Origin of the sequence: Microbacterium sp. LRZ72 (genome assembly GCF_033792225.1) — a bacterium.
GTDB lineage: Bacteria > Actinomycetota > Actinomycetes > Actinomycetales > Microbacteriaceae > Microbacterium.
Map to the genome: position 1 here is coordinate 112,173 of NZ_JANGEX010000006.1, position 57,671 is coordinate 169,843.

The following is a 57,671-nucleotide window of genomic DNA, read 5'->3' on the forward strand; positions in this document are numbered from 1 at the left end:
CCCCCTGCGTGGCCAGCCAGGACGGCCGACCCGCGAGCACCAGCGCGTCGCCGACCCTGGCGCGCACCCCGAACCCCGCATCCGCCGAGAACTCCCGCGGCAGCGCGGGGGCGACGGGGGACGCCGCGACGATCGCCCGCGCGATGGGGTGCTCGGAGCCGGCCTCGGCCATGGCGGCGACGCGCAGCAGTTCGTCCTCGTCCACGCCGGCGACCGGCCGCACGGCCGCGACCGTCATCTCGCCCGAGGTGAGAGTGCCGGTCTTGTCGAGGATCACCGTGTCGATGCGGCGCGTCTGCTCGAGCACCTCGGGGCCGCGGATCAGGATCCCCAGCTGGGAGGCTCGTCCGGTGCCCACCAGCAGAGCCGTCGGGGTGGCGAGTCCGAGCGCACACGGGCAGGCGATGATCAGCGTCGCGACCGCGGCCGTGAACGCCGTCTCGGGGGTCGCGCCCACCAGCAGCCAGCCCGCGAATGCGATCGCGGACAACACGATCACGACCGGCACGAAGACGCCTGAGACCCGGTCGGCGAGCCGCTGCGCGCGGGCCTTGCCCGTCTGGGCCTGTTCGACCAGGCGTTGCATGCGCGCCAGCTCGGTGTCGGCGCCCACGCGGGTGATGCGCACGGTCAGCACGCCGCCCGCGTTGAGGGTGGCGCCCACGACGGCATCGTGCTCGCCGACCTCGACGGGCACCGATTCGCCCGTGAGCATGCTCGCATCGACCGCTGAGGACCCGGCCACGACGATGCCGTCGGAGGGGATCTTCTCGCCCGGTCGCACGACCACGAGGTCGCCGGGCACCAATGCGTCGACCGGCACGGTCGTCTCGGTCCCGTCGTCAAGTCGCCGCGCGGTGCGGGCACCCAGGCGCAGGAGCGCGCGCAGTGCGGCGGAGGAGGACCGACGCGCGCGCGCCTCGGCGTATCTTCCCGCGAGCAGGAAGACCGTCACGAGCGCGGCGACCTCGAGGTAGATCTCGTGCGCGCCGGAGCCTGGCGTGCCGAACAGGGTCAGCTGCATGCGCATGCCGGGAGCCCCGGCGCCGCCGAGCACCAATGCATACAGCGACCACCCGAACGCCGCGGTCACGCCGAGGCTGATCAGCGTGTCCATGGTGGCGGAGCCGTGGCGCGCGGCCCGCGCCGCGGCCCGGTGGAAGGGCCAGGCACCCCACGTCGCCACCGGAAGCGTGAGAGCGAGCGCCACCCACTGCCAGTAGTCGAACTGCAGCACGGGCACCATCGAGAGCACCGCGACCGGTGCGGCCAGCGCGGCGCTGACGAGCAGCCGGTGACGCAGACGTGCGATCGCCGCGGCCTCGTCGTCGGAGCCGGAGTCGTCGGAGTCCTCGGCGCGCGGGGGAGCGGGAAGCGCCGCAGAGTAGCCTGCCGACTCGACCGCGGCGATCAGTCGGGCGGCGTCCACGCCGTCCGTTCGCACGTGCGCCTTCTCGGTGGCGTAGTTGACGGATGCCTCGACGCCTTCGATCCTGTTCAGCGTGCGCTCCACGCGGTTCGCGCACGAGGCGCAGGTCATCCCCGAGACCTCGAGCTCGACATCCGCGGAGGTCACGGCGCGTCCCCCGGCGCCCGGGCGTAGCCGGCCTCATCGAGGGCGGCATCCACCACGGCCGGGTCGAGTGGCGTGCCGCTGCGGACCTCGACCCGCGATACCCCGCCCGCGACCAGGTCGACCGCAACGCCCTGCACGCCCTCGATGGCCGCCAGCTCCTCGGTGACGCTGCGCACGCAGTGGTCGCAGGTCATCCCGGTCACGGCGATCGTCTCGACCACGCCGTCGTTGCCGCCGGTCACGACCGCACCAGCCGCGCGATCGCGTCGTTGGCCTCGCGCACCTTCTCCGCGGCGACGGGACCGCCCTCCGCGGCGGCCTCGGCGACGCAGTGCGAAAGATGGTCGGCGAGCAGCGAGAGGGCGACCGTCTCGAGCGCGCGGGTGGCTGCCGAGACCTGCGTGAGGATGTCGATGCAGTACTTGTCCTCGTCGACCATGCGGGCGATCCCGCGCACCTGCCCCTCGGCGCGCTTCAGGCGCGCGAGCAGGTCTTCCTTGTTCGCCATGTAGCCGTTCATGGCCACCATGCTATACCCCCGTAGGGTACCCAGGGGCGGCAAGTTCGATAGACTGCGATCTATGGATGTCGGTATGGCGCGCAGCACGAGGCTGCTCGGGGACCCGACGCGGCTGCGCATTCTGCAGCTGATCACGTCCGCGCCGGACGGCCGGGTGCTGGTGGGGCGTGTGGCCGAGGTGCTCGGCGTGAGCCAGCCCACCGTGAGTCACCACATGAAGGTGCTCGCCGGGGAGGGGATCGTGACCGGGCGTCCGGAGGGGCGGCGCGTCTGGTACTCGCTGGCGCCGGCCCACGCCGACCGCATCCGGACCCTTCTCGAGCCCGCCCCCGTCGACACGGCGCCGGTCGACCTCGAACGCCTGACCGACGACCTCACGACCCGGTTCGCGGGGGTGCTCTCGCGTGAGAGTGTGGCGCGCTGCGTGGCGGAGAGTCATGACCTGCTGACCGGCGCCGGGGATCACCCGCACCTGGCTTCGCGCACGGCCGCCTTCGCGGCGGCGCGACTGGCCGCGCTGCTGCAGGAGCGCGGCGCCCGCAGCGGTGAGCGCCCGCACGTGCTGTTCGTCTGCGTGCAGAACGCCGGCCGTTCCCAGATGGCCGCCGCCATTCTGCGCCGGCTGGCCGGGGAGCGCGTGCGGGTCTCGACGGCGGGGTCCGCGCCCGTCGCGGACGTGCGCCCGCCGATCGTCGCTGCGCTCGATGAGATCGGCGTCGGTGTCGACGGAGACTTTCCCAAGCCGCTGACGGACGACATGGTGCGCGCGGCCGACGTGGTGGTGACGATGGGCTGCGGGGATGCATGCCCGGTCTACCCCGGGCGACGCTACGTGGACTGGGACATCGCCGACCCGGTCGGCGAGCCGATCGAGCAGGTGCGGAGGATTCGTGACGACCTCGACGGGCGCGTCCGCCTGCTGCTGCGCGAACTGCTCGGTGACCGCGTCAGCGCGCGTTAACCCCGCGTTCTCTCTCAATACATAGATCACTGTCTATGATTAGGGTTGACCGAAAGAGGGAGCCTCATGAGTGACAAGCCCACCGTCCTGTTCGTCTGCGTCCACAACGCCGGTCGTTCCCAGATGGCCGCCGGGTATCTCAGCGCGCTCGCGGGCGACGACATCGAGGTGCTCTCGGCCGGATCGGCGCCGAAGGACCAGATCAACCCGGTCGCCGTCGAGGCGATGGCCGAGGAGGGGATCGACATCGCGGGCAACACGCCCAAGGTGCTCACGGTCGAGGCGGTGAAGGAATCCGACGTCGTCATCACCATGGGCTGCGGCGACGCATGCCCGATCTTCCCCGGAAAGCGCTACGAGGACTGGGAGCTGGCCGACCCGGCCGGCCAGGGCATCGAGTCGGTGCGGCCCATTCGCGACGAGATCCGCGGCCGCATCCAGACCCTCATCGCCGAACTGCTGCCGGAGCGGGGCGCGGCATGAGCACGGTGCGCGGCCAAGACTCGCTGCTCTCGGCGCAGTCGGTGCTCCACCGCGCCGCGGAACGCCTCGCCCACCAGTACGTGGGCATCGTGGGTGAGGAGACGGTCGAGCGCGTCGTGTTCGAGTCTTACGCCGCCCTCGGGCGCACGGCGACAGTCACCACGCACCTGCCCGCGCTGGCCGAGAAGTTCGCGCGGGACCGCCTGACCGCACTGGCGCAGTCAAAGGGACTGATCGCCAAGCCGGTGCCCGAGGTGCTGTACGTGTGCGTGCAGAACTCCGGTCGTTCGCAGATGGCCGCCGCGCTGACCCGCCACCTCGCGGGCGGCCGGGTGCACGTGCGCTCCGCCGGCTCGCAGCCGGGTGCCGGCATCCTGCCCCAGGTGCAGAGCGTGCTGGCCGAGATCGGCATCCAGATCGGCGAGGAGTTCCCCAAGCCGCTCACCGACGACGTCGTGCGTGCGGCGGATGCCGTGGTCACGATGGGATGCGGCGATGCGTGCCCCATCTACCCCGGCAAGCGCTACCTGGACTGGCAGCTGGCCGACCCCGCCGACCTCGACCTCGACGGCGTCCGCGCTGTGCGTGACGACATCCGCGCCCACGTCGAGCAGCTGATCGGCGAGCTGGTCCCCTCGAAGGGCTGAGAAGCGGACCCGCTCACCTCGTGAGACCGGCTGCGAACCCTGATCCACCATCGCGCGCTCGTTCATGTACTCACGTTTGCCAATACTATCGAGTGGCGTTAGTCTAGCGGGGTGATCCGGTCTTTCGCGGACGAGCCGACGCGCAAAGTCTGGGCGCGCGAGCACGTCCGGCAATTCGGTCCCGAACTGCAACGCGCTGCTCAGAAAAAGCTTCGGCTGCTCAACGCGGCCGAGACGATCAACGACCTGCGCATCCCGCCGGGCAACCGACTCGAGAAGCTCGCCGGCGACCGCGAGGGACAGCACTCGGTTCGCATCAACGACCAGTACCGCATCTGCTTCGTCTGGACATCTGCCGGTCCGACCGACGTCCAGATCGTCGACTACCACTGAGGAGGGACCACCGATGGCTAAGGCACACGACCCGATTACCCCGGGTGAGATTCTCCAGACCGAGTTTCTCGAGCCGCTGGGGATCACGGCCTACCGCCTTGCGCAAGCGACCGGCCTGCCGCAGACCAGGCTCAGCGAGATCATCCGCGGCAAGCGGCGGATCACCACAGACACCGCCCTACGACTCTCTCGCGCGTTCGGCCTCTCGGAGCGCTTCTGGCTCAACATCCAGAACGACTACGACATCGAGCTCGAGCACGACGAGCATGACGCCGACCTCGCACGTGTTGAGCGCCTGATCCCCGCTTGAGTTTCCGTTTCGCGCCGGCCGGCGCCCGCATGAACACCCGCTTGCCCGTGCGGCCGTTCGCCGGATTGGAGTCCTCGACCGGTCTCCGCGGAGTCGATCTCCGACATCCGCGCCACTCAGCGATCCGACGGTGCGCAGTGCCGGGTCGTGGAATACCGCAGGCGATCCCCTAACAGAAATGGGGACAAACTGGCGGAGGATAGGGGATTCGAACCCCTGAGGGCTTGCACCCAACACGCTTTCCAAGCGTGCGCCATAGGCCACTAGGCGAATCCTCCAGGGCCCCGTGGGGCCGTCGACCATCCTACCCGCTGCGGCCGGGTGCCCCGCACGGGCCGTCGGCGGCCGCATCGCGCTCGCGCTGTGCCAGACTCGCGCCATGGTCGTGCGGATGCTGTTCGTCCTCGCCGCGGGCGCGTATGCGGCGGCCTGCGCGCTCGGCACCGCGGTGGCGCTGCGGGTGGTCGACACCACGAATCACCGCCGCGTGCACCATGCCCTCTACATCGCGACGGTCGTACTGGGTGCGGTGGCGAGCGGCGCGGCTCTGGTGCGGGGACCGCGGGCCGCCGCGGCGCTGCTCGCGCCCGCCGCGGTGCCCCTCGGCGTCATTCCCTACGCGGGCACGCGCGGGCGCCGGCATCCGGCACTGGCCCTGGCGGCGGCGCCGTTCTTCGCGATGGCGCTGCGGCGATCGGTACGGTGAGCGGATGGAGCTGTTCGACGCCATCCGTCGCCGACGCACGACGAACGGCGCGTTCCTGCCCGATCCCGTCGCGCCCGAGCACCAGCGCCTGCTCATGGAACTGGCCGGCCGCGCGCCGTCGCAGCTGAACAGCCAGCCGTGGCGGTTCGTGCTCGTCGAGGACCGCGACACCATCGAGCAGATCGGCAGGATCAGCGGCGAGAGCATGACCGAGGCGATGTCGCGGGGCACGTTCTTCGAGCGGTACAAGCCCTATTTTCGGTTCAGTCGCGAAGAGATGGAGCGGCGGCGCGACGGGATGCTGTTCGACAGGCTTCCCGCTCCGCTCCGGCCGTTCACCTCGCAGGCGTTCACCCGGCGGGGGCAGAAGCTCATGAACGCCCTCCGCGTGCCCCAGACCCTCGGCGAGGAGAACCGGAGACTCGTCGCGGGCTCCCCCCTGCTGCTGGGCGTCATGCTCGACCGGTCGGAGTATCGTCCGGGGGAGCTGTCGTCGTTCTACTCGCTGTTCTCGATGGGGGCGGCGGTCGAGAACATCTGGCTCGCCACGCTCGAGCTGGGGATGGGTATCCAGTTCGTCTCGTTCCCGATGGAGGTGCCCGGCCGGTGGGAGCTGATCGTCGACCTGCTCAAGGTGCCGGCCGATCTCGAGCTCATGGCCGTCTACCGCCTCGGGTACGTTCCCGACGACCAGCGCCGGCCCTCGATCGATTGGTCGAGCCACCAGCGCAAGCGCGCGTCGCAGTACGTCTTCCGCGAGACGTGCGAGACGCCGCAGCAGGGCTGGGACGACTCAGCCGCTCCCGGCGGCAGCTGACTCGCGCGGCGCTGCCCGCAGCAGCGACCGGGGAGCGAGTGCGGCGGTGACGCGGGATCGACGGTCCGCGGCCGCGAGCAGACCCCTGCGCACCTCTGCCACGGCCTCGTCGAGTCCGGCGTCGCCGGCGCCGCGCTGTGCGGGCCGTGCATAGCTCGTGCGCTCGATCGCCGCGACCACCTCTCGGGTGCCGCCGGGAGGCGCGCCGTGCTCGGCGATCAGTCTGCTGCCGAGGGCGCGCGCTGACTCGCCGGGCGCCACGGCCACGCCGAGATCGAGCGCGGTGTCGACGATCTCGCTCCAGGCCGCCGCGGCGTCGCCGTCCGCCGCCTCTCGTTCCCGCTCCCGGCGCCGCACCAGGCGCCACAGTCCCGGCACCGCGGCGGCGCCGATCGCCGCGACGAGCACGCCCACGAGGGGGCCGGGGTTGAGCGGCCGCTCCTGATCGATCGGGGCGCCCGTCTCATCGAAGAGCCGCCCGGCCTCGGGAGTGGCCTCGTCGCCTTCGGGTGTCACGGCGTCCTGCGGCAGTGGCTGCGCGCCGCCGCCATCACCCGAGGTGCCGCTCGCCGCGGCCGCGAAGGCGGTCGGCACCCCGAGGCTGTTCGTCGGCTCGAAGGCGACCCAGCCGATGCCCTCGAAGTGAACCTCGGGCCAGGCGTGCAGCTGCGAGCTGACCACCGTGTGCACGGTCTGTTCATCGATTCGCTCATCGGTGGCCGCACCCGGCAGGTATCCGACCACGATGCGCGCCGGCATGTCGAGCGTGCGCGCCATGATCGCGAATGCCGATGCGAAGTGGATGCAGTATCCGCTCTTCTCCGTGAGGAAGTCCCGCACCGCGTCGAGGCCGGAGCCGTCGAAGCCGTCCGCGACGGGTGCGCTCAGCGAGTACTCGAAGTCCGGGCTGCGGAACCAGCGCTGCAGCGCGACCAGCGCGTCGTAGTCGGTCGACGTGGATGCGGTGACCTCGAGCGCCTGCGCGCGGATCTCGGCGACGAGTTCGTCATCGCCGGGCACGCGCGTCTGCGCGGCGAGCCCCCTGCCGTCCGCATCGCTTGCGCGGATCTGCTCGCGCGACGGCTGCGGCACGCGGTAGGTGACCTCGTAGTCCTGACCCTGCGGCGATGCGGAGTCCGAGAGCACCGTGCGGTTCGCCGCGCGCGTCTGCCACTGGCCGTCGATCCCGTCGACGTCGACCGCGGGAAAGGGCACGGGGAGCCAGGGGCTCACGTAGTTGGTGATCTCGATCGTCGCCGTGTATTCGGCGACGTTGATTCCCGAGGCGACCGAGACCTGCTCGAACCCGTCGTCGAGGGACGCGGTCTCATCTCGATCGGACTCCCACTCCTGCCCATCGAAGCGCGACAGCGTCACGGCGCGCAGGTAGGGCGGCGACGGCGCATCGCTGCGCAGTCGCAGCACGTCGACCTCCTGGGGGCGCCGGAGGTCCTGACCGAGCTCGAGCGAGGGATCGATCGAGTTGCCTCGCACGGCGACGACCGAGCCGGCCGTCGTGGGCGCCGGCAGCAGGGGGGTGACCGCGACGGTGACGACGATCGCGGTCACACCCACCGCCGCCGTCGCGGCGAGCGTGCCCGGGCGAACGCGGGATGGGCGTCCGCGAGTTCGAGCGGGTCGCCCCGCCGCCGTCTCGGCGGCGAACATCGCGAGGATCGCGGCGGCGAACAGCACGAACCCTGCCACATCGATCGGTGCGGGAACCGCGATCGAGGGGATCAGGTAGACGGCCACCAGCCCGATGACCGCGAGCATCGGCATCCGCGCGGTCACGACGACGTGATCCATCGCGATCGCGAGCAGCCCCGCGGCCCCCACGAGCAGCAGTGCGAGCGGTGCACCGGCCGCGAGGGGGGCGCTGCCGTCGCGGATCTGGCCCAGCGCGGCGTCGATCAGCAGCGGCACCGCGCGGGCGGTCTCGAGTGTCGGGATGATGCCGAACAGGGCCGTGCTCCCACCGAACATCGCGGTCATGCCCACGACCCAGACGCCGGCCTCGGTCGCCGAGACTGCCCATGCGCGCCACCGCAGCAGTCTCGCCCCGGCCCCGACGGCGAAGACAGCGGCGACCAGTCCGAGCGCCCCCGCCGTCCAGGCGCCCGGGGTGACGACGCGCAGAAGCGGAAGCATGGCGGCGATCACGGCGACGAGTCCGACGGCCGCGAGCGTCATGAGGCGCCGCGGCGACAGGGGAGCACCCTGGCCGCCGGGTGCCGCGTCCTCAGGCCGCGCCGCGCTGCCTCCGGGTGCCGCGTCCTCAGGCCGCGGCACGGTGCCTTGGGGTGCCGCGTCCTCAGGCCGCGGCACGGTGCACGCCCCGTTCCGTCGCTGCGGCCCACGCCTCGCTCAGGTCGTGCGTCTCGCCGAGCGGCGCGCAGTGCCAGCCCGCCTCGCGCAGCCCCACGACCGCGCTCGCGGCGGCCACGGCGCTCAGCAGTACGGGGAACGTGCTGTGGTGGGCCAGGGTCAACAGGCGGTCGGCGTCGGCGTCCTCGACGCGCCCCGTGAGGACGACGACCGGACCGGTGTGCTCGCCGGCGAAGAGGTCGGCGAGTGCCGGGAGGGCGTCGCGAGCGCGCGCGTGCACGGTGGCGAGGCGGAACAACATCGCCGTGACGCCGCCCGCGGCATCCGCCCCCGTCAGCGGGTCGCACAGCGGCGTGCCGTCGGAATCGCGCACGGAGACCACGCATCCGTCCTTGGCCAGCCGCAGTGCGATCGAGGCGCAGGCGCCCACGGCGGCCTCGAAGGCGGGGTCCGTGCCAGGCAGCAGGCCGGCCGCCTCATCCCATCGCGGGCCGCTCAGGTCGAGCACGACGGTTGCCGCCGGGGCGCTCTCCTGCTCCTCCTGACGCACCATGAGCTCGTCGCGGTGCGCTGTGGCGCGCCAGTGGATGCGGCGCATGGAGTCTCCGGGCGCGTACGGGCGGGCGATCAGGTTGTCGTTGCCCTGCCCGAGGTCGTCCGATGCGGAATGCTGCAGGCCGCCCGCTTCGGCGGCTCCCGAGGGAAGGGGGGCGAGGGGCACGGTCGCGGGAACGGCGACCAGGCGGCCCGTGGCGCCGAAGAGCATGGTGCGCCGCGCCAGACCGAACGGGTCGGTCACCTGCAGGGTCGCCGGTCCGATCGTGTGGATGCCGCGCCGCACCGCGCGCGCGTCGTAGACGGCCGCCAGGCCATCGTTCGTCGATCCGCCGCGCGCGGAACCGCCCGCTTCCGCCGCAGCCGCCAGGGCGACGCCCTCGACCCCGGGCGGCAGGGTGTCCGACCAGCGCGGCCGCACGGCGCCGGCGCCCCGGCCGGCTCGAGCGTGCAGCCGCACGCGGGTCGTCCCCCCGGTCGGAACGACGTCGGGCTGCAGCGTTCGCGCGACGTCGTCGGCGCCGCGCGCCAGGCGCAGCAGCACCAGGCCGGCGATCAGCACGGCGACCAGCAGACATCCCACGTAGAGCAGCTCGATCGTCCCCAACTCCCCGGCGAACGCGAAGCAGGCGAGTGCGACCACCAACGCGCCCGTGCCGCGCGCCGTCAGCGGCCACCGCCGCCGCATCAGCGCCCCGCGACCGGCACCCGCACGGTGTCGGCGACGTTCTCGAGCACGGTGGCCACCGCATCACCGCTGTTCGCGCGCTGCCCCTGGGCGGTGCGGGTGGCAAGCAGCCGGTGCTCGAAGACCGAATGCAGCAGCGCCCGCAGATCGTCGGGGATGACGAACGAGCGGCCGTCCAGGGCGGCCCACACCTTCGCCGCGCGCACCAGCTGAAGAGTGGCCCGGGGGCTCGCCCCCAGCCGCAGGTCCGGATGCGTGCGGGTGGCGTGCGCGAGCGCGACGGCGTACTGCTCGATGGCGGGGGAGACGTGCACGGCGCGGGCGAAGGCGATCAGGCGACGCACGTCCTCCGTCGTGACAAGGGGGTCCAGCGACGCCAGCGGGTTCTGGATGTCGCGCTGGCGCAGCATGAGGGCCTCGGACGCGGCATCCGGATAGCCCATCGAGATGCGCATCATGAAGCGGTCGCGCTGGGCCTCGGGCAGGGCGTAGGTGCCCTCCATCTCGAGCGGGTTCTGGGTGGCGACCACGAGGAAGGGCTGGGGGAGCAGGTGCGAGCTGCCGTCGACGGTGACCTGCTGCTCCTCCATCGCCTCGAGCAGCGCCGACTGGGTCTTGGGGGAGGAGCGGTTGATCTCGTCGGCGATCACGATGTGCGCGAAGATCGCGCCCGACTTGAACTCGAACTCCCGCTGCACGGGATTGAACACCGAGACGCCCGTGACGTCGCCGGGGAGCAGGTCCGGAGTGAACTGGATGCGGCGCACGTCGGCATCCACGGTCGCCGCGAGGGCCTTGGCGAGCACCGTCTTGCCGACGCCCGGCACGTCCTCGATCAGCAGGTGACCCTCGGCCAGCAGGGTGATGAGGGCGGAGCGGACGGCATCCGGCTTTCCGTCGATGACCTGCGTGATCGAGGCGAGGATGCCGTCGGTGAGGCGGGCGAAGCGCTCGGCGTCCATCTCGTCCGGCTCGTCCGGCAGAGCGAGACCACGCGTCTCGGCCTGCATCGTCGTGTCCTGCATGCGACCCCCTGGGATCCGGGTGGGGACTCGGGTCGTCCGCGACACCGTTATCCGATCGTAACCTGCGTGAGTGCCGCCGTGGGCCGGTCGCACGCATTCTTCTCCCGCGACGCATGCGGATGCCGGCATCGCCTCCGCGACGACGACCACCCGCGTTTTTGAGCGAAAGGGCGACGGGTTAGACTGTTCCCGGCTCTCCGCGTGACGGCATCCAGGCCAACTCCCCCAGGACGGAAACGTAGCAAGGGTAACCGGGCTCTGCCGGGTGCGCGGAGAGTCTTTTTTCATGCCCGAGTGCTGCCATCGCCTCTTTTTCTCGGCGCATGCATCGTGCGGGCACAGCCCACGACTCTAGGGTGGATGCCGTGGCGCAGAGCATCTTCATCACATCCGCGGAGGGTCACTCCGGCAAGTCCTCGGTGGCGCTCGGCGTGCTCGACACCCTGAGCCACTCGGCCCCGCGGGTGGGAGTGTTCCGGGCGATCTCGCGATCCACGACCGAACCCGACTACGTGCTCGAGATGCTGCTCGACCACGACGGAGTCGATCTCGACTACGACGACTGCATCGGCGTGACGTACGACGACGTCCGCAGCGATCCCGAGGCCGCCCTGGCGACGATCGTCGAGCGGTACAAGGCCGTCGAGGCGCTGTGCGACGCGATCGTGGTGCTCGGCAGCGACTACACCGATGTGGGAAGTCCCGCCGAGCTCGCCTACAACGCCCGGATCGCCGCGAACCTCGGCGCCCCCGTACTGCTCGTGCTCGGCGGCCGTGCCGGCCAGGGCCATGCCGAGCAGCTGGGCTCGTCGATCGCCCGCACCCCGGCCGAGATGCGCCAGATCGCCGATCTCTCGCTCGCAGAGCTGGCCCACGGCCGCGCCTCCCTGCTCGCCGTGGTCGCGAACCGCGCCGACCCCGACCGGCTCGAAGAGACCGTCGAGGCGATCCGCGAGTCGGTGCGCGCCCACGGCAAGCAGAACGTGCCGGTCTGGGCCATCCCGGAGGACCTGTTCCTCGTGGCCCCGTCGATGCGCGGCATCATGCGCGCCGTCGACGGCCGACTGATGGGCGGCGACTCGGCGCTGCTCACCCGCGAAGCCCTCGGCGTCGTGATCGGCGCGATGAGCGTCGGCAACTTCCTGCCGCGCCTCACCGAGGGCGCCGTCGTCGTGCTCCCCGCGGATCGCACCGAGATGCTCCTCGCGGTGCTGCTGGCCAACTCGTCGGGAACCTTCCCCTCCCTGGCCGGAATCGTGCTCAACGGCGGCTTCGAGCTGCCCGAGGCCGTCGCCCGCCTGATCGGCGGGCTGGCGTCGAACCTGCCCATCGTGGCGACCGAGCTCGACACCTACGACACCGCGGTGCGCATCATGAACGTGCGTGGAAGACTCGCGGCGGACTCGCAGCGGCGTTACGACACGGCGCTGGCGCTGTTCGAGAACCACGTCGACACGGGCGAGCTGCGTGAAGCGCTCGGGGTGGCACGGGCGACCGTCGTGACCCCTCTGATGTTCGAGTATCAGCTCATCGAGCGCGCGCGGCGCTCGCGCAAGCACATCGTGCTGCCCGAGGGCGACGACGACCGTGTGCTGCGCGCGGCGGCCACGGTGCTCAAGCGGGGCATCGCCGACCTGACGATCCTGGGCGAGCCCTTCGAGGTGCACAATCGCGCGATCGAACTCGGTCTCGACATCCGCGCCGCACAGGTGCTCAGCCCCTTCGATGCCGTCATGGTGCACCGGTTCGCCGAGGAGTACGCCAAACTGCGCGCGCACAAGGGCATCACGCACGAGCAGGCGGCCGACACCGTCACCGACGCGTCGTACTTCGGCACGATGATGGTGCACGCTGGACTCGCCGACGGCATGGTCTCGGGGGCCGCCCACACGACCGCTCACACGATCCGGCCCGCGTTCGAGATCATCAAGACCACCGAGGGCGTCTCGGTGGTCTCGAGCGTGTTCCTGATGGCGCTCGCCGACCGCGTGCTCGTCTATGGAGACTGCGCCGTCATCCCCGATCCCACGAGCGAGCAGCTCGCCGACATCGCGGTGTCGTCCGCCGCGACGGCCGGGCGCTTCGGCATCGAGCCGCGGGTGGCGATGCTGTCGTACTCGACGGGCGTCTCGGGGTCGGGAGTCGACGTCGACAAGGTGCGGATCGCGACGCAGCTCGTGCGCGAGCGGGCGCCCGAGCTGCCGGTCGAGGGCCCCATCCAGTACGACGCCGCCGCCGACACCGCCGTCGCGGCGGCGAAGATGCCCGGCTCCGACGTCGCCGGAAGGGCCACCGTCTTCGTGTTCCCCGACCTCAACACCGGCAACAACACCTACAAGGCGGTGCAGCGCTCCGCCGGCGCCGTGGCGATCGGGCCCGTGTTGCAGGGCCTCAACAAGCCGATCAACGACCTCTCGCGCGGCGCTCTCGTCGACGACATCGTCAACACCATCGCCATCACCGCCATCCAGGCGCAGGACTCCTGAGCCCCGCGCCGCCGCGTTGCCCATTCCGCTGTCGCACATCGACCTCGGAGGGCCACGCCCGGGTCGATCCGCGACAGGCGAACGGTCGCAAACACGGGCGGAGCGGCGCGGCCGCGAGTGTGCTTGAGTGAAGGCATGCCCGCGATCCTGGTTGTCAACAGCGGGTCGTCGTCGTTCAAGTACCAGCTGATCGACGCCGACACCGAGCAGCGGCTGGCGCAGGGACTGGTCGAGCGCATCGGCGAGCCGACGGGGCATGCGACGCACACCGTCACGGCCGCCGGCTTCGCCCTGGGTGCGGATGCCGCCGCTCCGACGCTCAACGACGCCACCTACGAGCGCGACCTGCCGATCCCCGATCACACGGCCGGCTTCGCGGTGATGCTCGAGGCGTTCGCCCAGGACGGACCCGCCCTCGAGCAGCATCCGCCTGTCGCCGTCGGCCACCGCGTGGTGCACGGCGGGGCGCGGTTCTTCGAGCCGACGCCTATCACGCCGCTCGTCGAGATCAACATCGACGAACTCGCCGTGCTCGCACCGCTGCACAACCCCGCCAACCTGCAGGGGATCCGCGCCGCCAAGAAGGCGTTCCCCGACATCCCGCACGTCGCGGTCTTCGACACCGCCTTCCACCAGAGCCTCGAGCCGGCCGCCTACACCTACGCCATCGACCGCGAACTGGCCGAGGCGCATCGGGTGCGCCGGTACGGCTTCCACGGCACGTCCCACAAGTTCGTCAGCGAGGCCGCAGCCGCCTATCTCGGGCGCCCACCGGCCGACCTGCGGCAGATCGTGTTCCATCTCGGCAACGGCGCGTCGGTCTCGGCCATCGACGGCGGGCGCTCGGTCGACACGTCGATGGGGCTGACGCCGCTCGAGGGGCTCGTGATGGGCACCCGCTCGGGCGACCTCGACCCGGCCGTGCTGCTGCACCTCGCACGCCGCGCCGAGATGAGCATCTCCGAACTCGACACGCTTCTGAACTCCCGCAGTGGTCTGGTCGGCCTGGCCGGCGTCAGCGACATGCGCGACATCGTGGCGAGGATGGATGCGGGCGATGCTGCCGCGACGCTCGCATTCGACGTCTACATCCACCGGCTGCGCGCCTACGCCGGCGCCTACCTCGCGCAGCTCGGCGGCACGGACGTCATCTGCTTCACCGCCGGCGTGGGTGAGAACGCCCCGCGCGTGCGCGCCGCCGCCCTCGAGACGCTCGCGTTCGCCGGGGTGCGGGTCGACCCGGAGCGCAACGAGCACCCGTCCCGGGGCACGCGCGTCATCTCGGCCGAGGACTCGCCCGTCGCGGTGCTGGTCGTACCGACGGACGAGGAGCTCGAGATCGCTCGGCAGACGCTCGCCGTCGTGGCGGAGTGACGTCGCCGCGGGTACGCGCGGACAGCGCCCGGCACTACGCTGGCAGGACGGCACTGGCACCACCCGCCGCCTTACCGCACTGACCCGACGAACGATGGTGCGCCGTCCACCCAGATCCGCGGTATGCCGCACGCATGGAGGTTCCGTGACCGCCGACGCCCTGCCCGACCTGGCCCGCTACGACGCGGTGCTGTTCGATCTCGACGGTGTGCTCACGCCCACGGCCGAGGTGCACATGCACGCGTGGCAGACGATGTTCGAAGAGCTGTTCGCCGCGTGGAGCATCACGCCGCCGTACACCGAGCGCGACTACTTCGAGTACCTCGACGGCAAGAAGCGCTACGACGGCGTCGCGAGCCTGCTGCGCAGCCGCGACATCGAGGTGCCGTGGGGGAATCCGGCCGACCCGCCGTCGGCCGACACCGTGTGCGGCATCGGCAATCGCAAGAACGAGGTCTTCGCCCGCGTGCTGCGGGCCGAGGGCATCGCGCCGTACCCGGGTTCGGTTCGCCTGCTCGACGCGCTCGGCGACACCCCCGTCGCCGTCGTCTCGAGCTCGAAGAACGCCGTCGAGGTGCTGGCCGCCGCCGGTCTCACCGATCGGTTCACCGTGGTGATGGATGGCGTCATCGCCGAGCGCGATCGACTCGGATCCAAGCCCGCCCCCGATGTGTTCGTGACGGCAGCGCGGATGCTGGCGGTCGACCCCGCCCGCTGCGCCGCCGTCGAGGACGCCATCTCGGGCGTCGCGTCTGCGCGCGCTGGAGGCTTCGGTCTCGTCGTCGGCGTCGACCGTGGCGTCGGAGCGGATCACCTGCGTGCCGCCGGCGCCGACGTGGTCGTCACCGACCTCGACGAATTCCTCGCCTGATCCGCCGCCCGCATCCCGCCGCACCGTCTGCGCCCCCCGCATCGAAGGAGCATCTGCCGACATGATCGACCGCGATCGATTCCCCGTCGACCCGTGGCGTCTGGTCGAGACGTCGTATTCCGAGGAGGACACCGGCGTCACCGAGACGCTGTTCGCCGTGGGAAACGGATACCTCGGACTGCGTGGCAACCACCCCGAGGGACGCCGTGCACACGAGCACGGCACGTTCATCAACGGCGTCCACGAGACGTGGCCGATCCGCCACGCCGAACAGGCATACGGATTCGCCGAGGTCGGTCAGGCCATCGTCAACGCGCCGGACGCCAAGGTGATGCGCGTGTACATCGACGACGAGCCGTTGACGCTCGACATCGCCGACGTGCGCGAGTACCGGCGCGAGCTGGACATGCGCGACGGGGTGCTGCGTCGTCACATTCTCTGGTGCACGCCCTCCGGCAAGGAGGTGCAGATCGACTTCGACCGCCTCGTCAGCTTCGAGGAGCGCCACCTGGCGGTCATGCGCGTGACGGTCACGGTGCTCAATGCCGATGCGTCGGTCGCCATCTCGTGCCAGCTGATCAACCGTCAGGACGGCGAGGACGTCTACGGCGGCGTGCCCACCGCCCCGCGCAAGGCCGGGTTCGACCCCCGTAAGGTCGAGCGGATCTCGACCGACCGCGTGCTCCTGCCGCAGGAGTACTGGCAGGAGGGCAGCCGCTCGACGCTCAGCTACCGGGTGAACGACTCGGGCATGACCCTGGCCGTCGCCGCCGATCACCTGATCGAGACCGAGAACGAATCCGATGAGCGGATGCTGATCGAGCCCGACATCGCCAAGAACGTCTTCCGTGTGCGGGCCAAGGCCGGCGTGCCGACGACCGTGACCAAGCTCGCGGCGTACCACTCGTCGCGCGGTGTCCCCGCGCGCGAGCTCGTGGACCGCTGCCGCCGCACGCTCGACCGGGTCTCGACCGAGGACGTCGAGACCTTCTACACGCGTCAGCGGGAGTGGCTGACGGCTTTCTGGGAGCGCTCGGACGTCGTCATCGGCGGTCACGACGACCTGCAGCAGGCGTCCCGGTGGTGCCTGTTCCAGCTTGCTCAGGCCACGGCCCGGGCCGATGGTCAGGGCGTGCCCGCAAAGGGGATGACCGGCTCGGGCTACAGCGGCCACTACTTCTGGGACACCGAGGTGTATGTGCTGCCGTTCCTGGCCTACACGACGCCGCAGTGGGCGCGCAACGCCCTGCGGATGCGCACCCTGATGCTGCCCGCCGCGCGTCGCCGCGCCTTCCAGCTCAATGAGGCGGGCGCACTGTTCCCCTGGCGCACGATCAACGGCGAAGAGGCCTCCGCCTACTACGCCGCCGGCACCGCGCAGTACCACATCAACGCCGACATCACCTTCGCCCTGGCGAAGTACGTGCGCGCCACCGGCGACCTCGACTTCCTCTACCGGGAGGGCATCGACGTCGCGGTCGAGACGGCACGGCTCTGGGCGACGCTGGGCTTCTGGCGCGAGGGCGAGGACCGCTCCAGCTTCCACATCCACGGCGTCACGGGCCCCGACGAGTACACGACGGTCGTCAACGACAACCTGTTCACGAACGTCATGGCGCGATTCAACCTGCGGTTCGCGGCGCGCAACGTCAAGGCGATGGAGCAGGACGACCCCGAGGCGTACCGGCTGCTCGTCGACCGCGTCGGGCTGGACCCGGCCGAGGCCGAGGGGTGGGACCAGGCGGCCGAGGCGATGTACATCCCGTTCAGCGAGGCGCTCGGCATCCACCCGCAGGACTCGCTGTTCCTCGAACGCGAGGTCTGGGACCTCGAGCACACGCCGACGGACCGGCGCCCGCTGCTGCTGCACTTCCACCCCCTGGTGATCTACCGCTTCCAGGTGCTCAAGCAGGCCGATGTGGTGCTCGCGCTGTTCCTGCAGGGCAATCACTTCACGCCCGAGGAGAAGCGGGCCGACTTCCAGTACTACGACCCGCTGACGACGGGGGATTCGACCCTCTCGGCCGTCGTGCAGTCGATCCTCGCGGCAGAGGTGGGCTACCAGGACCTCGCTCTGGACTACTTCCGGCATGCGATCTTCGTCGACCTCGCCGACCTGCACAACAACGCCTCGGACGGCGTGCACGTGGCATCGGCCGGCGGCGTATGGACGGCGCTCGTCTGCGGCTTCGGAGGGATGCGCGACCACTACGGCGAGCTCACCTTCGACCCGCGCCTGCCGGCATCCTGGCCCGAGCTGTCGTTCACCCTCCGATGGCACGACACTCCCGTGCGCATCACGGTCACGCGCGACCAGTTCCGCGCCCGTGCGGGGGAGGGCCGCGCCGTGGAGTTCGCCGTGCGCGGCGAGCACTACACGGTGCAGCCGGGCGAGGAGGTCGTCGTCGCGCTCGAGGGGCAGGGACCGGTCATCCCGGGGCAGCCGTCCTTGAAGCAGTTCGAAGACGTGCGCCGCGAGGACGGCACTCTGCTGTCGGCGTCGGTGCCGACCGTGACCACGTCCATCCCGACGAACACCGACTCGGTTCCGACCGTGGGGAATGCGCATCCCCACGGGGAGGACGCCGTGAGTGCGGCGCACCCTGACGATGACGGTGGCTATGGCATCGACAGCTGAGCAGCCGGGGTGGATGTCGGGACCACGCCGTAGGCTGGGTCCGTGACCGCCCTCTATCGTCGCTACCGTCCCGAGACGTTCGCGCAGATGATCGGTCAGGCGCAGGTGACCGATCCGCTCATGACCGCGCTGCGCAACGACCGGGTGGGGCACGCCTACCTGTTCTCCGGTCCGCGCGGATGCGGCAAGACGACCTCCGCGCGCATCCTGGCCCGATGCCTCAACTGCGCCGAGGGGCCGACGGACCGCCCGTGCGGACGGTGCGATAGCTGCGTCGAGCTCTCGCGTTCGGGCGGTGGGTCGCTCGATGTGGTCGAGATCGACGCCGCGAGCCACAACGGCGTCGACGACGCGCGTGACCTGCGTGAGCGGGCGATCTTCGCCCCCGCCCGCGACCGGTACAAGATCTTCATCCTCGACGAGGCCCACATGGTCACGCAGCAGGGGTTCAACGCGCTGCTCAAGCTCGTCGAAGAGCCGCCCGACCACGTGAAGTTCATCTTCGCCACGACCGAGCCCGAGAAGGTGCTCGGCACGATCCGCTCGCGTACGCACCACTACCCGTTCCGACTTGTGCCGCCCGGCCCGATGCTCGAGTACGTGCAGCAGCTGTGCGAGAGCGAGAGCGTTGACGTCGAATCAGGCGTGCTGCCCCTCGTGGTGCGCGCGGGAGGAGGATCCCCGCGCGACACGCTGTCGCTTCTCGACCAGCTGATGGCCGGGTCGGATGCCGCTCGCGTCGAGTACGAGCGCGCCGTGGCGCTGCTGGGCTATACCCATGCCGAGCTGCTCGACGAGGTCGTCGACGCGCTGGCGGCGGCGGGGCCGGCGGCGGCGTTCGGTGCCGTGGACCGCGTCGTGCAGACGGGGCAGGACCCGCGCCGATTCGTCGACGACCTGCTCGAGCGGCTGCGCGATCTCATCGTCGTCGAGGCGACCGGAGCGGGGGCATCCGCCGTGCTGCGCGGGGTGCCTGCCGAGGAGCTGGAGCGGATGGGGCGGCAGGCCGCGGTGTTCGGCGCGCGTCGCCTCTCGCGCATCGCCGACCTCGTCAGCGCGACGCTCGACGACATGTCGGGTGCGACGTCGCCCCGACTGCACCTCGAGCTGATGATCGCTCGCGTGCTGGCCGAGGATGCCGCAGCCGACGATTCGGTTCCCGCCCCCCGATCGGCCTCTGAGGAGGCCCGCCGTGTCCCCGACGACCGGGGAAGAGCCGGCGTGCCCGAGACGCCGGCGCCGAACTCGTCCGCGCCGGCCGCCGGTGGGGGCGAGGGTACGCCTCGGCCCGTGGCTGCGCCCGCGGCACCCGAACAGCCTGCCCCGCCCGTGTCCGGCTCGACGGCGTCCGATACGGCCTGGACGTCGCCCGCAGACGGGACGAGCCGTGCGCCCGCTTCCGGCGATAGTGCGGCCTCTACGCCGGCGTCCACACCGGCACCGTCACCCGTGGAAGAGCCCGATCCTGTGCCGCAGGCATCCGGGAAACATCCCGGCGGGGCGCGGACGGCGGGGCCGGTCACGCTCGCCCGCATGCGCGACAGCTGGCCCGAGGTGCTCGCCGAGCTCGAGGGGATCAGCCGCGCATCCTGGCTCGTGGCGAGCAACGCGCGCATCGTCTCGTACGACGACGGTGTTCTCGCGTTGGCCTTTCAGAGTCAGAGCGACGTCGCCACATTCCGCACGCTCAAGGCGGGTGCGGGAGCGAGCGAGGATCTGCGCGACGCGATCGATCGCGTGCTCGGTGTGCGCGTCAAGTATCTGGCGCGGTTGGACGGTCCGGACGCCCCGCCGCCACCGCGCGATCCGCACGACGACAGCGACCCGGGGTCCGAGCGTGAGGATGAGCCGCCAGCCGGCGCTCCCCGCCCGTCCGACGCGACGCCCGACGACTCGACGGGTGCTCGGCCGGCCTCGGGCGCGGCGCCTCGCCCTGCGGCGGCTCCCGCGTCGGCGGCGCCCGTGACGGAGTGGGCGGTCGCACAGATCCCGGCGGACGGCCCCGCGGGCGAGCCGTCCGATCCAGGGCGGTCCGGCTCGATGTCGTCGGCGGCCGATGCCATGTCTCCCGCGTTCGCCGTAGACGACGACCCGGAGGAGGCGGCCGGCGTGCCGCCCAGGGTCGCCACGCTCGCGCCCCCGGCCGAAGGTGCCGTCATCGAGGAGCGTGCGCCCATCGACGATGACGACGACGAGGATGTGGATATGCGCGGTCCCGCACGTGCGGCGGCGATGCCGGCCGTCCCCGCCGTCGCTTCTGCTCCCACGCCCACCACCTCATCCATCGATCGCTACGGTGAGGCCGTCGTGCGCCAGGTGCTGGGAGCCACGTTCCTGCACGAGGAGCGCCACGAGCCACCGACGAGGTTCAGCTGATGTATGACGGGATCGTCCAGGATCTGATCGATGAGTTCGGCCGCCTTCCGGGCATCGGACCGAAGTCGGCGCAGCGGATCACGTTCCACATCCTGCAGACTCCGTCCTTCGATGTCGCGCGCCTGTCGACGCTGCTCGGCGAGATCAGAGACAAAGTGCGCTTCTGCGAGATCTGCGGGAACGTCGCCGACCAGGAGCGCTGCTCCGTCTGTCGCGACCCGCGTCGCAGTCCGGCGGTGATCTGCGTCGTCGAGGATGCCAAGGACGTCGCCGCGATCGAGCGCACGCGCGAGTTCCGGGGTCTCTACCACGTGCTGGGCGGGGCGATCAGTCCGATCGACGGGGTCGGTCCCGACGATCTGCGCGTCACCGAGCTGATGACGCGTCTCGCCGATGGCACCGTGCAGGAGGTCATCATCGCCACGAACCCCAATCTCGAGGGGGAGGCGACGGCGACGTACCTCAGCCGGCTGCTGCTCGCGCTCGAACTGCGCGTCACCCGCCTCGCGTCCGGTCTTCCCGTGGGTGGGGACCTGGAGTACGCCGACGAGGTGACGCTCGGTCGCGCCTTCGAAGGGCGCCGCACCCTCTAGCTCCCACGAGTCAGCGGAGCACCTCGACGAGTACGACCCACGATACGACGATGGCGGCGACGATGGCGGTCAAGGCGCCGATAGCCGCGGCGGCGAGGCCACCCGGAGCGCCGATCATCATCAGCACGGCCGCGACCAGGTATGCCCCGATCGGAATGAAGCCGAGCGCGGCCTTGCCGAACCGGGCCCGATCAGCCGGGTCCGGGTCCGTGAAGATGGCGACGCTCGCGTGCACCTGAAAGAGCCCGGCCGCAGCCGTGATCGCCAACAGGACGATTCCGTACCACAGCGCGCCGAGACCCGGGATGAGCGCCATCCCCGACGCGACGATCGTGAGCACGAGCGTGGCGATCCCCGCTGCCAGGCGCGCCGTAAGGGTGCGCGAGGCGATGATCTGCGAGATGTTCACGCTCATCGCCACGATGACGAGGCCGGCCAGCGCGGCGCTGGCGCCCAGCATGGCCACGCTGAAATCGGTCCACGCCGCAAGATCATCGGTCATGCCGCAAACTGTAGCGCCCGGGCGCGCCGCAGGAGGGTCACCGCCGGATGCGCGCCCGTCCGCGGATCACGCTGCCGAGTGAGGCGCGCACGGGCTGCCCCAGGTAGATCCCCAGCGTCGCTCCCACTGCCAGGCTCATGCCGACGACGGCTGCGGCTGCCAGCGCCGCGAAGCCGGCGAGCATGAGTTGGGGATCCTCGCCCGCCTCGACGATGCCGAGCAGGCCCCGGAACACGGCGCCACCGGGAACCATCGGAAGGATCGCCGCGGTCGCGATCGCGACCGACGGCACGTGCAGACGATAGGCGACGACGATGCCCAGGAAGCTCGCGGAGAACGCGCCGATCCCGCTCGCCGCCGCCGTCTCGAGGCCGACCAGCGTCGCGCCGAGGAACCCCGCCCAGGCGACGAGACTCAGCGCGGCGCTGACCAGGACGATCCGGATGCCGGCTCCGTTGTAGACCGTCACCGCGATCGCGATCATCACTGCGCCGAGGAACTGCAGCGGAATCGTTCCGAAAGGCAGCGCGGCGGTGGGCGGCGCCATCGTGATGCCGATCAGGCCCGCGAATTGCAGCCCGGCGAGGATGCCGAGCACGACGCCGAGAGTGTTGATCGTCAGATCGAGGATGCGCCCGAGCGCGGTGAGGGCGAACCCGTCGATCGCATCCTGCGCGGCCCCGACGACGGTGAGGCCCGCGAGCATGAGGACGATGGCGGACGCCACGATCATCGTCGGGCGGACGACGCCCTCGGCGACCAGGCCGGTCTGGGCCAGCAGCGGCGAGGCGGCCGCCACCATCGTCAGCACGAAGGCGCCGGCGATCTGGCTGAAGAAGAAGGGCACCCGCACTTTCGCCAGCGCGAACTGCGTCAACGCCGCCATCGCACCGGCGAAGTAGGCGATGACGAACACGAGCAGGTTGGCGCCGAACACGAGGCTGACGCCGCCCGCGAGCAGCGCCTGCGACGAGACGACCATGAGGGGCGGATACCGGAACGGGGCGCTGCGGATGGCGCGATACTGTTCGCGCGCAGCCTCGAGGTCGAGCCCTCTTGCGATCTCGTTCACGAGCGCCTGCAGGCGCTGGAGCTTGGTGTGATCGGGCGCGGTGACACGCACGACGCGCATCAGCGTGATCGGTCGCGCTGCGCCGCTGCGGTGATGCGCGGCGGTGATCGAGTTGTAGGTCACGTCCACGTGCACCGGGTCGAGGCCGTAGGCGGCCGCGGAGCGGATGATCGTGAGCGTGACCTCGCTCGCCGGGGCACCCGTCGCGAGCATGGTCTCGCCGATGCGCACGGCGAGATCGAGGATGCGAACGGCCATCGCGTCGTCGATGATCGGCAGCGTCGCCGTCATGGCGTGCGAGGTGTGGTCGGTGCGGATGAGGTGGCCCAGGGACGAGAACCATCCGCGGCGGCGTTCGTGCATGCTGCCGCTTTCCTCCTGACCTGAACGGGTGCCGAAATCCGTCCCCGATCATACCTTTCCCCGGCGGCGCGCACGGTGTCCGACGGCATCTCCCGCACCGTCGCGGCTGGGCGCCGCGACGGGCATATGACGTGGGCCGCATGACCTCTTCCGTAGAATGGTCCGTCGGACGCGCAAACCGCGCGTCCTTCACCCCCGGGAGATCCACGTGGCGCTTATCGTGCAGAAGTACGGCGGCTCGTCCGTCGCCGACGCCGAGAGCATCAAGAGGGTCGCCAAGCGGATCGTCGACACGCGGCGGGCGGGCAACGACGTCGTCGTGGCCGTGAGCGCGATGGGCGACACTACCGACGAGCTGCTCGAGCTCGCCGACGACGTGGCTCCCATTCCGGCGCCGCGCGAACTCGACATGCTGCTCTCGAGCGGCGAGCGCATCTCGATGGCGCTGCTGGCGATGGCGATCCACTCGATGGGCTTCGAGGCGCGTTCCTTCACGGGCAGCCAGGCGGGGATGATCACCGATGCCACCCACGGCGCCGCCCGCATCGTCGACGTCACGCCCGTTCGCCTGCGCGAAGCGCTCGACGAGGGCGCGATCGTCATCGTCGCGGGCTTCCAGGGGTTCAATCGCGACACGCGAGACATCACCACGCTCGGCCGCGGCGGCTCCGACACGACGGCGGTCGCGCTGGCAGCTGCGCTGAAGGCCGACGTGTGCGAGATCTACAGCGACGTCGACGGCATCTTCACGGCGGACCCCCGCATCGTGCCGCGCGCGCACAAGCTGAGCGCGATCTCGAGCGAGGAGATGCTCGAGCTCGCCGCGAACGGCGCGAAAGTCCTCTACATCCGCGCGGTGGAATATGCGCGCCGACACGGCGTTCTCATCCACGCACGGTCCACTTTCACCTCGGGCGAGGGCACCCTCGTCCTCGACGAGAAGCGCCGGGCGGCGCTTGCACAGCAGGGAGACGCCATGGAAGAGCCCATCGTCACCGGAGTGGCCACCGATCTCGGCCAGGCCAAGATCACCGTGCTCGGCGTTCCGGACGTCCCGGGCAAGGCGGCCGAGATCTTCCGCATCGTCGCCGAGTCGGGGGCGAACGTCGACATGATCGTGCAGAACGTCTCGGCGGCCGCGACGGGACGCACCGACATCTCGTTCACGCTGCCCAAGAGCGACTCCCCGGGGGCGATCAAGGCCCTCGCCGGCGACAAGTCCGAGGTGGGCTTCGAGAGCCTCGTGCACGACGATCAGGTCGGCAAGCTCTCCGTCGTCGGGGCGGGCATGCGCACGCACTCCGGCGTATCGGCGACCCTGTTCGAGGCGCTGAGCGTCTCCGGCATCAACATCGAGATGATCTCGACGAGTGAGGTTCGCATCTCGGTCGTGGTCCGCTCGAACGACCTGGCCGAGGCGGCGCGCGTCGTCCACACGGCGTACGGCCTCGACGGCGACGTCGAGGCGACGGTGCACGCCGGCACCGGCCGCTGATTCGCGCGGGCGCCCGGCGCCCGATCGCTGACGAAACGAGGAAGCAGACCTATGACCCGTATCGCAGACTCCGGAGTCTCTCTCGCCGTCGTGGGCGCCACCGGTCAGGTGGGCGCCGTCATGCGCGAGATTCTCGCCGAGCGTGCGTTCCCGATCCGTGAGCTGCGGCTGTTCGCCACGGCTCGCTCCGCGGGCACGACGATCGACTTCGACGGGCATCCCATCCCGGTCGAGGACATCGCGACGGCCGATCCTGCGGGCATCGAGATCGCCCTGTTCTCCGCGGGCGCGACCGGCAGTCGCGCCCACGCGCCCCGGTTCGCCGAGGCCGGGGCGAGCGTCATCGACAACTCCAGTGCCTGGCGCATGGACCCCGAGGTGCCGCTCGTGGTCAGCGAGGTCAACCCCCACGCGATCGATCAGGCCGTCAAGGGCATCATCGCCAACCCGAACTGCACGACGATGGCGGCCATGCCCGTCCTCAAGCCGCTGCACGCCGAGGCCGGTCTCACGCGTCTGGTCGTCAGCACGTACCAGGCGGTGAGCGGATCGGGGCTCGCCGGTGCGCAGGAGCTGCTGGGGCAGGTCGAGAGCGCGCTCGAGCAGGGGGACACCCTGCGGCTCGTGCACGACGGCTCGGCCGTGGACTTCCCGGAGCCGGAGAAGTACGTCGCGCCGATCGCCTTCGACGTCATCCCGTTCGCCGGCAGTCTCGTCGACGACGGCGACAACGAGACCGACGAAGAAAAGAAGCTGCGCAACGAGAGCCGCAAGATCCTCGAGCTGCCCGAGCTGCCGGTCGCCGGCACCTGCGTGCGTGTTCCGGTCTTCACGGGCCACTCGTTGTCGATCCACGTCGAGTTCGCCCGCGAGATCACGCCCGAGCGTGCGCGTGAGGTGCTGGCGGATGCCGCCGGTGTCGCCCTGCAGGAGGTGCCGACCCCGTTGCACGCCGCCGGCAAGGACCCGAGCTTCGTCGGTCGTATCCGCGCCGACCAGTCCGCCCCGGCCGGCAAGGGACTCGTGATCTTCGTCAGCAATGACAACCTGCGCAAGGGGGCGGCGCTGAACGCGGTTCAGATCGCCGAGATCGTCGCCGCCCGTCGATCCTGAGGCCGATATTCCCCGTCCGCGCGACATCGCCCGCCGGCGAGTTCGGGCACGGGCCGCACCTAGGATGGTCGGGTGAGTGAAACCGTCGACGTCGCCCTGATCGGGGGTGGCATCATGAGCGCCACCCTTGGCACACTGCTGTCCGAGCTTCAGCCCGATTGGAAGATCACCGTCTTCGAGAGGCTCGAAGACGTCGCCCTCGAGAGCTCGAACGCCTGGAACAACGCCGGCACGGGGCACGCGGCCCTGTGCGAGTTGAACTACATGCCGCCGGCAGCGGACGGGTCGGTCGATCCCGCCAAGGCCATCACGATCAATGAGCAGTTCCAGCAGAGCCGGCAGTTCTGGTCGTCCCTGGTGGAGCGCGGCGTTCTCGACGCTCCCTCGACGTTCATCAACTCGACCCCGCACATGACGTTCGTGCGCGGCGAGAAGGACGTGGCCTATCTCAAGAAGCGCTACGAGTCGCTCCGGGAGCAGCCGCTGTTCGCCGGAATCGAGTACAGCGAGGATTCGCGGGTCATCAACCAGTGGGCGCCGCTGCTGATGAAGCAGCGGCTGAAGAGCGATGAGCCGTTCGCCGCCACGCGGGTGCCGGCCGGAACCGACGTCGACTTCGGGGCTCTCACGCGACAGATGTTCGACCACCTCGCCGCGCGCGGCGCGCAGGTGCTGACCAACCGCGAGGTGAAGAACCTCACGCAGCGCTCGGACGGCACGTGGAAGGTCGACTACCGCAACGAGATCGGACGCACGCCGGGCAGCATCGATGCGCGCTTCGTCTTCGTGGGCGCGGGTGGCTGGGCGCTCAAGCTGCTGCAGCGCTCGGGCATCCCCGAGATCTCGGGGTACGGCGTGTTCCCCATCGGCGGGCAGTGGCTCAAGACCTCCGACCCCGCGATCGTCTCGAAGCACCGTGCCAAGGTGTACTCGCAGGCGAGCGTCGGCGCTCCGCCGATGTCCGTCCCGCACCTCGACACCCGCGTCGTCGATGGCGAGGCCTCGCTGCTCTTCGGCCCGTTCGCGACGTTCAGCCCCAAGTTCCTCAAGCGGGGCTCGATGCTCGACCTGATCACCCAGGTGCGGCCCGGCAACATCCTGCCGATGTTGAAGGTGGCCATCGACAACCCCTCGCTGATCAGCTACCTCGTGGGCGAGCTGCTGAAGTCGCACAAGGACAAGGTCGCGAGCCTGCGAGAGTTCATGCCGTCCGCGAAGGACGAGGACTGGGAGCTGCTCAACGCCGGCCAGCGGGCGCAGGTGATGAAGAAGGATCCCGACAAGGGTGGTGTGCTGCAGTTCGGGACCGAGGTGATCGCCGCCAAGGACGGCTCCATCGCGGGCCTGCTCGGCGCCTCGCCCGGGGCTTCCACGGCCGTCTCGATCATGCTCGGACTGCTGAAGACGTGCTTCCCCGATCGCATCGAGGCGTGGCAGCCGCGGCTCGGCGAGCTCATTCCGAGCCACGGTGAGACGCTGAACACGGATGCCGCCGCCGCGCGCACGGCGCTCGAGCGCACGGCGCAGACGCTCACGCTGCGGGCATAGCGGCGCGTCGGCCCCGCCGGCGGGGGATCGTAGACTCGGCGGGTGGCCAAACTCTATTTCCGCTACGGCGCGATGAACTCGGGGAAGTCCACGGCGCTGCTCCAGGCCGCGTACAACTACGAGGAGCGCGGACAGCAGGTGCTGCTGGCCAAGCCGGCGATCGACACCAAGGGCGCCGACCAGATCGCCTCGCGCCTGGGAGTGACGCGCCCCGTCGATTTTCTGATCGGCCCCTCCGACGACGCGCGGCAGCTCTTCGGCCACCACCGGGCCCGGGCTCGGGAGCGCGCCGAGGCGGCGCTGATCCCCGACGGCCGGGTCGCGGACGTCGCATGCCTGATGGTCGACGAGGCGCAGTTCCTGCGGCCGCGCCAGGTCGACGACCTGTTCCGCATCGCGATCGCCGACGGCATCCCCGTTCTCGCCTACGGCATCCGCACGGACTTCCGCACGGCGGCCTTCCCGGGCTCGCGACGCCTGCTCGAGATCGCCCATTCGCTCGAGGAGCTCAAGACGATCTGCCGGTGCGGTCGCAAGGCGGTCTTCAACGGGCGCGTGATCGGCGGGCGCTTCATCTTCGACGGCGACCAGGTCGCGATCGACGCCGCCACGGCGGGCACCGGGAGCGATCATCTCGTCACGTACGAGTCGCTGTGCGGCGCGTGCTACCTGCAGGAATCGGGTGGACGCCTCACCCCCGAGAGCGTCGACGCCGACGGCTAGGCTGGCGGTATGCGAGTACTTCTTGCCGGCGGGGCCGGCTATATCGGCGCGCACACGGCCGTGGCCCTCCTGGATGCCGGGCACGATGCGGTGCTGCTCGACGACCTCTCGGGCACGCACTCGGCGGCCGCTGAGCGCGTCGCGCGGATCACGGATCGGACCGCGCCGCTCGTCGTGGGCGACATCACCGACGATGCAGTGGTCGAGAAGGCCTTCGACGAGCACGGCCCCTTCGACGCCATCATCCATTTCGCCGCCTTCAAAGCGGTGGGGGAGTCGACGCAGAAGCCTCTGCAGTACTACGCGAACAACCTCGGGACCACCTTCGCGCTCCTGCGCGTGGGCATCGCCCGCGGCATCCGCTCGTTCGTGTTCTCGAGCACGGGCACGGTGTACGCCGATCCGGTCGATCTGCCGTTCACCGAAGAGGCGACGACGAGCGTCGATCTGTCGAACCCGTACTCGAAGTCCAAGCGCATGAACGAGGTCGTGCTCGCCGACGTGGCGTCGGTGAACCCGGAGCTGAACGTCACCGTCCTGCGGTATTTCAACCCCGTGGGCGCGCACCCCAGCGGTCTGATCGGCGAGGACCCCGCCGGCATCCCGAACAATCTGATGCCCTACGTCTCGCGGGTCGCGATCGGATCGCTCGAGCGCGTCGGCGTCTTCGGCGACGACTACGACACCCCCGATGGAACGGGACTGCGCGACTACATCCACGTCGTCGACCTCGCCGAGGGACACGTCGCGGCACTGGAGAAGTCCGCGCCGGGGTATGCCGTCTACAACCTCGGCACGGGGGTGCCGGTGAGCGTGCTCGGGCTCGTCGCGGCGTTCGAGAAGGCCGTGGGGCATGAGCTGCCGAAACAGATCATGCCCCGCCGCCCGGGGGATGTCGCGGCGACGTACTGCGATCCGGCCAAAGCGGCGCGCGAGCTGGGATGGCAGACACGCCTGACGATCGACGACGCGTGCCGCGACTACTGGCACTGGCAGCAGTCCAACCCCGCGGGATACGCCGGCGTCTGAGCGCACGTCCACCGTTCGCCTGCTCGCGGTGCGGACGACCCCTCGTCGCCCGGTCTTGCATGGTCTGACCACACGCGCTAGCGTGGTCTGACCACACGACGGGCTGATGGGGGATGCCGCATGCAGAGCCCGACCGATGCACGCAAGGCGTGGCAGGTGGTGCTTGAGCACATCGAGGCCGGACTGATCGACGGTCGCTTCACGCCCGGCGATCGACTTCCGCCGGAGCGTGAGCTTGCGACGACGCTCGGCGTCGGCAGATCGAGCGTGCGCGAGGCGCTGCGCGTGCTCGAGGTGCTCGGTCTCGTTCGCACCGGCACCGGATCCGGTCCCGCCGCCGGCGCCATCATCATCGCCACGCCCCACGGGGGCATGGCGGCGCTCCTGCGCCTGCAGGTCGCCGCGCAGGGCTTTCCGCTGGGCGACATCGTGCAGACCCGCCTGCTGCTCGAGGGCGGCGTGGTCGACAGCCTCGCCCGCGCCGGGGACGCCGATCTCGCTCCCGCCGTAGCCGTGCTCGATGCGATGGAGCGCGACGACCTCACGGCCGCCGAGTTCCTGGCCCTCGACGCGCAGTTCCACCTCACGCTCGCCGAGGCCTCCGGCAACATCGTCGTCGCCGCCGTGATGGCCGGCCTGCGCAGTTCGATCGAGGACTACGTGCGCGAGGGCGCCGAGCGGATCACCGATTGGGCGGGCACGGCTGCGCGTCTGCGGCAGGAGCACCGCCGCATCCTGACCGCCGTGCGCGAGGGCGACCCCGAGGGCGCGCGCGCCCGCATCCAGGCCCACATCACCGGCTACTACGACCACGCGGGCCTCGCCCGCTCCTGAGGAAAGGACCCACCATGGTCGCCCGCCAGCTGCCCAACCCCGCCGAGCTGCTCGAGCTGATGCAGTTCAAGAAGCCCGAGCTCAACGGCAAGAAGCGCCGGCTGGATGCTGCGCTCACGATCGCCGATCTGCGCACGATCGCCAAGCGCCGCACTCCCAAGGCCGCGTTCGACTACACCGACGGCGCCGCCGAGGGCGAGCTCTCGCTGGGCCGCGCGCGGCTCGCGTTCGAGGACGTCGAGTTCCATCCCTCGGTGCTGCGGCCCGCCGCCGACGTCGACACGTCGACGACGATCCTCGGCGGACCCGCCGCGCTGCCCTTCGGGATCGCCCCCACGGGCTTCACCCGGCTCATGCAGACGGAGGGCGAGATCGCCGGGGCGTCCGCGGCGGCCGCCGCCGGCATCCCGTTCACCCTTTCGACCCTCGGCACCACGTCGATCGAAGACGTCAGGGCCGCCAATCCGCACGGGCGCAACTGGTTTCAGCTGTACGTGATGCGCGACCGCGAGATCTCGTACGGGCTCGCCCGGCGCGCGGCCGAGGCGGGATTCGACACCCTCATGTTCACGGTCGATACGCCTGTCGCCGGTGCACGGCTGCGCGACAAGCGCAACGGGTTCTCGATCCCGCCGCAGCTGACGCTCGGCACCATCATCAACGCGATCCCACGGCCGTGGTGGTGGTTCGACTTCCTCACCACCCCGAAGCTCGAGTTCGCGTCGCTGTCGTCCACCGGCGGCACCGTGGGTGAGCTGCTGGATGCTGCGATGGACCCCACGATCAGCTACGACGACCTCGCCGTCATCCGCGACATCTGGCCCGGCAAGATCGTGATCAAGGGTGTGCAGAACGTCGAGGATGCCGCGCGGCTGGTCGATCTGGGAGTGGACGGGATCATCCTGTCCAACCACGGCGGCCGCCAGCTCGACCGCGCTCCGATCCCGTTCCACCTGCTGCCGCACGTCGTGCGCGAGGTGGGCAAGGACGCGACGATCATGGTCGACACGGGCATCATGAACGGCGCGGACATCGTCGCCTCGATTGCCCTCGGCGCCAAGTTCACCCTCGTGGGACGCGCCTACCTATACGGGCTCATGGCGGGCGGTCGCGAGGGCGTCGACCGTATGATCGCGATCCTGCGCAGCGAGATCGAGCGCACGATGCGCCTTCTCGGCGTCTCATCGCTCGACGAGCTCGGGCCCCAGCACGTCACCCAGCTCACCCGGCTCGTGCCGGTCTCGCCCGAGGTCGCGGGGGTCGCCACGGCGTGAGGCGTCCCGGGCGCACGACGTCAACCCGGGTGTGCACAGTCCGTGCCCCGCGTTAGTCTCCCGTTCCGGCGCGGCGTCGCCGGGACGGGCAGCGCGGGCGGATGCCGCGAGGACGGGGGAGTCGATGACGCTGTCGGTCAGCGCCCGGATCGGCGTCGCCGGAGCGGCGGTGGTCGGCGTCGCGTTCGGGGTGGCCCGCTACGCCTACGGGCTCACACTGCCCGATATCCAGGAGGATCTCGGGCTGTCGGAGCCGGTGCTCGGCCTCATCGCCAGCGCGACGTTCGCCGGGTACCTTGCCGGCCTGCTGCTTGCACGGCTGCTGGCGGCCCGGTACGGCTCGCGCGCTCCCACGACGGTGGGGGGAGCGTGCGGTGCGCTGGGCGCCGCCATCGTCATGCTGGCCGATTCGCCCGGGCTGCTCGCCGTCGGCGCGGTGCTGGCGGGCAGCGCCGGAGGCTGGGTCTGGGCGCCCTACTCCGACATCGTGACGCGAGCGGTGCCCTCACGTCACCAGCCCCGGACGCTCGCGATCATCACGACCGGCACGAGCGGTGGGCTCGTGCTGCTGGGGCTTCTGGGCCTGCTCGGCATCTGGGGAACGTGGCGGCTGGTCTGGGTCGGTCTCGCGCTCGCCGCCGCGGGCGCGGCTGTCGCCAATGTCAGCCTGACGCCTCGGACGGAGCCGACATCCCCCCACGAGGGCGGGTGGCGCCTGGCCGAGCTGGCTCGGCGATTGCGCGCCCCGGGCATCTACTCCCTCGTCTACTTCGCCGTCACGGTGATCTACTTCACCTACGCGGCGGACCGCATCGAGACCGGCGATCTGCCCGCTGCGGCGGCTCCCGGCCTCTACGCGGTCGTCGGTCTCACCGGCGTGGTGGCCGTGACGACGGGGGCGCTCGCGCGGCGCTGGGGCAGCTCCAGAGTGGCCGCGACGTGCCTGATCGCGGTGGCCGCGGCGCTCACGCTGCTCGCGCTGGCCGCAGACTCGGTGGCGGCCACTGCCGTATCGGCGGCCGTCTTCGGCGCGGCGTACATGACGGGCTCCGCCATACTGGCGGTGTGGACCGCCGAGCGGGTTCCCGACCGCGCGGGGGCGGCGTTCACGGGGTGCCTCGTCGTGGGCGCCGTGGGCTCGGTCGCCGCGCCCGCCGTCGCCGGCCCGCTGATCCCTGTTCTGGGGCTGGCGGCACTGCTCGTGGGCACCGCGGCCGTGTCGCTGCTCACCGGCGTGGCGCTGATGCTGCGCGGATCGGCAGGCGGCGGCACGGATGCGCCGCCCGCGCCGTGAGGCTGCGCGTTCTCAGCGCGGGGGCAGCGTGGGGATGAGCGTGTCGAGGAACGCGACCGTCTCCTCCCACCCGCCGACCGCCTGGCAGGGCACGCCCAGGGCGAGCACGGGGTAGTCGTTGCCGCCGTCATCCAGCCGGTCGCCGACGAAGAGCATGTGCGACAGGGGGATGCCGGTCTGCTCCGCCAGCCTGGTCATGCCGTACGCCTTGTCGATGCCGTGGTGCGTGATGTCGACCGAGGTGGATCCGCCCGAGCGCACCTCGAGGTCCGGGATTCGAGCCGCCACCGCATCGCGCAGCGCCGCCTTCTTCGATCCCGTGGGGTCCCAGGCCATCTTCGCCTCGAGCGGCGCGCGCTGCCCCAGCGCCGAGAACGTGATCTGCGAGCCGCGGTCTTCGAGGATCTCTCCCCATGTGTCGTGCTCCCACAGTTCAAGGCGTCGTGCCTCCTCCTCCACAGCGGCGAGCGCGCGGGACTTCTCGTCGGCCGACAGCGCGTGCGCATAGACGGTCTGCAGCGACCCGTCCTCGAAGCGGTAGTACTGGGTGCCGCACGTGGGCATCAGATGCAGGTGCGCGAGTGTGGATGCCGCGGCATCCGGCAGCCGGTCCACCACCTGCGTGCGGAACTGCTCGAGCTGGCCGCCCGAGATGACCGCGACCTCGACGCGGTCGGCCAGGGCCAGCAGCTGCTCGCCGATCCGGCCCGGGATCGCGCTCTTCGACGGTGCGAGCGTGTCGTCGAGGTCGAACGCGACCAGGCGCGGGACGGCGGGGCTGTCGATCGGTTCTTCGACGGGGCGCGCGGCAGGCTCTGTCATTCCACTCCAGCGGCAGGGTTCACGGGTGTCGCCGGGCGATGCGCGGCCCGCCCAGTCTACGAGGCGGGCAGATCGACGCCGTGTTGCGCCGCGTACCCACGCACGCGCTCGACGTAGGCCGCCGCGCGCCCCGGTGTGAGCCAGGACGCCTCGAACGAGTTGACCGCCAGCTGCGCCAGCGTGGCGGCATCCAGGCCCGCCTCACGGGCGAGCGCGACGTAGTTGTCGGCCACATACCCGCCGAAGTACGCGGGGTCGTCCGAGTTGATCGTGACACGGATGCCGCGGCGCAGCAGCGCGACGATCTCGTCGGCCTTCATCTGGGCCGTGACGAACGAGTTCGAGACGGGGCAGCAGGTCAGGCCGATGCCGCGTTCGCGGACGATCTCGACCAGGCGGTCGTCCTCGAGGATGTTGGTGCCGTGGTCGATGCGGTCGACGCCGATGTCCTCGATCACCTGGCGGATGTGCTCGATCGAGCCCGGCTGATCGATGTCGCAGTGCATCGTGAGCAGGAACCCCTCCGCGCGGGCGCGGGCGAACACGTCGGTGAACTTCGCGGGCGGGTTGCCGCGTTCGTCGGAGTCGAGCCCCACCCCGACGATCCACTGCTTGTAGGGCAGCGCCTCCATGAGGGTGGCCATCGCGTACTCGGCGGAGAAGTCGCGCAGAAAGCACAGCACGAGCTCCGCGGAGACGCCCAGCTCCTTCTCGGCTCGCACGATGGCGCGGCGGTAGCCGCCGATGACGTCGGCGAAGGGCACCCCGCGGCTGGTGTGTGCCTGCGGGTCGAAGAAGAGTTCGGCGTGCACCACCCCCTGCGTGGCGGCGCGCTGCAGGTAGTCCCAGGCCAGGTCGTGGAAATCCTCGGGCGTCACGAGCACGCGCATCGCCGGGTAGTAGACGGCGAGGAAGCTGGTGAGGTCGGTGAAGTCGTAGGTCGCGCGCACCTCGTCCACGGTGCTCTCCGGCAGCTGGATGCCGTTGCGTGCCGCGAGGGCGAACTTGAGCTCCGGCTCGAGGGTGCCCTCGAGGTGCAGGTGCAGCTCGGCCTTGGGCAGCCCGACCGCGAAGTCGGCGAGGTCGATCGAGTTGGGGGTCGTCATCGTGCTGTCGGGCATGCGGCCAACCCTATGGCCCCCTCGTTTCGCCCACGTTTCAACCCGGGCGTGCGCGCGGCGTCTTCGACGATGGGGGAGGGGCATGGACGACGAAGGGAGGGCCCGCCGTGAAACGGACCCTCCCTGCTGGTCGGGGTGACAGGATTTGAACCTGCGGCCTCGTCGTCCCGAACGACGCGCGCTACCAAGCTGCGCCACACCCCGTGGCAACCCCCCGAGTCTACCCGAACTCAGCTCGAGCGACGAACGGGCTCAGTCCGCGGGTCGGGCGACGAGCGTGAGCAGAGTCGTCTCGGGACGGCAGGCGAAACGCACCGGAGCATAGATGGAATGGCCCAGCCCGGCACTGACGTGCAGTGGCACGCGGCGGCCGGCGGCCTGCCACTCTGACAGCCCGCGAGTCTGGCGCAGTGGCAGGTCGCAGTTGGCCACGAGCGCACCGACGCCCGGCACACGCACCTGGCCGCCGTGCGTGTGGCCGGCGAAGAGCGCGTCCGCGCCCGCTCCGGTGAACGAGTCGAGCACCCGCCGGTACGGGGCGTGGGTCACCCCGATCGTGGCCTCCGGGGCCCCGGGCCCGGCGCGCAGCGCCGCCGTCAGCTCGGGCACCCGGTCGAGCCGATCGAGCCCGTGATGGGCGTCGTTGACCCCGAATGCGTCGACCGAGCGACCCCCGACATCCACCCGCGCTGCGGCATCGTTGAGTGACGTCCACCCCAGCTCGTCCGTCAGGTAGCGGTCCATCGCGGCCGTGTCGATCCTGGTCACCGCCGGAAGGCGGCTCGATGGACCCAGGAAGTATCGCAGGGGATTGCGGGGCTGCGGCGCAAATAGATCGTTGGACCCGTGCACGTACACGCCGGGCACGCCGCGCAGTCCATCCAGTGCGGCGCGCACCCCCGCCAGTCCGGCGGGGTGCCCCAGGTTGTCGCCGGTGTTGACGACGAGGTCGGGCTCGAGGGCTGCGAGAGATGCGACCCACCGCTGCTTGCGCCGCTGCCAGGGCGCCATGTGGATGTCGGAGATGTGCAGGATGCGCAGGGGCGCCGAACCGACGGGGAGCACCGGCAGCGTCTCACGCCGCACCGTGTAGAGGTGGCGTTCGATGCCGATGCCCCAGACCGCCGCGGCAGCGCCGAGCGCGCCCAGCGTCGCGAGGATGCGGGGCGCGCTCGAGCGGAGCGTCGTCACGAGCAGTCGGTGCGTTCGACCGTGATCGACACCGATTCGTTGCGGTTCGTCGAGGTGCCGCCGCTCGGCGACATCGCGACGACGGTGCCGTCCTCGCTGGCGTCCTCGTTCTCTTCACAACTGACCGATGGATCGCCGAACCCGGCGCCCCGGATCTCGCCGATCGCCGCATCCGGGCTCATGCCGACCACGTCGGGAACCGTGGCTCCGTCGCCGTTGCTCGGGTAGATCGTGACCGTGACCGCTCCGCGGACCTGGCCCGCTCCCGGATCCTGCCGCTCGATCGTCCCCTCGGCGCGGGTGCCGTCGACGGGGCCGCCGACATTGACGCTGAAGCCGGCGGCGGTGAGGGTGCTCCGTGCTTCTTCGATCGACTGTCCGATCACGCTCGGCAGGTCGCGGTAGACCTGGCGGGTCAGGGTGTCGTCGGGGGAGGGGAATGCCTCGCCGCCGAACTTGGCGTTCGCGGCACCCTGCATCGCCGGCCAGATGGAGTGGCGCATCTGCCAGAGCGACAGACCGTTGGCGTAGTTGTAGTCGAGGCGGCCGTGGCCGGTGACATTGCCCACCCAGACGACGGTCGTGACTTCGGTGCTCGAACCGTCCATCCACGTCTGCTCCTGCTCGTGGATTCCGGTCTTGCCGAACGCCGGCACGCCGTCGTAGATGCGCGACGTGACCGCCGAGCCGCCGTTGAGGACGCCTTCGAGGGTGTACGCTGCGGTCGCCGCAACGGCTTCGTCGAGCACGCGATCGCAGCTGCTCTCGGGGATCGGCAGCTCTTCGCCGTCCGGCCCGAGCACGCGATCGATCGCCTGAGGTTCGCAGTACACACCCTCGTTCGCGATGGTCGCGTACGCACCCGCCATGTCGATCGGGGCGATGTTCTTCGACCCGAGGATGTCGTACGCGACGTTCGCCTGGTAGCCGTCGTCGGGACGGGACTCGTACGTCGACCACCCGTTGGCGAGCGTGACGCCCATGCGGTCGGCGATCTTGTTGGTATCGCACACCGAGACCTGCTCGCTCATCGCGAGGAAGCCGGTGTTGAGTGAGTCCGCCGTGAAGCGCATGGGCGTGCCGTTGTACCCGCCGACGCCCTGGAAGTTGTTGATCTGCCCCGGGGTGATGCGCTGGGTGCCGAAGCCGCAGCCGAGCTGGATGGTGAAGTTGCGCTGGCGGCCGTCGATGATCTCGTTGACCGAGTGCCCGTGCTCGAGCCAGTTCAGCAGGGTGAACAGCTTGTACGTGGAGCCCACGGGGAACCCGTTGGACCCGCCGTTGACCTTGCGGGTGTTGTAGTTGATGGACGTATACGACGGGTCGCTCGATGTCAGGTCGGCATCCTGCGAGTACTTGCGGTTCTGCACCATCGAGAGCACCCGCCCCGTGTCGGGTTCGATCTGCACGCCCGTCGCGCCCAGGTCGAGGTCCGGGTGGGTGTCGGGCACGATGGCGATCGCCTCGTCCGCAGCGGCCTGCAGGTCGAGATCGAGCGTCGTGTAGACCTTCAGCCCACCGCGGCTCAGGATCGCTTCGCGCTCCTCGGGCGTGGCGCCGAAGGCCTCGTCGTTCTCGATGATCGTGCGCACGTAGTCGCAGAAGAACGCCGCGCCGTCGGCCGCGACGCAGCCCTGCGACGAGGGCTGGATGTCGGGGGTGATGGGCGCGTCGAGCACCGTGTTGTACTGCTCTTCGGTGATCTTGCCGTCGTCGTAGAGCCGCTCGACGACGTAGTTGCGTCGCTGCAGCGTCTGCGCGTAGCCGTTCTCCTCGCCGTTGACCTCGCTGTCGGGACGGTCGATGCGATAGGTGTTCGGGTTCTGCACCATGCCCGCGAGCGTGGCGGACTGGTTGATGTTCAGCTCCGACGCAGACGTGTTGAAGTAGTACCGGGCCGCCGCCTCGATGCCATAGGTCGTGCCGCCGAAGTTGGCGATGTTGAGATAGCCCAGCAGGATGTCGTTCTTCGAGTAGCGCTGTTCGAGGGCGATCGCGTAGCGCACCTCCTGCAGCTTGCGCTCGATGCCTTCCATCCCGGAAGCCGTCGTCGCGTCCTCCCAGCACGCGCGCAGCGTCTCGTCGTCCTCCGCCTCGGACTCGCAGCGCTGCACGAGCACGTTCTTGACGTACTGCTGGCTAATGGAGGAACCGCCCTGCGTCTGACCCGACCCGGTGACGTTCGAGATCGCCGCGCGGGTCGTGCCGATCAGATCGACGCCGCCGTGGTTGTAGTAGCGCGGGTCCTCGCTCGAGAGGATCGCGTCGTAGACGATCGGGGCGATCTCGTCGTATTCGACGGGGAGCCTGTTCTGATCGTAGAAGCGCGCGAGCTGCACGTCGTCGCCGTCGTCGTTCGTGGCGTAGATCTCGGTCGGGAGCATCAGGTCCTCGATCTCGAGGTAGCTCGGCATGTTGTCGAACATCGTGATCGCGCTCGACGCGGCGGCGCCCGAGACGGCGATGGCGGGAGTAACGGTTGCGGTCACCAGAACACCCGCGACAGCGCTGAGGCCTACGAGGCCGGCGAGACCGGCGAGCACACCCGTAGCCGTCTTTTTCGTACCAGGCATAGGGTTGATGGTAAGCGAGTTACCTGAGCGATGACCCAATCGGCTCGCCGCACCGTTCTCGCGCCCGAGACACACGCCCTGAGACAACCGAGGAGATCGATGACCACCTGGGAGTACCTGACCGCCCCGCTGATGATCCACAACACGGCGGCGATCCTCAACAACTGGGGCAAGCAGGGCTGGGAGCTCGTGCAGGTCGTGACGGGCCCCGAGGGTGGATTGGTGGGCTACTTCAAGCGTCCCGCCGATGCCGGCGCCGGCCAGGCCAACACCGGCCTCTCCGCCGCAGCCGAGGCGTCCCGGCAGTTCGAGGGGCAGTGAGCGTGGCGATCTCGACGCGCCTGGCCGAGCTCGGCATCGAGCTTCCCGAGGTCGTGCCGCCGGTGGCGGCATACGTGCCGGCGAAGGTGCACGGCGATCTCGTCTACACCGCCGGTCAGCTGCCGTTCGAACAGGGCACGCTGCCGGCGACGGGAAAGGTCGGTGACGGCGCAGGTCTCGTCCCGGCTTCGGATGCCGCGGGCTACGCGCGTCGCTGCGCCCTGAACGCCATCGCGGCCGCAGCCGCCGCGGCGGGGGGCGTCGACCGCCTGGGCGGCGTGGTGAAGGTGACCGGCTTCGTGTCGTCGGTGCCCGACTTCACGGGGCAGCCCGGCGTGATCAACGGTGCCAGCGAGCTGCTCGGCCAGGTGTTCGGCGACGCCGGCACGCACGCACGCTCGGCCGTGGGGGTGCCGGTGCTGCCGCTGGACTCGCCCGTCGAGGTCGAGGTCGTCTTCTCGCTCGCCTAGCGGCATCCGCCCCCGCCGGGCTCTCAGCGCACCTGCGCGCTGATCACGTTCATGACGGCCGCATCGGCCAACGTCGTGGTGTCGCCCACCTCGCGACCCTCGGCGACATCCCGCAGCAGTCGACGCATGATCTTGCCCGACCGGGTCTTCGGCAGCTCGCCGACGATGTACACGTCGCGGGGCCGCGCGATCGGGCCGATCTGATCGCCCACCCACACACGCAGATCCTTCGCGAGGCCGTCGGGACTGTGCCGGTCGAGGTAGCTCTGCTTGAGCACCACGAACGCCACGACGGCCTGTCCCGTCGTCTCGTCGGCGGCACCGACCACGGCGGCCTCGGCGGTGGCCTCGTGCGCGACGAGCGCGGACTCGATCTCGGCGGTGGAGAGGCGGTGCCCCGAGACGTTCATCACGTCGTCGACGCGGCCCAGCAGCCAGATGTCGCCGTCCTCGTCGCGGCGCGCCCCGTCTCCGGCGAAGTAATAGCCCTGTGCGGCGAACTTCTCCCAGTAGGTCTCGACGAAGCGCTCCGGGTCGCCCCAGATTCCGCGCAGCATGCTCGGCCATGGCTTGGTCGCGACGAGCAGGCCTCCCGCGTCGTTGCCGACGTGCTGTCCCTGTTCGTCGACGACGTCCACCGAGATGCCGGGCATCGGCACCTGCGCGCTGCCCGGCTTGGTCTCGGTCACGCCCGGGAGGGCCGAGATCATGATGGCGCCGGTCTCGGTCTGCCACCAGGTGTCGACGATGGGCGCGGTGCCGCCGCCGATGACCTCGCGGTACCACATCCAGGCCTCGGGGTTGATCGGCTCGCCCACAGAGCCCAGCACACGCAGGCTCGACAGGTCGAAGGACTGCGGCACGGTGCGGCCGATCTTCATGAACGAGCGGATCGCCGTGGGAGCCGTGTAGAAGCTCGTGACGCCGTACTTCTCGATGATCTCCCACCATCGGCCCGGGTGGGGGGAGTCGGGCGTGCCCTCGTAGAGCACCTGCGTCGCGCCGTTCGCGAGCGGGCCGTAGACCACGTAGGTGTGTCCCGTGATCCATCCGACGTCGGCGGTGCACCAATACACGTCCGACTCGGGATGCAGATCGAACACGGCGCGGTGCGTGTAGGCCGACTGCGTCAGGTACCCGCCGGAGGTGTGCAGGATCCCCTTGGGTCTGCCCGTCGTGCCCGACGTGTAGAGCACGAAGAGGGGATGCTCGGCCTCGAATGCGGGGGCCTCGTGGTCGCCGGATGCCGCGGGCACGACATCGTGCCACCACACGTCGCGCTCCGGCATCCACTCGACGTCGTTGCCGCCGCGGCGCACGACGAGCACGCGCTCGACGCTCGCCTGTGGCCCCTGGCCGCCTCGGTCGGCCAGAGCCGCATCGACGGCGGGCTTGAGCGGCGAGACCTTGCCCTTGCGGTAGCCGCCGTCGGCGGTGATGACGACTTTGGCGCCGGCGTCGTCGATCCGGGCGCGCAGGCTGTCGGCCGAGAACCCGCCGAACACGACGGAGTGCACTGCGCCGACGCGGGCCACGGCGAGCATCGCGGCGACGGCCTCGGGGATCATGGGGAGGTAGACGGCGACGCGGTCTCCCGGCTCGACGCCGAACCCGATCAGCACGTTCGCGACCCGCTTGACCTCGTCGGTCAGCTCGGCGTACGTGATGCGGCGCTCGTCGCCCGGTTCGCCCTCCCACAGCAGCGCGACACGGTCGCCGTGGCCCGCGTCCACGTGCCGGTCGAGGCAGTTGTAGGCCACGTTGAGCTCGCCGTCGGCGAACCAGCGGGCGAACGGGGGGTTCGACCAGTCGAGCACCTCGGTGAACGGCGTGCGCCAGTCGATCGTCTCGCGTGCCCGTTCGGCCCAGAACACCTCGGGGTCCGCGGCGCGGGCATACAGATCTGCGGTGGCGACGGCATCCGCGGCGAACTGCTCCGGCGGGGCGAACCGGCGGTTCTCGTGCAGAAGGTGATCGATGGGGTTGGTCATCTCGCGGGTGCTCCTTCACGTTCGACGGCAGCCTGTGCGGCCCGCTGCCCGGCCGTCGGGGAGTGTCGTGGCCGGTGGTGGGAGTCGCCCGCAGGACGGCTCCGTGGCCCGAATCTACCGGTGCGCCCGCGTCGACGACGACCGCCGTGACGCGCCGTGACGGGCGGAGGAGGCGCGGGTTCCGATATACCGCAGGTCATCGCGTCGATTCTCGCGCGCCCCCGGACTGAATGCGCATATGCTCTTCTGCGGCCGATCAATCGAATCCGGCATCTGCGGCACCCTCACCCCCCATCGTCCGGGTGTCGCGTGGCGGCACTCCATTCCCCCCGTGGAGTGCCGCCTTCTCTTATGCTCGCGCTCGCGGCTGCAGTTTTCTGCGCGGGCTGCATCTATTGCCGGCGCCGGCGCAGAAAACTGCAGCCCCCGCGGTGCGGGGACACGCGGGCGCACTCGGTCTCCTCACCCAGGGGGCCCGCGAGTTGTCCCCGTCTGCACGTCATGCCGACGTCTCGGGTGACGCCGCACTCCTACGCTCGCGACATGTCATCGCCCTTCGTCGTCCGCCCTCGCCAGGAACACGACAACCGTTCGGGGCCTGTCGAGCCCACCGACGGACCCGCGCCCTGGGCGCTGCCCGGTGTCGACCCGCGCGGCGCGCCGCGCGCTGCGATGCGGCCCGCCGCACCCGCCGACGCATCGGGGTCACGTGCGGCCGGCACTCCGGCCGAGTGGGCGGCGCTCCTGCGCAACGGCACAGACGCCGCCGCGAATCCCGCGGGGCCGACGCCGCTGCTCGGAGACGTGGGGCGTGACGGGGCGGTCCCAACCGCGGCGGGGCCCGCGCCCGACGCGGAGCCGAGGCCCGCCGCCCTCGAGCCGGTCGGTCTCTATCTGGATGACCCTGCCGTCACCGACGTCTTCATCAACGGGTCCCGCGGGCTGTGGGCCGACCGCGGAAAGGGCGCGGTGCGCGACCCGCGCTGGCGCGCCGACGAGGAGGCGGTGCGCGAGCTCGCGGTGGGGCTCATCGCCGCCGGCGGCCGGCATGTCGATGATGCGAGTCCGTGTGTCGACGTGCGGCTGGAGTCCGGCATCCGTGTGCACGTCGCCCTGCCGCCTGTCTCGGCATCCGGCACCGCGGTGTCGATCCGTATCCCCCGCGTGGCCCGCCCCCGTCTGTCCGACATCGCCGCGCAGGGCACCTTCGGCGGCGACCCCGCGGTGGAGAGCTGGCTGCGCGAGGTGATCGCCGCCCGCGTGAACGTGCTGGTGACGGGTGCGGCCGGCAGTGGCAAGACGACGCTGCTCGCGGCTCTGCTGTCGGAAGTGGCGTCCGGCGAGAGGATCATCACGATCGAGGATGTCGCCGAGCTCGCGATCGCCCATGAGCATCACGTGGCGTTGGAGGCGCGGCAGCCGAATCTCGAGGGTGTCGGCGAGATCGGCCTCGCAAGGCTCGTGCGCGAGGCGCTGCGCATGCGCCCGGACCGGCTCGTCGTGGGGGAGTGTCGTGGAGCCGAGATCCGCGAGATGCTCGCGGCATTCAACACCGGGCACGACGGCGGGGCCGGCACGGTGCACGCCAGCGGGCTCGCCGAGGTCCCGCCCCGGCTCGAGGCGCTCGGCGCGCTCGCCGGCCTCGACGACGGGGCCCTTGCGAGGCAGGCTGTGGGCGGCATCGGACTCGTGCTCCACATGGGGCGCACCGTCGAGGGAGCGCGCCGACTCGCGGGGGCGGGGCGGCTGCGGCTGGATGCTGGGCGCCTCGCGATCGAGGAGTGCCAGCCGTGGCGCGAATAGGGTGCCCTGCGCCGGCACCGCGCCTCGCGCAGATCGCCGACGTCGTGCACCGCCTGGCCGTGCTGTTGAAGGCCGGAGTCGAGCCGCGGGCGGCCTGGCGCTTCGTCGCGGCGTCGTCCCCCGACGCGCGGGAACCGGCGCGGCGCATCGGCGCGGGGGAGTCCGTGACCGCTGCCCTCGCCGAGGCCGGGGTTCCGTGGCGCGAAGTGGCCGCGGCGTGGCGCGTCGCGACGGCGGTCGGCGCACCGCTGGGCGACACCCTGCGTGCCTTCGCGGAGGGGCTGCGTGATGCGGCCGATGCTCGCGACGACGTGTCGGTGGCGCTCGCCGAGCCCGCCTCCACGGCGCGCCTGATGGGCTGGCTGCCCGCCGTCGGCGTCGTGCTCGGCATGGCTCTCGGGTTCGATACCGCGGGTGTTCTCCTCACCGATCCGAGAGGGTGGGCGTGCATCGTGCTCGGCGCGCTGCTGCTGATCGCGGGGCGCGCGTGGTCGGCCGCGCTCGTGCGCCGCGCGCAGCCTGACCCCGGACTGCCCGGACTCGAGGCCGAGCTCTATGCGATCGCGTTGGGCGGCGGCGTCTCGCTGGACCGTGCGGCCGCGCATGTGAGCGCGGCGATCTCTTCGCAGCCGTCGCACCGGACCGTCGGCGGCGAGGCTCCGCAGACGGTGCCGCGGGCTGTGCGCGAGGTTCTCGATCTCTCGCGTGCCGCCGGGGTGCCCGCGGTCGAGCTGCTGCGCGCGGAGTCGACGCGCGCACGGCACGGGGCGCGCATCGAGGGCCGCTCCCGAGCCGCGCGACTGGGCTCGCGTCTGTTGCTGCCGCTCGGCGTCTGCACCCTGCCGTCGTTCCTCGTGCTCGGCGTGGCGCCGCTGGTGCTGGCCGTGCTCTCGACGACCGACCTGCCCTTCGGCTGAGATCCCGCACCATCCGCCACCACGACAAGGCACCACCCAGAAGAGAGAGGACACCTCATGACCGAGAACCCCTTCACGCCCCGCGCACAGCGCGCCGCCCGCCGCCGGCTTCTGGCCGACGACAGCGGCGCGGCGACGGCCGAGTACGCGATCGCCACGATGGCGGCGGTCGCCTTCGCCGGTCTGCTCGTCGTGATCATGCGAAGCGACGAGGTGCGCGGCATCCTGACCGATCTCGTGCGACGTGCCCTGACCGTCGCGTGAGCCGCGCCCGACCCGGCCGTCGGCGATCGTCGGCCGAGGCCGGGTCGGTGACGGCGGAAGTCGCCGTCGCGCTCCCGGCATTCGTGCTGGTCGTCCTGCTCGGTCTGGGCGCGCTCGGCGCCGGCGCGCGGGCGGTGCGCATGCAGGATGCCGCGGCCGACGCGGCCCGGGCCCTCGGCCGCGGCGACTCCACCGCGGTGGCGGTCGCCGCGGTCGCCGCGACCTCGCCGACGGCCGGGCTCGCGGTGGATCGTCCCGGTGAGCTCGTGTGCGTGACCGTCACCGACCGCGCCCGCATCGGCGTGATCGATCTGCCGGTGCAGGGGCGCAGCTGCGCGTTGACGGGCGGTCGGTGATGGCGGGGACGACGCTCGTGCTGCACGCGGGGGTCGCCGCCGCGGTCCTGGCCGCCGCTCTCACGGTGGTCTCGGGCGCCGCGGTCGCCTCCCAACGGGCGGCGGGCGCCGCGGACAACGCAGCGGTGGCCGCCGCCGACGCGCTCTCTGGTGCGTCGCCGGGCGACCCCTGCGCGCAGGCCGCGGCCGTGGCGGCGGCGGTCGGGGCGAGCGTCACGGAGTGCGCGACCGAGGGCTTCGACGTCGTCGTGCGCGTCGTCGTCCGCTACGCGGGACTGCCGGCGCACGGGATCGCCCGGGCCGGGCCGCCGCGCGACTTCCCGTGAGAGGTGTGTATGGTGTGCACCGACGAAAGGACCCCGTTGGCCACCAGCAGCAAGAAGCTCGTCATCGTCGAGTCACCGACGAAGATGAAGTCGATCCAGTCCTACCTCGGCGACGACTACGAGGTGCTTTCTTCTGTGGGGCACATCCGCGACCTTGCGGACAAGAAGGACATCCCCGCCGACCTCAAGAAGTCCTCCGTCGGGCGGTACTCGATCGACATCGAGAACGACTTCGAGCCCTTCTACGTCGAGTCGGATCGCGGCAAGAAGACCGTCACCGAGCTCAAGCGCGCGCTCAAGCAGGCCGACGAACTGCTGCTCGCCACCGATGAAGACCGCGAGGGCGAGGCGATCGCCTGGCACCTGCTCGAAGCGCTCAAGCCGAAGGTCCCCGTCAAGCGCATGGTGTTCCACGAGATCACGAAGGACGCGATCCGGGCGGCCGTCGAGCGCACCCGCGAGCTCGACCACGACCTGGTCGATGCCCAGGAGACGCGGCGCATTCTCGATCGCCTCTACGGTTGGGACGTCTCGCCCGTCCTGTGGCGCAAGGTGGGCTCGGGCCGCGGCGGCGCCGCGCTGTCAGCCGGGCGCGTGCAATCGGCCGCGACGCGGCTCGTCGTCGACCGGGAACGCGAGCGCATCGCCTTCGTCTCCGCGTCGTACTGGGACATCGAGGCGCACGCGCAGAAGGAGGGCGCATCCTTCCGGGTCAAGCTGGCGCGGCTGGACGGCACGCCGATCGCGCGCGGCGCCGACTTCGACGAGACGGGATCGCTCAAGCGCAAGGTCACCGTGCTCGACGAGACGGTCGCGCGGGAGCTCGCGGCCGCCGTAGAGGCCGCCGGCTCGGGGAGCGTGACGAAGGTCGAGGCCAAGCCGGGCACCCGCAGCCCGTACGCGCCCTTCACGACGTCGACGATGCAGCAGGAGGCGGGCCGCAAGCTCTCGATGAGCGCGAAGCACGCCATGAGCGTGGCGCAGCGCCTGTACGAGAAGGGCTTCATCACCTACATGCGCACCGACTCGACGGCGCTCAGCACGCAGGCTGTAGAGGCCGCGCGTGCGCAGGCCGTCGAACTTTACGGCAAGACCGCGGTGCCCGCCCAGCCGCGCGTCTACAAGAGCAAGAGCAAGAACGCGCAGGAGGCGCACGAGGCGATCCGCCCCTCGGGGGAGTCGTTCCGCACGCCCGCGCAGGTCTCCTCCGCGCTCGACAGAGACGAGCAGCGCCTCTACGACCTCATCTGGAAGCGCACCGTCGCCAGCCAGATGGCCGACGCGAAGTACGAGACGACGACCGTCACGCTCGCGATCGACGCCGCCGGCCGCACGGCCGAGTTCACGGCATCCGGCACGGTCTACACCTTCAAGGGCTTCCTCGAGGCCTACGAGGAGGGCCGGGACGAGGCCCGCGGCGACGCCGACAAGGGCGACGACCAGTCGCTGCCCGCGGTGGCCGAGGGCGACACGCTCGGGGTGGCGGACATCGAGGCCAAGAGCCACCAGACCACGCCCAAGCCGCGCTACACCGAGGCGTCGCTCGTCAAGGCGCTCGAGGAGAAGGGCATCGGCCGCCCCTCCACTTTCGCGAGCATCATCGACACGATCATCTCGCGCGGGTACGTCACCAAGCGCGGCCAGGCGCTCGTGCCCAGCTGGATCGCGTTCAGCGTGGTGCGGCTGCTCGAGGAGAACTTCCCCGACCTCGTCGACTACGACTTCACGGCGGCGCTCGAGGACGACCTCGACGCGATCGCCCGCGGCGAGCAGAAGCGGGTCGAATGGCTGCGCTCCTTCTACTTCGGCGACGACGCCCACGTCGGGCTGCGCAACATCGTCGACAACCTGGGCGAGATCGACGCGCGGGAGCTGAACTCACGGCCCGTGTCCGAAGGGGTCACCCTGCGCATCGGCAAGTACGGTCCCTATCTCGAGATCGTCGACGCCGAGAGCCCGGATGCCGACCCCCGACGCGTGAACATCCCCGAGGACCTCGCGCCGGACGAGCTCACGCCCGCGAAGGCGCAGGAGCTCATCGACGCGCCCGTGGCCGGTGATCGCGTGCTCGGCGAGAACCCCGAGAACGGCAAGCTGGTCGTCGTCAAGGACGGGCGCTACGGGCCGTACGTGCAGGAGAACGAACCAGAGGACCCCGCCGACGTCGACCCCGACACGGGCGTCGTGCGCGAGTCGGCGAAAGCCGCGCCGGCGACGAAGCGGGGTGCCAAGAAGGCCGCAGCCCCCAAGCCGCGCACCGCGTCGCTGTTCAAGAGCATGTCGGTCGACACCATCGACCTCGAGACGGCGCTGCGGCTGCTGTCGCTGCCGCGAGTCGTCGGCACCGACCCCGAATCGGGCGAGACCATCACCGCGCAGAACGGCAGGTACGGCCCCTACCTCAAGAAGGGGACGGACTCGCGCTCGCTCGAGGCGGAGCAGCAGATCTTCGACATCGACCTCGAGGGAGCGCTCGCGCTGTACGCGCAGCCCAAGTACGGCGCCCGGCGAGCGGCCAGCGCCCTCAAGGAGTTCGACGCCGACCCCGTCAGCGGCAAGCCCGTGCGTGTGCGCGACGGGCGCTTCGGGCCGTACGTCACCGACGGTGAGACGAACGCGACGATCCCGCGCGGCGAGAACGTCGACGACATCGACTTCGAGCGCGCGCTGCAGCTGCTCGCCGACAAGCGGGCGAAGGGACCCGCGCCCAAGAAGACCACCCGCCGCGCGACGACCCGCAAGTCGCCCTCCAAGAAGTCATGACGGATGCCGCGGCCCCGGCATCCCGGGGCCTGTGGATCACGCTCGAGGGTGGCGACGGGGCGGGAAAGACGACCCAGGCCGAGCTGCTGCACCGCTGGCTCGAGGCCGAGGGGCGAAGGGTCGTCCGCACCCGCGAACCCGGCGGCACCGAGGTCGGTGCGCTGATCCGCGACATCGTGCTGCACCACCGTGGCGACGTCGCCGCCCGGGCCGAGGCGCTGCTGTATGCGGCCGACCGGGCGCAGCACGTCGAGACGCTCGTGCGGCCCGCCCTCGACCGGGGCGAGGTGGTGGTGCAGGACCGCTACCTCGACTCCTCCGTGGCATATCAGGGCGCGGGGCGCGTGCTCGACGCCGACGAAGTGCGCCGGCTTTCGCTGTGGGCCACCGGCGATGCGCTGCCCGATACGACGGTCCTCCTCGACCTCGACCCCGCCTCGGCCCGCGCACGCCTCGACGCCGACGACAAGCCGTTCGATCGGCTCGAGTCCGAGCGTGAGGAGTTCCACCTGCGCGTGCGACAGGCGTTCCTCGCCCTCGCCGACGCCGAGCCGGCCCGCTTTCTGGTGCTCGACGCCGCGCGCGCACCGGAGGAGCTGGCGGCCGCCATCCGCGACCGCATCCGCCCGCTCCTGTGAGTGCTCCCGCCCGCGGAGCAGGCGACGCAGAACGGGCGTGTCCGGGGGCGCGGCTAGGCTGAACGGGTGAGCGTGACGGACGAGATCGCGAGCGGGCAGCGGGCGACCGAGCACCTGCCGTGGGGCGCGGTGTGGGGCCAGGACGCCGCCGTGCGCACGCTGCAGGCGGCGACCGCGGATGCCGGCGGGATGACGCATGCCTGGCTCATCACCGGCCCGCCGGGTTCGGGCCGGTCAACCCTCGCGCACGCCTTCGCCGCCGCGCTCATCGCGGAGCCGACCGACCACGCCGCGATGCGGCAGGTGCTCGCCGGCAGCCACCCCGACCTGACGGCGCTGCGCACCGAGCGCGTGATCATCACCATCGACGAGGCTCGTCGGCTGGTCGAGCGCGCGGCGTTCTCGCCCTCGCTCGGCCGGTACCGGGTGATCGTCGTCGAAGACGCCGATCGCATGACCGAGCGCACCTCGAATGTGCTGCTGAAGTCGCTCGAGGAGCCGCCCGAGCGCACCGTCTGGGTGCTGTGCGCCCCGAGCGACGCGGACCTGCTCCCGACCATCCGCTCGCGGGTGCGCACGCTGCGGCTGCGCGAGCCGGAGGTGGCGGATGTCGCCGCGCTCGTCTCGTCGCGAACCGGCGCGTCGGCGCAGATCGCCGAGCAGGCGGCACGCCACGCGCAGCGGCACATCGGCATGGCGCAGCGGCTGGCCACCGACGACGCCGCCCGCGAGCGCCGCGACGAGACGCTGCGGGGCGTGCTCGCGGTGCGCGGGGTCGGGGACGCCGTGCGGGTCGCGGGCCGCATCGTCGAGCTCGCGACGGATGACGCGAAGGCGCTGACGGCCGAACGCGACGCGCAGGAGCGCGCGCAGATGCTGCGCACCATCGGCGTGGCGGAGGGGCAGGCCGTGCCGCCGGCCGTGCGCGGCCAGCTCTCCGCCCTGGAGGACGACCAGAAGCGCCGGGCCACGCGCAGCCTCCGTGACGGGATCGACCGTGTGCTCACCGACCTGCAGTCGGTCTACCGTGACGTGATCATGCTGCAGTTCGGTCGGGAGGAGGGGCTGGTCAACGTCGAGCTCGCGCCCGATATGCGCGCGCTGGCAACCTCCTGGGAGCCGCGCCGCACGCTCGCCGTGCTCGATCGCATCCAGCACACACGCCGTAGTCTTGAGCAGAACGCCGCTCCGCTGCTCGCTGTCGAGAGCATGCTGGTGACGGTCGCCACCGGGAGGGTTCCTTGATCGATCGTCCGCTGCGCCGGTCCGCCGCGGCTCGCCGGCTTACAGCAGTGACGGCCGCTGTCGTCGCCGCCGCGCTCGCCCTGACGGGGTGCCTCTACCTCGCGATCCCCGACGCGGGCCCCGCCGATCCGGGCGCTGCGGGCACCACCGAGGCACCGGGCGACGCCGAGGCGTTCTACAGTCAGTCGCTGGAGTGGACGGAGTGCGGTACCGGGTTCGAATGCACCACGGTGCTCGCACCGCTCGACTGGCAGAACCCCGAGGAGCGCGCGATCGAACTCGCCGTTGTGCGGGCCCCGGCATCCGGAACAGACCCCGTCGGCTCGCTGCTGACCAACCCCGGCGGACCGGGCGCCAGCGGGGTGGGCCTTGTGCAGGACAGCCTCGATTTCGCGGTCGGCGAGCCGCTGCAGCAGGCCTACGACGTGATCGGCTTCGATCCCCGGGGAGTCGGGGAGTCCACGGCCGTGACCTGCCTCGACGCGGAGGCGATGGACGCCTATCTGTACGACATCCCCGATGCCCCGCGCGATTCCGAGGAATGGGAGGACGAGCTCGGCGAGCGCAACGAGGAGTTCGCGCAGGCGTGCGAGGCGAACAGCGACGGCATCCTCGAGTTCATCACGACTGAGAACTCCGCCCGCGACATGGACCTGCTCCGGGCGGTGCTCGGCGACGACACGCTGAACTATCTCGGCTACTCCTACGGCACCTTCCTCGGAGCCACCTACGCCGAGCTGTTCCCCGAGAACGTCGGCCGCATGGTGCTCGACGGGGCCATCGATCCGTCGATCTCGGGTCTCGAGGTCGGCACGACGCAGGCGATCGGCTTCGAGAGCGCGCTCCGTGCGTTCATGGCGGACTGTCTGCAGGCGGCCGAGTGCCCGTTCCGCGGCTCGGTGGACCAGTCGATGTCGGACCTCGGTGCGCTGCTCGCGAGCGTGGACCGTTCCCCGCTTCCGGCGGCAGACGGGCGGATGCTGGGCGCAGACTCGCTGATGACGGCCGTCATCGCGGCGCTCTACTCGCAGGGCAACTGGCCGATCCTCCGGCAGGCGCTCGCCGACGCGCTGCAGGGCGACCCCGAGCTCGCCTTCCGGCTCGCCGACTTCTACAACGCCCGCGAGGCCGGGGAGTATCTCGACAACTCGACCGAGGCGTTCCGCGCCTACAACTGCATGGACTACCCGACCGACACCGCCGAGGAAGAGGAGGCCGCCGAAGCGCGGATCGAGGCCGAGGCCCCGACGATCGCGCCGTACTGGTCCGGCCCCGACCCGTGCGACGCCTGGCCGTTCGAGCCGACCGGAACCCGCGGCGAGATCATCGCCGAGGGAGCCGCGCCCATCGTCGTCGTCGGCACGACGGGAGATCCCGCGACGCCCTACGAGTGGTCGGTCGCGCTCGCCGACCAGCTCGCGTCGGGGGTGCTCGTCACCAACGACGGCGAGGGACACACGGGCTACAACAAGGGCAACGCGTGCGTGGACGACGCGGTCGAGCAGTATCTCGTCGACGGCGTGGTTCCCGAAGACGGCGCGTGCGGCTGAGTCGGCGCCCGCTCAGCGGGTGAGTTCGTAGAACCGCCAGAAGCCGAAGTCCTGGATGGGCAGCGTCTCGATGTCGGCGAAGCCCGCCGCCTGGGCATAGTCGCGCAGGATGCGCGGGCGGATGACCGTTCCGGTGGCTGCGCTCGGGCTGTGCGAGAGCCCGTCGGGAAGGCATACGAACAGGCTGAAGGCGTACATGAGCTGCTCGAGGTCGTCGGCCGGGCCCTGCAGCTCGTCGCCCACCGCCTCCTCCATGATCACGACGGCGCCGTCGGCGGCCACGGCGGTGCGCATCGCCGCGAGCACGTCAACGGGGTCGGACATGTCATGGATGCATTCGAAGGCGAAGACCGCGTCGTAGGGGCCGGATGCAGCGATCGCGCGCGCGTCGGCGGCTCGAAAGTTCACCCGGTCGGCCACGCCCGCCTCGTGTGCGCGGCGCGTCGCCGCCTCGAGCGAGGGGATGTCGATGTCGAATCCGGTCACCTGCAGGTGCGGATAGGTGCGGGCGAGCGCGATCGAGGACCAGCCGAACCCGCAGCCGACGTCGGCGACCCGGGCGCCGGGCCGACAGAGCCGGGCGTTTAGGCGGGGCACCGCCTCGAACGCCTCGGGCAGCTGGTCGAACCACGGACGGTTCATGGCGGCCTGCGACTCTCGCGCGTCGTCGCCGAACTGCGCCCAGCTGATCCCCGCCCCGGTGCGGTAGGCCTCGAGCAGCGCGCCGATCTGGGCGGCCGATGCCGCGAACATGCGCGCGAGCGGGGCGGCGTAGTTGAGGCTGCGCTCGTCGGTGAGCGCCTCGGCGGCGCCGGAGGAGATCCCGAATCGGCGTGCGCTCTGTCGCTCGTCAGCGGCGAGAGCGAGCATGCCGCAGGCGACCTGGTGCTCGAGCCACTCCCGGGCATAGCGCGGTGAGGTCGCCGTGCGTTCCGCGAGCTCGGTGGCACTGAGCGGTCCCCCCACGGCGAGTTCGCGATACCACCCGAGGCGATCGCCGAGGTGGATCGCCATGGTCTCGGCCCAGCCGCGGGACGCGGCGAGGATGCGCTCGGCGGTCTCTTCCGCCGTCATGTCGGCCGCCGGCGCCGGGTGCGGGATCGCTGCGGGTGTCGCAGTGGTCATGATGTGCTCCTTCGACTCGTCTGCCACGGAGATCCGTGGGCTCATGCCGACGCTACGGATGCGCGGTGTCCGGCCGCCTCGGCCGGAAGCTGCATCCGCCCGCGGGCGGGATGGGGTGAATGATGCACGTCACCGCCGGGCCGACCCGTCGTGGCGTGCATCGTGGCGTGCGTCGTCGCGTGCATCGTGGCGTGCATTGTGGCGTGCACCGTGCCACCACGCCGCGGCCGCCGTTCGCGAAACGACGTCGAGCTTGAGATAGATGTTCGCGAGATGACGTCCCACCGTCTTCTCGCTGATGAAGAGGCGCTGCGCGGCCTCGCGGTTGCTCGCGCCCTCGGCGATGCAGGCGAGCACCTCCGCCTCGCGGGTGGTCAGCGGCCCGAGGGAGGGAGCCTGCTCCGCGGGGAGGCGCGTGGGGATCGGCCGTTCGGCGCCGAGGCGCTCGAGGATGGCGTCGGACTCGCTCCGCTCGCGCGCGGCGGAATCGTGTTCGCCGGCGCGCTCACAGGCCCGGCCGAGCCAGGCGAGCGCGTGGGCGCAGTCGTGCGGAAGGCGCTCCCGACGGTAGGCGGCGACCGCGGCCCGCAGCTCGCGCACGGCCGCCGCGGTGTCGGCGTCGGCGACGGCGAGCATGCCGCGAGCGTGGGCCGCCCACGCGGAGAAGCCGGCCGAGCCGTAGCGCTCCGCCGAGGCCGACAGCTCCGAGCTGAAGGCGGCAGCCTCCGCACGACGCCCGGTCGCGAGGGCGATCTCGACCGCTGCGCGCAGCAGTCGCACGCGGTTCAGCCGGTCGGCGTGGTCGAGCGCCCGTGCGATCCCGTCCCACGCGCGCTCGAGATCGTTCTCATGCAGCGCCAGCAGCGCCTCTCCCGGCTGCGGGTCGATGTAGGCCTCGCGGGCGCTCGCGTAGGCGGCGCGGGCGCCTTCGACGTCGCCGCGCAGGCGCCGGATCTCGCCCAGCTGGTAGAAGCCGCCGCCCGCGATCCAGAGGCTGCCCGACCGCAGGGTCGTGCTCTCGCGGTCGAGGTGCTCCTCGACATCCGCCCATGCACCGCGCGCGCTGAGCAGCTCGAGGCGATGGATGCGGCACACCCCGGTGTAGATCGCGTCGCTGCCGAACTGACGGCACCACCGCTCGGTCGCCGCGGTCCAGTCCTCCATGCGGCGGAAGTCGGCGAGCCCGTGGCACAGGTGGATCGTCGTGCAGTACACGTCGCCGGCCCATTCCCCCGGCAGCTCGCCGGCGAGCACCGACAGCATCGCCTCGTCGAGCAGGGCGAACCCCTCGGCGGTGCCGCCCCGTCGCAGGTGCGACATTCCGGTGACGACGAGGCTCAGCGAGCGCAGCACGGGATCGGGAAAGCGCTCGGCAAGGGCGGTGATGCGCGCGACCGCCGCATCCGCCCACGCTTCGCCGTCGTCGACGAACGCCATGGATGTCTCGAGATAGAGCAGGTAGCCGTGGGCGCGGCACTCCTCGACCTCCGTCAGGATGCGGCGCGCACGGCCCAGCCAGGCCTCACCGACGGTGAGGTCACCGCGGGTGAACCAGAGCAACGACAGCTGCAGGGCGGTCGTCGCGGCATCCACGTCGCGTCCCGTGGCCTGCAGCGCCCGGAATGCGTCCTCGGAGCATCTCACCGCGTCGGGCACGTCTCCCAGCCACCACGAAGCGCGGGCGAGCCGGGCCACGTCGTCGGCATCGAGGGGGGCGCGCTCTCGAGCCGCTTCCAGGTGCTCTCGAGCCGCCTGCCAGTCGGCCGCGTCGTAGGCGCGCCGGCCTTCGCGCAGTGCGACGCCGGGCTCGGCCATGCTCCAGGGTACCGCCGCGTTCACGAGGCGTCGGGGCGATCTTGGCGGGAGTGGACGGGGGCGCGCGCGAAGCGCAGCCAGAGAGCCAGCATGAGTCCCATGCTCACCAGATAGAAGGCATGCAGCGCCCAGATGGGGCCAGGCGGCAGGCTGGCAACGTAGAACGTGTGCACCAGATTCGCCGCATTGCCCATCAGCAGTGAAGAGGGGCTGTACGACGTGAGATCCCGGGTGCGCACCGCGCGCACCACCATCGGCAGATTCGCGACGGCGAACAGCGCCGTCGATACGACTCCTGCCAGCGCGAACGGATCCATGCCTGCACGCTACGAAAGCGGATGCCGCGGCGGCATCGGGCGAGTGGTGCAAACCCGGCCGCGGCCTGCATCATTCGGCCCCCCCAGACCGTTCTGCCGCGTTCGCGGCGACCGCCGCGAACCTGTAAGATCGATGCTTGTGCATTGCGCGAGCGAGGCACGCGCCACCTTAGCTCAGACGGCAGAGCGATTCACTCGTAATGAATAGGTCAAGGGTTCGATTCCCTTAGGTGGCTCCACCGCACCGTTTCGTGATCCCGGTCATCTGTGAACTCTTCATGAGGAGAAGTCCGCCTCCGCCGCGGGCGGGCGATACGTGACTTGCGACTCGTGCCCTCAACCGGCGGGCAGGACCTTCGGCCCTGAGAGAGCCGCGCCGCGAGGTGAACGATGAGTATCCCGGCTACTCGTCCACTTCGCCAAGGAGCATCATGAACGCTTCAACCCCCGCACAAATCGTCGGCCCGGTCGTCGGTCCCTCCGACCTCCACCTGCCGCCGACCCAGCCGATCGACGTGACGGATATCATCGAGGCAGAGTCCCGCCGGTGAACCGGCGCCGTGCAGTGGACTGCCCTCTAGGTGGCTCCGCTCCTTTTTGCAACCGCTGTCGCGTTTTCGGCATGCCGCGTAGCGTTTGTCGCTGAAGTCACCTGACGACGCGACGAAGGGACATCTGATGAGCGATGCTGCCGACCGAGGATCCGCGCCCCGCGACGAGGGCGGTCCGATCCTCACCAACCGCCAGGGCCATGAGGTCTACGACAACCAGAACTCCCGCACCGTGGGCTCGCGGGGGCCGGCGACGCTCGAGAACTACCAGTTCCTCGAGAAGATCAGCCATTTCGATCGGGAGCGCATCCCCGAGCGGGTCGTGCACGCCCGCGGCGCGGTCGCCTTCGGCACGTTCGAGGCGACCGGCAGATGGGGCGACGAGCCGATCGCGAAGTACACGCGCGCGAAGCTGTTCAACAGCCCCGGCAAGAAGACCGACCTCGCGATCCGATTCTCAACCGTCATCGGCGGCCGCGACTCGTCCGAGGCCGCGCGTGACCCGCGGGGATTTGCCATCAAGTTCTACACCGAGGACGGCAACTGGGATCTCGTGGGCAACAACCTCGCGGTGTTCTTCATCCGCGACGCGATCAAGTTCCCCGACGTGATCCACTCGCTCAAGCCCGATCCGGTCACCTTCCGGCAGGAGCCGGCGCGCATCTTCGACTTCATGTCGCAGACGCCCGAGTCGATGCACATGCTGGTGAACCTCTTCAGTCCGCGCGGCATCCCGGCCAACTACCGCACCATGCAGGGCTTCGGGGTGAACACCTACAAGTGGGTCAACGCACAGGGCGAGACGCACCTGGTGAAGTACCACTGGATCCCCCGTGCGGGGGTGAAGAGCCTCACCGAGGCGGATGCCGCCAACATCCAGGCCGGCGACCTCGGCCACGCGTCGAAGGACCTGTACGAGTCGATCGAGGCTGGCGAGTACCCCCAGTGGGACCTGTACGTGCAGCTGATGAGCGACGACGAGCATCCCGAGCTCGACTTCGACCCGCTCGATGACACCAAGGTGTGGCCCGAGAACGAGTTCGAGCCCCAGCTCGTCGGCACGATGACGCTGACGAGCAACGTGTCGGACCACCACAACGACAACGAGCAGATCTCGTTCGGCACGGGGGTGCTCGTCGACGGGCTCGACTTCTCGGACGACAAGATGCTCGTCGGTCGCACGTTCTCGTACTCCGACACCCAGCGCTACCGCGTGGGCCCCAACTACCTGCAGCTGCCCGTCAACCGCGCGAAGAACGCGACCGTGGCCACCAACCAGCGCGGCGGCTCGATGTCGTACGGCGTCGACCTGGGCGAGGGGCAGAACCCGCACGTCAACTACGAACCGTCAATCACCGGCGGACTGCGTGAGGGGGAGTATCCGACGCACGACGAGCAGGGGCCGCAGATCACCGGGCGTCTGACCCGCAAGCGCATTCCCCGCACGAATGACTACACGCAGGCGGGTCAGCGTTACCAGCTCATGGAGCAGTGGGAGAAGGACGACCTCGTCGCCAACTTCGTCGACCTCATCGGCCAGGCCGCGCCCGAGGTGCAGCAGAGGATGGTGTGGCACTTCCTGATGGCCGACGACGAGCTCGGACTGCGCGTGGGCGAAGGGCTCGGCATCACGGTCGACGAGGTGAAGGGTCTCGCGCCGCTGCAGTCTCAGACGCTGAACGACGACGAGCTGGCCCGCCTCGGCAACCTGGGCGCGAACGGCCCGCGTGACGTGACGGGACTGACGATGACCCATGTCGTGCCGAACGAGCACGTGGTGATCGAGCGCTGAGCGAGCGCCGGCGTGCCGTCCTCCCCGCGTGAAGCGTCGGCAGGGCGGGGGCCCGCTAATGTGTGAGCTGTGGCCGACTCGGTGGGACTCATCGCCGAGATCTTCACGTGGATCGGGGTGGGGTTCGGGGTCGTCCTGCTGCTGGCCGGCCTGGTCGTGCGTCTGCTCGACGATGATTGGGTCGCGGCCCGAGCCGTCGTTGAACGCGGTGACAGCGGTCACGTCGTGCGCTGGTTCGGCGACGACGGATCGGTGGACGAGGCGCGGATCTCACCGTTCGACCTCGAGCGACTCGCCGGTCGCGACATGGCCGACATCTTCTATCTGCGTGGGCGGCGCCATCGCATGCGCTTCCACAGGCGCTCGCATGCCGCCCGGTTCCTGCTGCGGCTGGGATTGCTGCTCCTGGCGATCGGCATCGCCGCGTTCCTCGTGGGATGGATTCCGGTGATGCTCGATGTCTGAGTCGCGATTGCTGCTGGCGGTCGCGCATTTCGCTAGCTAAGCTAGCGATCATGACTGGTGAGACACGGCGGTCCCGGCGCGAACGCACGTCGACGGCGACAACGGATGCCCCGGCACGTCGTGGACCGACCCGGTGGCTGCGCATCGGCATCCCGACCCTGCTGATCCTGGTATGGGTCATCGGCGGCTCGGTCGGGGGCCCCTACTTCGGCAAGGTCGACGAGGTCTCGACGAACGATCAGTCCTCGTTCCTGCCCGAGAGCGCGGATGCGACCCAGGTTCAGGAGCGCCTGCCGGATTTCCTCGGTGACGACACCATCCCGGCGGTCGTCGTCGTCACGACGGCCGACGGCGCGCTCAACGAGAATCAGCTCGCCGAGCTGACGGCGCTGGCCGATGAGCTCGCGCAGGTCGAGGGCGTCGCGGGGGATGTCTCACCACCCGTGCCCTCGGAGGACGGCGAGGCCGCACAGATCTTCGTCCCCGTCGACTCCGACGCCGAGGTGCGCGAGAGCGTCACGCAGCTGCGCGAGGCGGTGGCGGCCCTGCCCGCGGGCCTCGAGGGCTGGGTCACGGGCCCGGCCGGCTTCACCGCCGACTTGACGGAGGGCTTCCTCGGAATCGACGGGCTGCTCCTTCTCGTCGCCCTCGGCGCCGTGTT

General features: G+C 70.7%; 51 protein-coding genes, 3 tRNA genes and 1 other RNA gene (2 of these 55 cut by a window edge). 37 read left to right on the plus strand and 18 right to left on the minus strand.

Features of this window, described 5'->3' with window-relative positions:
- The 3 genes in view from M4I32_RS08665 to M4I32_RS08675 are tightly spaced (each overlapping or abutting the next) and all read right to left on the minus strand, a layout consistent with a single transcriptional unit that may run on beyond the window.
- A protein-coding gene (locus tag M4I32_RS08665; RefSeq protein ID WP_319034077.1) for a heavy metal translocating P-type ATPase crosses the window boundary here: on the minus strand, positions 1–1,576 show its 5' portion. The gene continues 647 nt to the left of window position 1, outside the view; only the first 1,576 of its 2,223 coding nucleotides appear in the window; it begins with the start codon at positions 1,574–1,576; the stop codon falls past the left edge of the window.
- A complete protein-coding gene (locus M4I32_RS08670; RefSeq protein ID WP_319034078.1) occupies positions 1,573–1,818 on the minus strand; it encodes a heavy-metal-associated domain-containing protein in 246 nt (81 codons plus the stop codon). The genes M4I32_RS08665 and M4I32_RS08670 overlap by 4 nt, the downstream gene beginning before the upstream one ends.
- A complete protein-coding gene (locus M4I32_RS08675) occupies positions 1,815–2,096 on the minus strand; it encodes a metal-sensitive transcriptional regulator (RefSeq protein ID WP_319034079.1) in 282 nt (93 codons plus the stop codon). Before M4I32_RS08675 ends, M4I32_RS08670 begins: the two co-directional genes overlap by 4 nt.
- Before the next feature lie 61 nt (positions 2,097–2,157).
- Here M4I32_RS08675 and M4I32_RS08680 point away from each other — a divergent pair, with 61 nt between their 5' ends.
- From M4I32_RS08680 to M4I32_RS08700, 5 genes are all read left to right on the plus strand, one after another.
- Complete coding sequence (locus tag M4I32_RS08680; RefSeq protein ID WP_319034080.1) at positions 2,158–3,057, plus strand: metalloregulator ArsR/SmtB family transcription factor; 900 nt, start codon at positions 2,158–2,160, stop codon at positions 3,055–3,057.
- A gap of 66 nt (positions 3,058–3,123) precedes the next feature.
- Positions 3,124–3,540 (plus strand): arsenate reductase ArsC, encoded by a 417-nt coding sequence (locus M4I32_RS08685; RefSeq protein WP_319034081.1) that lies wholly within the window; start codon positions 3,124–3,126, stop codon positions 3,538–3,540.
- Positions 3,537–4,187 (plus strand): arsenate reductase ArsC, encoded by a 651-nt coding sequence (locus M4I32_RS08690; RefSeq protein ID WP_319034082.1) that lies wholly within the window; start codon positions 3,537–3,539, stop codon positions 4,185–4,187. The genes M4I32_RS08685 and M4I32_RS08690 overlap by 4 nt, the downstream gene beginning before the upstream one ends.
- Positions 4,188–4,298: 111 nt before the next feature.
- A complete protein-coding gene (locus tag M4I32_RS08695) occupies positions 4,299–4,580 on the plus strand; it encodes a type II toxin-antitoxin system RelE/ParE family toxin (RefSeq protein ID WP_319034083.1) in 282 nt (93 codons plus the stop codon).
- A 13-nt stretch (positions 4,581–4,593) separates the two neighbouring features.
- A complete protein-coding gene (locus M4I32_RS08700) occupies positions 4,594–4,890 on the plus strand; it encodes a HigA family addiction module antitoxin (RefSeq protein WP_319034084.1) in 297 nt (98 codons plus the stop codon).
- Positions 4,891–5,080: 190 nt separating this feature from the next.
- On the opposite strand, the gene M4I32_RS08705 is transcribed toward M4I32_RS08700, so the two are convergent.
- A tRNA-Ser gene (locus tag M4I32_RS08705) sits at positions 5,081–5,168 on the minus strand.
- 101 nt (positions 5,169–5,269) lie between these two features.
- Here M4I32_RS08705 and M4I32_RS08710 point away from each other — a divergent pair.
- Complete coding sequence (locus M4I32_RS08710; RefSeq protein WP_319034085.1) at positions 5,270–5,596, plus strand: hypothetical protein; 327 nt, start codon at positions 5,270–5,272, stop codon at positions 5,594–5,596.
- 4 nt (positions 5,597–5,600) lie between these two features.
- Positions 5,601–6,413 (plus strand): nitroreductase family protein, encoded by an 813-nt coding sequence (locus M4I32_RS08715; protein WP_319034086.1) that lies wholly within the window; start codon positions 5,601–5,603, stop codon positions 6,411–6,413.
- On the opposite strand, the gene M4I32_RS08720 is transcribed toward M4I32_RS08715, so the two are convergent.
- The 3 genes from M4I32_RS08720 to M4I32_RS08730 all read right to left on the minus strand — a co-directional run bounded on the left by M4I32_RS08720 (position 6,390) and on the right by M4I32_RS08730 (position 11,009).
- A complete protein-coding gene (locus M4I32_RS08720; RefSeq protein ID WP_319034087.1) occupies positions 6,390–8,606 on the minus strand; it encodes a DUF3488 and transglutaminase-like domain-containing protein in 2,217 nt (738 codons plus the stop codon). The two genes, M4I32_RS08715 and M4I32_RS08720, sit on opposite strands and share 24 nt — an antisense overlap.
- Positions 8,607–8,727: 121 nt before the next feature.
- Complete coding sequence (locus M4I32_RS08725; RefSeq protein ID WP_319034088.1) at positions 8,728–9,939, minus strand: DUF58 domain-containing protein; 1,212 nt, start codon at positions 9,937–9,939, stop codon at positions 8,728–8,730.
- 44 nt (positions 9,940–9,983) lie between these two features.
- On the minus strand, positions 9,984–11,009 hold the full coding sequence (locus tag M4I32_RS08730; protein WP_413466803.1) for an AAA family ATPase: 1,026 nt from the start codon (positions 11,007–11,009) through the stop codon (positions 9,984–9,986).
- 188 nt (positions 11,010–11,197) lie between these two features.
- Between M4I32_RS08730 and ffs the strand changes: the two genes are divergently transcribed.
- From ffs to recR, 7 genes are all read left to right on the plus strand, one after another.
- Positions 11,198–11,294, plus strand: an RNA gene (gene ffs / locus M4I32_RS08735) — signal recognition particle sRNA small type.
- Positions 11,295–11,374: 80 nt separating this feature from the next.
- Positions 11,375–13,495, plus strand: a complete 2,121-nt coding sequence (gene pta, locus M4I32_RS08740) for a phosphate acetyltransferase (RefSeq protein ID WP_319034089.1) — start codon at positions 11,375–11,377, stop codon at positions 13,493–13,495.
- Positions 13,496–13,630: 135 nt separating this feature from the next.
- Entirely contained in the window at positions 13,631–14,869 is a 1,239-nt protein-coding gene (locus M4I32_RS08745; RefSeq protein WP_319034090.1) for an acetate kinase, read from the plus strand.
- Positions 14,870–15,014: 145 nt separating this feature from the next.
- Positions 15,015–15,740, plus strand: coding sequence for an HAD-IA family hydrolase (locus M4I32_RS08750; RefSeq protein ID WP_319034091.1), 726 nt, complete (start codon positions 15,015–15,017; stop codon positions 15,738–15,740).
- 61 nt (positions 15,741–15,801) lie between these two features.
- Entirely contained in the window at positions 15,802–18,378 is a 2,577-nt protein-coding gene (locus M4I32_RS08755) for a glycoside hydrolase family 65 protein (protein ID WP_319034092.1), read from the plus strand.
- 87 nt (positions 18,379–18,465) lie between these two features.
- Positions 18,466–20,754 carry a DNA polymerase III subunit gamma and tau gene (locus M4I32_RS08760; RefSeq protein WP_413466805.1) on the plus strand — a complete coding sequence of 763 codons (2,289 nt, stop codon included), beginning with the start codon at positions 18,466–18,468 and terminating at the stop codon, positions 20,752–20,754.
- On the plus strand, positions 20,754–21,347 hold the full coding sequence (gene recR, locus M4I32_RS08765) for a recombination mediator RecR (protein ID WP_319034094.1): 594 nt from the start codon (positions 20,754–20,756) through the stop codon (positions 21,345–21,347). Before M4I32_RS08760 ends, recR begins: the two co-directional genes overlap by 1 nt.
- 10 nt (positions 21,348–21,357) lie before the next feature.
- Here recR and M4I32_RS08770 read toward each other — a convergent pair whose 3' ends face one another.
- Both M4I32_RS08770 and M4I32_RS08775 read right to left on the minus strand, forming a co-directional pair.
- On the minus strand, positions 21,358–21,849 hold the full coding sequence (locus M4I32_RS08770) for a hypothetical protein (protein ID WP_319034095.1): 492 nt from the start codon (positions 21,847–21,849) through the stop codon (positions 21,358–21,360).
- Positions 21,850–21,886: 37 nt separating this feature from the next.
- Positions 21,887–23,284 carry a threonine/serine ThrE exporter family protein gene (locus M4I32_RS08775; protein WP_319034096.1) on the minus strand — a complete coding sequence of 466 codons (1,398 nt, stop codon included), beginning with the start codon at positions 23,282–23,284 and terminating at the stop codon, positions 21,887–21,889.
- 208 nt (positions 23,285–23,492) lie between these two features.
- Between M4I32_RS08775 and M4I32_RS08780 the strand changes: the two genes are divergently transcribed.
- The 8 genes from M4I32_RS08780 to M4I32_RS08815 all read left to right on the plus strand — a co-directional run bounded on the left by M4I32_RS08780 (position 23,493) and on the right by M4I32_RS08815 (position 32,594).
- A complete protein-coding gene (locus tag M4I32_RS08780; protein ID WP_319034097.1) occupies positions 23,493–24,779 on the plus strand; it encodes an aspartate kinase in 1,287 nt (428 codons plus the stop codon).
- Positions 24,780–24,830: 51 nt separating this feature from the next.
- Positions 24,831–25,892, plus strand: coding sequence for an aspartate-semialdehyde dehydrogenase (locus M4I32_RS08785; protein ID WP_319034098.1), 1,062 nt, complete (start codon positions 24,831–24,833; stop codon positions 25,890–25,892).
- A gap of 72 nt (positions 25,893–25,964) precedes the next feature.
- Positions 25,965–27,440: a malate:quinone oxidoreductase gene (locus M4I32_RS08790; protein ID WP_319034099.1), complete on the plus strand. Its 1,476-nt coding sequence runs from the start codon at positions 25,965–25,967 to the stop codon at positions 27,438–27,440.
- 42 nt (positions 27,441–27,482) lie between these two features.
- Positions 27,483–28,163 (plus strand): thymidine kinase, encoded by a 681-nt coding sequence (locus M4I32_RS08795; protein WP_319034100.1) that lies wholly within the window; start codon positions 27,483–27,485, stop codon positions 28,161–28,163.
- A gap of 9 nt (positions 28,164–28,172) precedes the next feature.
- Positions 28,173–29,192: a UDP-glucose 4-epimerase GalE gene (gene galE / locus M4I32_RS08800; RefSeq protein ID WP_319034101.1), complete on the plus strand. Its 1,020-nt coding sequence runs from the start codon at positions 28,173–28,175 to the stop codon at positions 29,190–29,192.
- Positions 29,193–29,312: 120 nt separating this feature from the next.
- The gene (locus M4I32_RS08805; protein ID WP_319034102.1) at positions 29,313–30,026 is read left to right on the plus strand and encodes a FadR/GntR family transcriptional regulator; all 714 of its coding nucleotides are present in this window, start codon (positions 29,313–29,315) and stop codon (positions 30,024–30,026) included.
- A 14-nt stretch (positions 30,027–30,040) separates the two neighbouring features.
- Positions 30,041–31,300: an alpha-hydroxy acid oxidase gene (locus M4I32_RS08810; protein ID WP_319034103.1), complete on the plus strand. Its 1,260-nt coding sequence runs from the start codon at positions 30,041–30,043 to the stop codon at positions 31,298–31,300.
- 124 nt (positions 31,301–31,424) lie between these two features.
- On the plus strand, positions 31,425–32,594 hold the full coding sequence (locus M4I32_RS08815) for an MFS transporter (RefSeq protein WP_319034104.1): 1,170 nt from the start codon (positions 31,425–31,427) through the stop codon (positions 32,592–32,594).
- A gap of 12 nt (positions 32,595–32,606) precedes the next feature.
- On the opposite strand, the gene M4I32_RS08820 is transcribed toward M4I32_RS08815, so the two are convergent.
- The 5 genes from M4I32_RS08820 to M4I32_RS08840 form a co-directional block, all read right to left on the minus strand.
- Complete coding sequence (locus M4I32_RS08820; protein WP_319034105.1) at positions 32,607–33,416, minus strand: HAD-IIB family hydrolase; 810 nt, start codon at positions 33,414–33,416, stop codon at positions 32,607–32,609.
- A gap of 56 nt (positions 33,417–33,472) precedes the next feature.
- Positions 33,473–34,537: an adenosine deaminase gene (gene add / locus M4I32_RS08825; RefSeq protein ID WP_319034106.1), complete on the minus strand. Its 1,065-nt coding sequence runs from the start codon at positions 34,535–34,537 to the stop codon at positions 33,473–33,475.
- 127 nt (positions 34,538–34,664) lie between these two features.
- Positions 34,665–34,741: transfer RNA gene (locus tag M4I32_RS08830), tRNA-Pro, on the minus strand.
- A 48-nt stretch (positions 34,742–34,789) separates the two neighbouring features.
- A complete protein-coding gene (locus M4I32_RS08835; RefSeq protein ID WP_319034107.1) occupies positions 34,790–35,728 on the minus strand; it encodes a metallophosphoesterase in 939 nt (312 codons plus the stop codon).
- Complete coding sequence (locus M4I32_RS08840) at positions 35,725–38,301, minus strand: transglycosylase domain-containing protein (protein ID WP_319034108.1); 2,577 nt, start codon at positions 38,299–38,301, stop codon at positions 35,725–35,727. The genes M4I32_RS08835 and M4I32_RS08840 overlap by 4 nt, the downstream gene beginning before the upstream one ends.
- Positions 38,302–38,400: 99 nt before the next feature.
- Here M4I32_RS08840 and M4I32_RS08845 point away from each other — a divergent pair, with 99 nt between their 5' ends.
- Together M4I32_RS08845 and M4I32_RS08850 are read left to right on the plus strand one after the other, a co-directional pair.
- Positions 38,401–38,622 (plus strand): DUF4177 domain-containing protein, encoded by a 222-nt coding sequence (locus tag M4I32_RS08845; protein WP_319034109.1) that lies wholly within the window; start codon positions 38,401–38,403, stop codon positions 38,620–38,622.
- Positions 38,623–38,624: 2 nt separating this feature from the next.
- Positions 38,625–39,092: a RidA family protein gene (locus M4I32_RS08850; protein ID WP_319034110.1), complete on the plus strand. Its 468-nt coding sequence runs from the start codon at positions 38,625–38,627 to the stop codon at positions 39,090–39,092.
- 23 nt (positions 39,093–39,115) lie between these two features.
- Here the strand turns inward: M4I32_RS08850 and acs are convergent, their stop codons facing one another.
- Positions 39,116–41,083 carry an acetate--CoA ligase gene (gene acs, locus M4I32_RS08855; RefSeq protein WP_319034111.1) on the minus strand — a complete coding sequence of 656 codons (1,968 nt, stop codon included), beginning with the start codon at positions 41,081–41,083 and terminating at the stop codon, positions 39,116–39,118.
- A 543-nt stretch (positions 41,084–41,626) separates the two neighbouring features.
- Here acs and M4I32_RS08860 point away from each other — a divergent pair.
- From M4I32_RS08860 to M4I32_RS08900, 9 genes are all read left to right on the plus strand, one after another.
- Entirely contained in the window at positions 41,627–42,886 is a 1,260-nt protein-coding gene (locus M4I32_RS08860; protein WP_319034112.1) for a CpaF family protein, read from the plus strand.
- The gene (locus M4I32_RS08865; RefSeq protein ID WP_319034113.1) at positions 42,874–43,803 is read left to right on the plus strand and encodes a type II secretion system F family protein; all 930 of its coding nucleotides are present in this window, start codon (positions 42,874–42,876) and stop codon (positions 43,801–43,803) included. The genes M4I32_RS08860 and M4I32_RS08865 overlap by 13 nt, the downstream gene beginning before the upstream one ends.
- Before the next feature lie 57 nt (positions 43,804–43,860).
- Entirely contained in the window at positions 43,861–44,067 is a 207-nt protein-coding gene (locus M4I32_RS08870) for a DUF4244 domain-containing protein (protein ID WP_319034114.1), read from the plus strand.
- A 47-nt stretch (positions 44,068–44,114) separates the two neighbouring features.
- Positions 44,115–44,423 (plus strand): TadE family type IV pilus minor pilin, encoded by a 309-nt coding sequence (locus tag M4I32_RS08875; RefSeq protein ID WP_319034115.1) that lies wholly within the window; start codon positions 44,115–44,117, stop codon positions 44,421–44,423.
- Entirely contained in the window at positions 44,423–44,749 is a 327-nt protein-coding gene (locus M4I32_RS08880; RefSeq protein ID WP_319034116.1) for an Rv3654c family TadE-like protein, read from the plus strand. The genes M4I32_RS08875 and M4I32_RS08880 overlap by 1 nt, the downstream gene beginning before the upstream one ends.
- 84 nt (positions 44,750–44,833) lie before the next feature.
- Positions 44,834–47,512 carry a type I DNA topoisomerase gene (topA, locus tag M4I32_RS08885; protein ID WP_413466806.1) on the plus strand — a complete coding sequence of 893 codons (2,679 nt, stop codon included), beginning with the start codon at positions 44,834–44,836 and terminating at the stop codon, positions 47,510–47,512.
- The gene (tmk, locus tag M4I32_RS08890) at positions 47,509–48,150 is read left to right on the plus strand and encodes a dTMP kinase (protein ID WP_319034118.1); all 642 of its coding nucleotides are present in this window, start codon (positions 47,509–47,511) and stop codon (positions 48,148–48,150) included. The genes topA and tmk overlap by 4 nt, the downstream gene beginning before the upstream one ends.
- Before the next feature lie 72 nt (positions 48,151–48,222).
- The gene (locus M4I32_RS08895; RefSeq protein WP_319034150.1) at positions 48,223–49,395 is read left to right on the plus strand and encodes a DNA polymerase III subunit delta'; all 1,173 of its coding nucleotides are present in this window, start codon (positions 48,223–48,225) and stop codon (positions 49,393–49,395) included.
- Positions 49,392–50,945 carry an alpha/beta hydrolase gene (locus M4I32_RS08900; protein ID WP_413466804.1) on the plus strand — a complete coding sequence of 518 codons (1,554 nt, stop codon included), beginning with the start codon at positions 49,392–49,394 and terminating at the stop codon, positions 50,943–50,945. Before M4I32_RS08895 ends, M4I32_RS08900 begins: the two co-directional genes overlap by 4 nt.
- 12 nt (positions 50,946–50,957) lie before the next feature.
- On the opposite strand, the gene M4I32_RS08905 is transcribed toward M4I32_RS08900, so the two are convergent.
- The 3 genes from M4I32_RS08905 to M4I32_RS08915 all read right to left on the minus strand — a co-directional run bounded on the left by M4I32_RS08905 (position 50,958) and on the right by M4I32_RS08915 (position 54,202).
- Positions 50,958–52,070: a class I SAM-dependent methyltransferase gene (locus M4I32_RS08905; RefSeq protein ID WP_319034120.1), complete on the minus strand. Its 1,113-nt coding sequence runs from the start codon at positions 52,068–52,070 to the stop codon at positions 50,958–50,960.
- Between the two features lie 129 nt (positions 52,071–52,199).
- Entirely contained in the window at positions 52,200–53,885 is a 1,686-nt protein-coding gene (locus tag M4I32_RS08910; RefSeq protein ID WP_319034121.1) for a LuxR C-terminal-related transcriptional regulator, read from the minus strand.
- A 20-nt stretch (positions 53,886–53,905) separates the two neighbouring features.
- The gene (locus M4I32_RS08915) at positions 53,906–54,202 is read right to left on the minus strand and encodes a hypothetical protein (protein WP_319034122.1); all 297 of its coding nucleotides are present in this window, start codon (positions 54,200–54,202) and stop codon (positions 53,906–53,908) included.
- Positions 54,203–54,365: 163 nt separating this feature from the next.
- On the opposite strand from M4I32_RS08915, the gene M4I32_RS08920 reads away from it, so the two are divergent.
- From M4I32_RS08920 to M4I32_RS08935, 4 genes are all read left to right on the plus strand, one after another.
- A tRNA-Thr gene (locus M4I32_RS08920) sits at positions 54,366–54,441 on the plus strand.
- 439 nt (positions 54,442–54,880) lie between these two features.
- A complete protein-coding gene (locus tag M4I32_RS08925; protein ID WP_319034123.1) occupies positions 54,881–56,545 on the plus strand; it encodes a catalase in 1,665 nt (554 codons plus the stop codon).
- Positions 56,546–56,614: 69 nt separating this feature from the next.
- A complete protein-coding gene (locus M4I32_RS08930) occupies positions 56,615–57,010 on the plus strand; it encodes a hypothetical protein (RefSeq protein ID WP_319034124.1) in 396 nt (131 codons plus the stop codon).
- Between the two features lie 50 nt (positions 57,011–57,060).
- Positions 57,061–57,671: the start of an MMPL family transporter gene (locus M4I32_RS08935; RefSeq protein ID WP_319034125.1), read on the plus strand. The gene runs 1,633 nt beyond the window's last position; the window shows 611 of its 2,244 coding nt (coding positions 1–611); its start codon is at positions 57,061–57,063; its stop codon lies off the right edge, out of view.

Coding starts and splice junctions, on each gene's coding strand:
- M4I32_RS08675 (WP_319034079.1), bottom strand. CDS start 2,096: ATGAACGGCTACATGGCGAACAAGGAAGACCTGCTCGCGCGCCTGAAG.
- M4I32_RS08680 (WP_319034080.1), top strand. CDS start 2,158: ATGGATGTCGGTATGGCGCGCAGCACGAGGCTGCTCGGGGACCCGACG.
- M4I32_RS08685 (WP_319034081.1), top strand. CDS start 3,124: ATGAGTGACAAGCCCACCGTCCTGTTCGTCTGCGTCCACAACGCCGGT.
- M4I32_RS08690 (WP_319034082.1), top strand. CDS start 3,537: ATGAGCACGGTGCGCGGCCAAGACTCGCTGCTCTCGGCGCAGTCGGTG.
- M4I32_RS08700 (WP_319034084.1), top strand. CDS start 4,594: ATGGCTAAGGCACACGACCCGATTACCCCGGGTGAGATTCTCCAGACC.
- M4I32_RS08710 (WP_319034085.1), top strand. CDS start 5,270: ATGGTCGTGCGGATGCTGTTCGTCCTCGCCGCGGGCGCGTATGCGGCG.
- M4I32_RS08715 (WP_319034086.1), top strand. CDS start 5,601: ATGGAGCTGTTCGACGCCATCCGTCGCCGACGCACGACGAACGGCGCG.
- M4I32_RS08720 (WP_319034087.1), bottom strand. CDS start 8,606: ATGACGCTCGCGGCCGTCGGACTCGTCGCCGTGATCGCCGCCATGCTT.
- M4I32_RS08730 (WP_413466803.1), bottom strand. CDS start 11,009: ATGCAGGACACGACGATGCAGGCCGAGACGCGTGGTCTCGCTCTGCCG.
- M4I32_RS08745 (WP_319034090.1), top strand. CDS start 13,631: ATGCCCGCGATCCTGGTTGTCAACAGCGGGTCGTCGTCGTTCAAGTAC.
- M4I32_RS08755 (WP_319034092.1), top strand. CDS start 15,802: ATGATCGACCGCGATCGATTCCCCGTCGACCCGTGGCGTCTGGTCGAG.
- M4I32_RS08760 (WP_413466805.1), top strand. CDS start 18,466: ATGATCGGTCAGGCGCAGGTGACCGATCCGCTCATGACCGCGCTGCGC.
- recR (WP_319034094.1), top strand. CDS start 20,754: ATGTATGACGGGATCGTCCAGGATCTGATCGATGAGTTCGGCCGCCTT.
- M4I32_RS08770 (WP_319034095.1), bottom strand. CDS start 21,849: ATGACCGATGATCTTGCGGCGTGGACCGATTTCAGCGTGGCCATGCTG.
- M4I32_RS08775 (WP_319034096.1), bottom strand. CDS start 23,284: ATGCACGAACGCCGCCGCGGATGGTTCTCGTCCCTGGGCCACCTCATC.
- M4I32_RS08785 (WP_319034098.1), top strand. CDS start 24,831: ATGACCCGTATCGCAGACTCCGGAGTCTCTCTCGCCGTCGTGGGCGCC.
- galE (WP_319034101.1), top strand. CDS start 28,173: ATGCGAGTACTTCTTGCCGGCGGGGCCGGCTATATCGGCGCGCACACG.
- M4I32_RS08805 (WP_319034102.1), top strand. CDS start 29,313: ATGCAGAGCCCGACCGATGCACGCAAGGCGTGGCAGGTGGTGCTTGAG.
- M4I32_RS08810 (WP_319034103.1), top strand. CDS start 30,041: ATGGTCGCCCGCCAGCTGCCCAACCCCGCCGAGCTGCTCGAGCTGATG.
- M4I32_RS08815 (WP_319034104.1), top strand. CDS start 31,425: ATGACGCTGTCGGTCAGCGCCCGGATCGGCGTCGCCGGAGCGGCGGTG.
- M4I32_RS08820 (WP_319034105.1), bottom strand. CDS start 33,416: ATGACAGAGCCTGCCGCGCGCCCCGTCGAAGAACCGATCGACAGCCCC.
- add (WP_319034106.1), bottom strand. CDS start 34,537: ATGCCCGACAGCACGATGACGACCCCCAACTCGATCGACCTCGCCGAC.
- M4I32_RS08840 (WP_319034108.1), bottom strand. CDS start 38,301: ATGCCTGGTACGAAAAAGACGGCTACGGGTGTGCTCGCCGGTCTCGCC.
- M4I32_RS08845 (WP_319034109.1), top strand. CDS start 38,401: ATGACCACCTGGGAGTACCTGACCGCCCCGCTGATGATCCACAACACG.
- acs (WP_319034111.1), bottom strand. CDS start 41,083: ATGACCAACCCCATCGATCACCTTCTGCACGAGAACCGCCGGTTCGCC.
- M4I32_RS08860 (WP_319034112.1), top strand. CDS start 41,627: ATGTCATCGCCCTTCGTCGTCCGCCCTCGCCAGGAACACGACAACCGT.
- M4I32_RS08870 (WP_319034114.1), top strand. CDS start 43,861: ATGACCGAGAACCCCTTCACGCCCCGCGCACAGCGCGCCGCCCGCCGC.
- M4I32_RS08880 (WP_319034116.1), top strand. CDS start 44,423: ATGGCGGGGACGACGCTCGTGCTGCACGCGGGGGTCGCCGCCGCGGTC.
- topA (WP_413466806.1), top strand. CDS start 44,834: ATGAAGTCGATCCAGTCCTACCTCGGCGACGACTACGAGGTGCTTTCT.
- tmk (WP_319034118.1), top strand. CDS start 47,509: ATGACGGATGCCGCGGCCCCGGCATCCCGGGGCCTGTGGATCACGCTC.
- M4I32_RS08905 (WP_319034120.1), bottom strand. CDS start 52,070: ATGACCACTGCGACACCCGCAGCGATCCCGCACCCGGCGCCGGCGGCC.
- M4I32_RS08910 (WP_319034121.1), bottom strand. CDS start 53,885: ATGGCCGAGCCCGGCGTCGCACTGCGCGAAGGCCGGCGCGCCTACGAC.
- M4I32_RS08915 (WP_319034122.1), bottom strand. CDS start 54,202: ATGGATCCGTTCGCGCTGGCAGGAGTCGTATCGACGGCGCTGTTCGCC.
- M4I32_RS08925 (WP_319034123.1), top strand. CDS start 54,881: ATGAGCGATGCTGCCGACCGAGGATCCGCGCCCCGCGACGAGGGCGGT.